This window comes from Patescibacteria group bacterium (assembly GCA_035529375.1).
GTDB lineage: Bacteria > Patescibacteriota > Microgenomatia > PFEM01 > JAHIFH01 > DATKWU01.
This window is the reverse complement of record DATKWU010000005.1, coordinates 1-57,671: the sequence shown is the minus strand read 5'-3', so window position 1 is coordinate 57,671 and position 57,671 is coordinate 1. Positions and strand designations below refer to the sequence as shown.

General features: G+C 40.5%; 49 protein-coding genes, 4 tRNA genes, 3 rRNA genes and 2 pseudogenes (1 of these 58 running past the window's edge). 44 read left to right on the top strand and 14 right to left on the bottom strand.

Translation table 11 applies throughout. From position 1 onward, the window contains the following. The 14 genes in view from VMY36_01005 to VMY36_00940 are tightly spaced (at most 48 nt apart) and all read left to right on the top strand, a layout consistent with a single transcriptional unit that may run on beyond the window. Positions 1–90: the end of a hypothetical protein gene (locus VMY36_01005; GenBank protein ID HUV42467.1), read on the top strand. It extends 237 nt beyond the left edge of the window; only the last 90 of its 327 coding nucleotides appear in the window; its start codon lies beyond the left edge, outside the window; it ends in the stop codon at positions 88–90. Then, positions 91–393, top strand: coding sequence for an MGMT family protein (locus VMY36_01000; protein HUV42466.1), 303 nt, complete (start codon positions 91–93; stop codon positions 391–393). Next, positions 375–1,109: a DUF72 domain-containing protein gene (locus tag VMY36_00995; protein ID HUV42465.1), complete on the top strand. Its 735-nt coding sequence runs from the start codon at positions 375–377 to the stop codon at positions 1,107–1,109. Before VMY36_01000 ends, VMY36_00995 begins: the two co-directional genes overlap by 19 nt. Further along, on the top strand, positions 1,091–1,639 hold the full coding sequence (locus VMY36_00990) for a hypothetical protein (protein ID HUV42464.1): 549 nt from the start codon (positions 1,091–1,093) through the stop codon (positions 1,637–1,639). Before VMY36_00995 ends, VMY36_00990 begins: the two co-directional genes overlap by 19 nt. 21 nt (positions 1,640–1,660) lie before the next feature. Then, positions 1,661–2,419 (top strand): 3-oxoacyl-ACP reductase family protein, encoded by a 759-nt coding sequence (locus tag VMY36_00985; GenBank protein ID HUV42463.1) that lies wholly within the window; start codon positions 1,661–1,663, stop codon positions 2,417–2,419. A 15-nt stretch (positions 2,420–2,434) separates the two neighbouring features. After that, positions 2,435–2,590 (top strand): hypothetical protein, encoded by a 156-nt coding sequence (locus tag VMY36_00980; GenBank protein HUV42462.1) that lies wholly within the window; start codon positions 2,435–2,437, stop codon positions 2,588–2,590. 27 nt (positions 2,591–2,617) lie between these two features. Continuing rightward, entirely contained in the window at positions 2,618–2,938 is a 321-nt protein-coding gene (trxA, locus tag VMY36_00975) for a thioredoxin (protein HUV42461.1), read from the top strand. Continuing rightward, the gene (locus VMY36_00970) at positions 2,931–3,881 is read left to right on the top strand and encodes an FAD-dependent oxidoreductase (GenBank protein HUV42460.1); all 951 of its coding nucleotides are present in this window, start codon (positions 2,931–2,933) and stop codon (positions 3,879–3,881) included. The genes trxA and VMY36_00970 overlap by 8 nt, the downstream gene beginning before the upstream one ends. A gap of 35 nt (positions 3,882–3,916) precedes the next feature. After that, a complete protein-coding gene (locus VMY36_00965; protein ID HUV42459.1) occupies positions 3,917–4,105 on the top strand; it encodes a ferredoxin in 189 nt (62 codons plus the stop codon). Positions 4,106–4,107: 2 nt separating this feature from the next. Then, complete coding sequence (locus tag VMY36_00960) at positions 4,108–4,839, top strand: DsbA family protein (GenBank protein ID HUV42458.1); 732 nt, start codon at positions 4,108–4,110, stop codon at positions 4,837–4,839. Positions 4,840–4,887: 48 nt separating this feature from the next. After that, positions 4,888–5,748 carry a 7TM domain-containing protein gene (locus VMY36_00955; protein HUV42457.1) on the top strand — a complete coding sequence of 287 codons (861 nt, stop codon included), beginning with the start codon at positions 4,888–4,890 and terminating at the stop codon, positions 5,746–5,748. Between the two features lie 3 nt (positions 5,749–5,751). Then, positions 5,752–7,071, top strand: coding sequence for a sugar-transfer associated ATP-grasp domain-containing protein (locus VMY36_00950; protein ID HUV42456.1), 1,320 nt, complete (start codon positions 5,752–5,754; stop codon positions 7,069–7,071). Then, positions 7,072–7,950: an ATP-grasp domain-containing protein gene (locus tag VMY36_00945; GenBank protein HUV42455.1), complete on the top strand. Its 879-nt coding sequence runs from the start codon at positions 7,072–7,074 to the stop codon at positions 7,948–7,950. Continuing rightward, complete coding sequence (locus tag VMY36_00940) at positions 7,947–8,762, top strand: hypothetical protein (GenBank protein HUV42454.1); 816 nt, start codon at positions 7,947–7,949, stop codon at positions 8,760–8,762. Before VMY36_00945 ends, VMY36_00940 begins: the two co-directional genes overlap by 4 nt. 161 nt (positions 8,763–8,923) lie before the next feature. Here the strand turns inward: VMY36_00940 and VMY36_00935 are convergent, their stop codons facing one another. Continuing rightward, the gene (locus tag VMY36_00935; GenBank protein ID HUV42453.1) at positions 8,924–9,238 is read right to left on the bottom strand and encodes a MerR family DNA-binding transcriptional regulator; all 315 of its coding nucleotides are present in this window, start codon (positions 9,236–9,238) and stop codon (positions 8,924–8,926) included. Between the two features lie 563 nt (positions 9,239–9,801). On the opposite strand from VMY36_00935, the gene VMY36_00930 reads away from it, so the two are divergent. The 14 genes from VMY36_00930 (at position 9,802) to VMY36_00865 (ending at position 20,593) form a co-directional block, all read left to right on the top strand. Further along, positions 9,802–11,073, top strand: a complete 1,272-nt coding sequence (locus VMY36_00930) for an SH3 domain-containing protein (GenBank protein ID HUV42452.1) — start codon at positions 9,802–9,804, stop codon at positions 11,071–11,073. Positions 11,074–11,132: 59 nt separating this feature from the next. Next, entirely contained in the window at positions 11,133–11,738 is a 606-nt protein-coding gene (locus VMY36_00925) for a hypothetical protein (GenBank protein HUV42451.1), read from the top strand. An 82-nt stretch (positions 11,739–11,820) separates the two neighbouring features. Further along, positions 11,821–12,627: a glycosyltransferase family 2 protein gene (locus VMY36_00920; protein HUV42450.1), complete on the top strand. Its 807-nt coding sequence runs from the start codon at positions 11,821–11,823 to the stop codon at positions 12,625–12,627. Continuing rightward, positions 12,624–13,538: a hypothetical protein gene (locus VMY36_00915; GenBank protein HUV42449.1), complete on the top strand. Its 915-nt coding sequence runs from the start codon at positions 12,624–12,626 to the stop codon at positions 13,536–13,538. The genes VMY36_00920 and VMY36_00915 overlap by 4 nt, the downstream gene beginning before the upstream one ends. Next, positions 13,538–14,617, top strand: a complete 1,080-nt coding sequence (locus VMY36_00910; GenBank protein HUV42448.1) for an aminotransferase class V-fold PLP-dependent enzyme — start codon at positions 13,538–13,540, stop codon at positions 14,615–14,617. Before VMY36_00915 ends, VMY36_00910 begins: the two co-directional genes overlap by 1 nt. Further along, positions 14,599–14,883: a GNAT family N-acetyltransferase gene (locus VMY36_00905; protein ID HUV42447.1), complete on the top strand. Its 285-nt coding sequence runs from the start codon at positions 14,599–14,601 to the stop codon at positions 14,881–14,883. Before VMY36_00910 ends, VMY36_00905 begins: the two co-directional genes overlap by 19 nt. A 35-nt stretch (positions 14,884–14,918) precedes the next feature. After that, a complete protein-coding gene (locus VMY36_00900) occupies positions 14,919–15,542 on the top strand; it encodes a hypothetical protein (GenBank protein ID HUV42446.1) in 624 nt (207 codons plus the stop codon). Further along, positions 15,539–16,525, top strand: coding sequence for a hypothetical protein (locus VMY36_00895; protein HUV42445.1), 987 nt, complete (start codon positions 15,539–15,541; stop codon positions 16,523–16,525). Before VMY36_00900 ends, VMY36_00895 begins: the two co-directional genes overlap by 4 nt. Next, positions 16,522–17,193 (top strand): hypothetical protein, encoded by a 672-nt coding sequence (locus tag VMY36_00890; GenBank protein ID HUV42444.1) that lies wholly within the window; start codon positions 16,522–16,524, stop codon positions 17,191–17,193. The genes VMY36_00895 and VMY36_00890 overlap by 4 nt, the downstream gene beginning before the upstream one ends. Position 17,194: 1 nt before the next feature. Continuing rightward, on the top strand, positions 17,195–17,812 hold the full coding sequence (locus VMY36_00885) for a class I SAM-dependent methyltransferase (GenBank protein HUV42443.1): 618 nt from the start codon (positions 17,195–17,197) through the stop codon (positions 17,810–17,812). Then, on the top strand, positions 17,809–18,615 hold the full coding sequence (locus VMY36_00880; GenBank protein HUV42442.1) for a hypothetical protein: 807 nt from the start codon (positions 17,809–17,811) through the stop codon (positions 18,613–18,615). The genes VMY36_00885 and VMY36_00880 overlap by 4 nt, the downstream gene beginning before the upstream one ends. Continuing rightward, a complete protein-coding gene (locus VMY36_00875; GenBank protein HUV42441.1) occupies positions 18,612–19,109 on the top strand; it encodes a hypothetical protein in 498 nt (165 codons plus the stop codon). Before VMY36_00880 ends, VMY36_00875 begins: the two co-directional genes overlap by 4 nt. Continuing rightward, positions 19,099–19,506: a nitroreductase family protein gene (locus tag VMY36_00870; GenBank protein HUV42440.1), complete on the top strand. Its 408-nt coding sequence runs from the start codon at positions 19,099–19,101 to the stop codon at positions 19,504–19,506. The genes VMY36_00875 and VMY36_00870 overlap by 11 nt, the downstream gene beginning before the upstream one ends. Continuing rightward, a complete protein-coding gene (locus VMY36_00865; protein HUV42439.1) occupies positions 19,499–20,593 on the top strand; it encodes a glycosyltransferase in 1,095 nt (364 codons plus the stop codon). Before VMY36_00870 ends, VMY36_00865 begins: the two co-directional genes overlap by 8 nt. 656 nt (positions 20,594–21,249) lie before the next feature. On the opposite strand, the gene VMY36_00860 is transcribed toward VMY36_00865, so the two are convergent. Beyond that, the gene (locus VMY36_00860; GenBank protein HUV42438.1) at positions 21,250–24,759 is read right to left on the bottom strand and encodes a hypothetical protein; all 3,510 of its coding nucleotides are present in this window, start codon (positions 24,757–24,759) and stop codon (positions 21,250–21,252) included. A 277-nt stretch (positions 24,760–25,036) separates the two neighbouring features. Here VMY36_00860 and VMY36_00855 point away from each other — a divergent pair, with 277 nt between their 5' ends. The 6 genes from VMY36_00855 to VMY36_00830 all read left to right on the top strand — a co-directional run bounded on the left by VMY36_00855 (position 25,037) and on the right by VMY36_00830 (position 29,260). Further along, positions 25,037–25,237, top strand: a complete 201-nt coding sequence (locus tag VMY36_00855) for a hypothetical protein (GenBank protein ID HUV42437.1) — start codon at positions 25,037–25,039, stop codon at positions 25,235–25,237. 58 nt (positions 25,238–25,295) lie between these two features. Then, on the top strand, positions 25,296–25,484 hold the full coding sequence (locus VMY36_00850; GenBank protein HUV42436.1) for a twin-arginine translocase TatA/TatE family subunit: 189 nt from the start codon (positions 25,296–25,298) through the stop codon (positions 25,482–25,484). Between the two features lie 46 nt (positions 25,485–25,530). Further along, entirely contained in the window at positions 25,531–25,698 is a 168-nt protein-coding gene (locus VMY36_00845; GenBank protein ID HUV42435.1) for a twin-arginine translocase TatA/TatE family subunit, read from the top strand. A gap of 9 nt (positions 25,699–25,707) precedes the next feature. Beyond that, a complete protein-coding gene (locus tag VMY36_00840; protein ID HUV42434.1) occupies positions 25,708–26,454 on the top strand; it encodes a twin-arginine translocase subunit TatC in 747 nt (248 codons plus the stop codon). 81 nt (positions 26,455–26,535) lie between these two features. Further along, positions 26,536–27,621: a tRNA 2-thiouridine(34) synthase MnmA gene (gene mnmA / locus VMY36_00835; protein ID HUV42433.1), complete on the top strand. Its 1,086-nt coding sequence runs from the start codon at positions 26,536–26,538 to the stop codon at positions 27,619–27,621. Between the two features lie 175 nt (positions 27,622–27,796). Then, a 16S ribosomal RNA gene (locus VMY36_00830) occupies positions 27,797–29,260 on the top strand. A gap of 175 nt (positions 29,261–29,435) precedes the next feature. On the opposite strand, the gene VMY36_00825 is transcribed toward VMY36_00830, so the two are convergent. Together VMY36_00825 and VMY36_00820 are read right to left on the bottom strand one after the other, a co-directional pair. Further along, a complete protein-coding gene (locus VMY36_00825; protein HUV42432.1) occupies positions 29,436–31,583 on the bottom strand; it encodes a type IV secretion system DNA-binding domain-containing protein in 2,148 nt (715 codons plus the stop codon). A gap of 43 nt (positions 31,584–31,626) precedes the next feature. Further along, a tRNA-Ile gene (locus tag VMY36_00820) sits at positions 31,627–31,700 on the bottom strand. Positions 31,701–31,947: 247 nt separating this feature from the next. Here VMY36_00820 and VMY36_00815 point away from each other — a divergent pair. From VMY36_00815 to VMY36_00775, 9 genes are all read left to right on the top strand, one after another. Continuing rightward, a complete protein-coding gene (locus tag VMY36_00815) occupies positions 31,948–32,139 on the top strand; it encodes a hypothetical protein (GenBank protein HUV42431.1) in 192 nt (63 codons plus the stop codon). Further along, on the top strand, positions 32,132–32,365 hold the full coding sequence (locus tag VMY36_00810; GenBank protein HUV42430.1) for a hypothetical protein: 234 nt from the start codon (positions 32,132–32,134) through the stop codon (positions 32,363–32,365). The genes VMY36_00815 and VMY36_00810 overlap by 8 nt, the downstream gene beginning before the upstream one ends. Continuing rightward, positions 32,356–32,428 (top strand) — tRNA-Ala (locus VMY36_00805). The genes VMY36_00810 and VMY36_00805 overlap by 10 nt, the downstream gene beginning before the upstream one ends. Positions 32,429–32,519: 91 nt before the next feature. Continuing rightward, positions 32,520–35,435, top strand: a 23S ribosomal RNA gene (locus tag VMY36_00800). An 83-nt stretch (positions 35,436–35,518) separates the two neighbouring features. After that, positions 35,519–35,635 (top strand): 5S ribosomal RNA (gene rrf / locus VMY36_00795). 101 nt (positions 35,636–35,736) lie between these two features. Then, a complete protein-coding gene (locus tag VMY36_00790; GenBank protein ID HUV42429.1) occupies positions 35,737–36,888 on the top strand; it encodes a S1 RNA-binding domain-containing protein in 1,152 nt (383 codons plus the stop codon). A 10-nt stretch (positions 36,889–36,898) separates the two neighbouring features. Further along, positions 36,899–38,215 carry a DNA repair protein RadA gene (gene radA, locus VMY36_00785; protein HUV42428.1) on the top strand — a complete coding sequence of 439 codons (1,317 nt, stop codon included), beginning with the start codon at positions 36,899–36,901 and terminating at the stop codon, positions 38,213–38,215. A gap of 482 nt (positions 38,216–38,697) precedes the next feature. Further along, a complete protein-coding gene (gene rho, locus VMY36_00780) occupies positions 38,698–39,966 on the top strand; it encodes a transcription termination factor Rho (protein HUV42427.1) in 1,269 nt (422 codons plus the stop codon). A 49-nt stretch (positions 39,967–40,015) separates the two neighbouring features. Then, positions 40,016–41,107: a M23 family metallopeptidase gene (locus VMY36_00775; GenBank protein HUV42426.1), complete on the top strand. Its 1,092-nt coding sequence runs from the start codon at positions 40,016–40,018 to the stop codon at positions 41,105–41,107. Positions 41,108–41,167: 60 nt separating this feature from the next. On the opposite strand, the gene VMY36_00770 is transcribed toward VMY36_00775, so the two are convergent. The 9 genes and pseudogenes from VMY36_00770 to VMY36_00730 form a co-directional block, all read right to left on the bottom strand. Further along, a tRNA-Ala gene (locus VMY36_00770) sits at positions 41,168–41,241 on the bottom strand. 4 nt (positions 41,242–41,245) lie between these two features. After that, positions 41,246–41,319 (bottom strand) — tRNA-Ala (locus VMY36_00765). Positions 41,320–41,363: 44 nt separating this feature from the next. Next, entirely contained in the window at positions 41,364–43,325 is a 1,962-nt protein-coding gene (locus tag VMY36_00760) for a hypothetical protein (GenBank protein ID HUV42425.1), read from the bottom strand. 23 nt (positions 43,326–43,348) lie between these two features. Next, positions 43,349–46,648: a DUF2341 domain-containing protein gene (locus VMY36_00755; GenBank protein HUV42424.1), complete on the bottom strand. Its 3,300-nt coding sequence runs from the start codon at positions 46,646–46,648 to the stop codon at positions 43,349–43,351. Between the two features lie 714 nt (positions 46,649–47,362). Further along, positions 47,363–48,067: pseudogene (locus VMY36_00750) on the bottom strand (collagen-like protein). 1,482 nt (positions 48,068–49,549) lie between these two features. Further along, a pseudogene (locus VMY36_00745) lies at positions 49,550–49,741 on the bottom strand (site-specific integrase). 117 nt (positions 49,742–49,858) lie between these two features. Continuing rightward, positions 49,859–50,323 carry a site-specific integrase gene (locus VMY36_00740; protein HUV42423.1) on the bottom strand — a complete coding sequence of 155 codons (465 nt, stop codon included), beginning with the start codon at positions 50,321–50,323 and terminating at the stop codon, positions 49,859–49,861. Positions 50,324–51,138: 815 nt separating this feature from the next. Then, a complete protein-coding gene (locus VMY36_00735) occupies positions 51,139–53,400 on the bottom strand; it encodes a YfhO family protein (protein ID HUV42422.1) in 2,262 nt (753 codons plus the stop codon). Further along, positions 53,397–55,178, bottom strand: a complete 1,782-nt coding sequence (locus VMY36_00730) for an NPCBM/NEW2 domain-containing protein (protein HUV42421.1) — start codon at positions 55,176–55,178, stop codon at positions 53,397–53,399. The genes VMY36_00735 and VMY36_00730 overlap by 4 nt, the downstream gene beginning before the upstream one ends. Positions 55,179–55,264: 86 nt before the next feature. Here VMY36_00730 and VMY36_00725 point away from each other — a divergent pair, with 86 nt between their 5' ends. Then, the gene (locus VMY36_00725; protein HUV42420.1) at positions 55,265–56,950 is read left to right on the top strand and encodes a glycosyltransferase family 39 protein; all 1,686 of its coding nucleotides are present in this window, start codon (positions 55,265–55,267) and stop codon (positions 56,948–56,950) included. Between the two features lie 3 nt (positions 56,951–56,953). Here VMY36_00725 and VMY36_00720 read toward each other — a convergent pair whose 3' ends face one another. Next, positions 56,954–57,604 (bottom strand): hypothetical protein, encoded by a 651-nt coding sequence (locus tag VMY36_00720; protein ID HUV42419.1) that lies wholly within the window; start codon positions 57,602–57,604, stop codon positions 56,954–56,956. Positions 57,605–57,671: the final 67 nt, after the last annotated feature.

Sequence of the window (57,671 nt, the reverse complement as noted above, 5' to 3'; positions counted from 1 at the left end):
CCAGCCAGATTGTTTATGTGGAAGCTAACAGAGCTAAGGAAAAAATGGCAGGAAAAGAAAAAAGAAAAAGTTATCTACGAGGCAAAATAGGTGAAACAAAGTTTTTCTCAAAAGGTTTATCAGTTTACTAGGCAAATTCCGGCTGGTAAAGTGGCGGTCTATGGTCAAATTGCCGCTAAGCTGGGCAAGCCAAAGGCCGCTCGGGCAGTTGGCAACGCCCTTCATCGGAATCCTGATCCCAAAACAATTCCTTGCTATCGAGTCGTTAGTCAAGAGGGGAGATTAGCGCCAAGCTTTAGAGAGCAGAGAAAAAAGCTTTTAAAGGATGGCGTAAAGTTTAAAGATAAAAAACACGTTGATCTGAAAAAGCATTTATGGGAAAGATCTTTATAGGTACTTCTGGTTTTTCTTATTCTCATTGGGGTAAAGGAGTTTTTTATCCTCAAAACCTGCCCCAATCTAAGTGGTTTGATTATTATTGCCGACATTTTGACACCCTGGAATTAAATGTTTCTTTTTATCACCTGCCCAAAAAAGAGGTTTTTAAAGATTGGCGGCGACGAGCAGGCAAGAATTTTGTTTTTGCGATTAAAGGTAGTCGCTATATTACTCAAATGAAGAAGTTAAAGGAATGTCAGGAACCAGTCAAAAGGTTTTTTAAAAATGCTGAAGGGATTAAAAATAATAAAGAGGTTGTTCTTTGGCAGTTGCCTCCGAGATTTAAGGCTAACCCTGAAAGATTAGTTGAGTTTTTAAAAAACCTGCCCAAAAAATGGCGTTATGCCTTTGAATTCCGAGAGAAAAGTTGGTTGACGGATGAAATCTACCAAATTCTTAAGCAGAATAAGATTGCCCTTGTTTTTCAAGATAATCCTGGTTGGCCGATCACCAGAGAAGTAACCGCTGATTTTGTTTATCTCCGCTTTCATGGCAGGACACAACTCTATTCTTCGTGCTATACTGAAAGAGAATTAAGGCAGTGGGCAAAAAAGATCAGAGTTTGGCAAAATCAGGGTTTTGATATTTATGCCTATTTTAACAACGATGCCCTGGGTTATGCGGTTGAGAATGCCCAAGCTTTAAGAAAGCTATGCTTAAAAAAGAAATAAGGAGTCATTTACTCATTACTTTTATTTGGTTGTTACTAGTTACTTTACTGCGTTGGAGTTGGCACTGGAATCTCATTTTTCTCTGGCTAGGAGGTTTAATAGGCACTTTTCTTCTTGACCTTGATCACTTGCTCTACACTTTATTCATCTACCCTCAGGAGTTAACTAGTATTAGGGTGAAACAATTAGTTGATAAACGTCAATTTAAAGAAGCTCTAATTTTATTGGTTGATACCCAAGAAGAAAGGTTTAGATTATCTTTTCATAGCGCTTTTTTTCAATTGATTCTTTATGTTATTTGTTTTTTTGTTTTGACTTCGACTGGCAGTCTTTTTGGTAGTGGTTTAGTAATAGCCATGGCCTTGCATTTACTAAAAGATGAGTTTGAATTATTAGTTCGGGGTAAGGATGAGCAACTTCATCGTTGGCTCTTTTGGCAGGTTAAGACAGAAATTACTTTTCGTCAACAGAAATTTTTTGTTATTTTAATGTTATTCTTATTTATTGGCTTAAATATTTTGTTAATATAAAAAAGGAGGGGGGGTGAAATAATGTTTGATTTAACAGGAAAGAAAGCCTTAGTGACGGGTGCTTCTCGGGGTATTGGCCGAGGGATTGCTTTGGCCTTAGCTAAACAAGGGGCGGATGTGATTATCAATTGCCATTCCAAGATTGAAGAGGCTCAAATAGTGGTGACGGAAATTGAAAAAATGGGCCGTCAAGCCTTTGCTGTTCAAGCCGATGTTTCTGAGGTGGCTTCGGTTAGTAAAATGTTTGCAGAGATTAGCAGTAAGTGGAAAAAATTAGATATTTTAGTTAATAACGCTGGTATTCTGACTGTCCATCCTTTCGAAGCGATTCCTGAAGAAGAGTGGGATAAAGTCATTAATGTTAATTTAAAAGGCCAATTTCTTTGTTCTCAAGCGGCTTTGAAATTAATGGGTCCAGGCGGAAGGATTATTAACATGGCTTCGGTTGCCTCTGGAGGCGTGGGGATTGGCTCAAGTAATATTGCCCATTACGCGACCTCTAAAGGCGGCTCAGTGGCCCTCACCGAAGCAATGGCAGTTGAGTTGGGACCAAAAGGGATTAATGTTAATGCAATTGCGCCGGGATTAGTGGATACTGATATGACCAAGTTTATTACCGAGGATAAAGAACAATTAAAAGGAACGTTAGCTAGAATACCTAAAGGTAGAGCAGGTAAACCTGAAGACATTGGTAGAGCGGCAGCCTTTTTGGCTAGTGATGAAGCTGACTATATTACCGGAATAGTCTTATATGTTGATGGCGGCTGGCTTGCTAGCTAGGGAAGGAGGTGGAAGATGGCAAGAAAAAAGAAAGCGACAAAAAGAAAAACAACTCGGAGAAAGACAAGAGTAACGAGTCAGTCTTTATTTGAAAAAAGAAATTTCCTTTTACTTTTAGCAGTGGTGACTTTAATTTTGATTTTGGTTGTTTTGCAGAATTTATGGCTTTAATGACTTCTGTTTTAAGAGGAGTTAAGAGTGATCGATTTAACTGATAAAAATTTTGATCAGGAAGTTTTAAAGGCAGCAATGCCGGTTTTTGTTGATTTTTGGGCACCCTGGTGTGGTCCTTGTCAAATGGCAGGCCCAGTGATCGAAGAGTTAGTCAGAGAGTACCAAGACAGAATTGAAGCAGGAAAATTAAATGTTGATGAAAATCCCAAGACAGCCCAAGAGTATAGGGTGATGAGTATTCCCACCGTGATTATTTTCAAGGAAGGCAAAGCAGTCAAGAAACAAATCGGCTTTCCTGGTAAAGAAGGTTATAGAAAATTAATTGAGGAGGTTTTGAATGAATGATTTGATTATTGTTGGGGCTGGCGTTGCCGGAATGACGGCTTCTATTTATGCCAGTCGTTATAAAATTGACCATCTGCTGATTGGGGAAACGCCTGGAGGGCAAGGAACTCTAGCAGGGACAGTCGAGAACTACCCCGGCTATTTATCTATTCCTGGACCTGAATTGATGCAAAAGATGATTGAACAGGTAAAAAGATATGAGGTCGAAATTAAACAGGAGAGAGTTGGTGGTTTAGCGAAAAGTGGGGATGGTTTTGAAGTAAAGACTGATAAAGGACCTTATCAGGCAAAAACTTTGATTTTGGCGATGGGAGCTTCTTTTCGTTCTCTTAATATTCCTGGCGAAGATAAGTTAATCGGTAGGGGCGTTTCTTACTGTACTAATTGCGATATTCCTTTATTTAAGGAGAAAACAGTTGCTATCGTTGGTGGAGGTGATTCCGCTGTTACCAGCGCTGTTCATGCCGCTCAATTTGCTAAAAAAGTTTATATTATTCACCGCCGCGATGAATACCGGGCTGAACCAACCTGGGTGGAAAAAATGAAACAAACAGATAAGGTCGAAGAGGTTTTGTCTAATGAAGTTAAAGAAATTAAAGGGACAGAAAAGGTTGAGAGTCTTATTTTAAAAAATCCTTACAAAGATAATCAAGAATTAAAGGTAGACGGGGTTTTTATTGAGATTGGTCAAATACCCACTTCTAGTTTAGTCAAATCTTTAGGGATTGAGATTGATGAGGGTGGTTATATTAAAGTCAATCCAGGTATGGAAACTAGTCTTCCTGGAGTTTTTGCGGCTGGTGATATTGCTAGTATTCAAGGGGGGATTCTTTTTCGTCAGTTTATTACTGCGGCCTCTGACGGTGCCCGGGCCGCGGCCGGTGTTTACCAATACCTTCATCAGGGAGCTACGCCTGCGCCTTCCTGGGGTCAAAAAAGTTGACTTGAGGCTAAAGAAATGTTAGGATACGCCAAGTTATGAGAAAACCTGCCGTTGACAAGGCAAAATGTATTGGTTGCGGCACCTGCACAATTCTTGCCCCCAAAACATTTAAGCTTGGAAATGATGGCAAGGCGGAGATAATTAATCCTTCGGGTGATGAAGAAGAGAAAATAAAGGAAGCGGTTGATTCTTGTCCAGTTGAAGCAATTTATTTAGGTAAATAAAGATGGCAGAAGAAAAAAAAGAACGAAGTCTAACTACCATAATTATTTTTGTCTTAGCCCTCATTGTCGCTTTTTTGATAGGAATGTTTGTGATGAGATTTTTAGGCCAGGGTGGGGAGGGAAAAAAGGAAATTGCCCAGGCGAGTCCTGCTCCTCAAGCCGCTCAAGAGCAAGGAGAAGTGCTTGGTGAAGAACAAATTAAAAAAATTGAGAGTGGAGGAGCGGCGGTTAAAGGTGAAGAAAATGCTCCCGTGACAATTGTTGAATTTTCTGAATATCAATGTCCTTATTGCGGTAAATATGTAATGGAGAGTTATCCTCAGATATTGGAGGAATATGGTGACCAGATTCGTTATATCTTTCATGATTTTCCTCTTCAATTTCATGCCCATGCTCAAAAGATGGCTGAGGCCGCCCGTTGTGCCGGCGACCAAGGCCAGTATTGGCAAATGCATAATCTTATTTTCGAAAACCAAGAGGAGTGGTCTGGGAAAGAGAGTGTGGATGCTGATATTGATAACTTCGTTAGTCAGTTGAATTTATTAAACAAAGCAGAGTTTGATACCTGTCTTGATTCAGGTAAATATACTCAAGTAATAGAAACTGATAGAGATTTAGGATTGGAGGTAGGCGTTCAAGGAACACCAACTTTCTTTATTAATGGTCAAATGTTAGTTGGTGCCGTGCCTTTTTCAAACTTCAAAACGATTATTGAGGCTGAATTAGCCAAGTAATCTTTCTTCTTGCTTCTAATGATTTCGGTTTACTATAATAGAGTTAAGATGATTAAGAAGTTCATTTGTTTCTTATTAATTGCTTTTAGCTTTTTCTTTGTTTTGGGAAAAACCAATGGCCTTATGGCTCAGGGTCAATTCGTTTGGCCAATTCCTCCTGAACAGAGAGGAAATTTGACGGAGCCTCAAGTACCTTTAACAGAGTTGGATAGAGCTTTAAATGAACAGCAATTAGGTTCTCTAGGGATCACTAATTTTTTTAAACACGTTATCCATCGAGCCGTTGTCTCTGGTGTTCCGGTTAATACGATTGTTCTGATCTTATTATTACCTATTCTAGTTGCCGTGATTGCTGCCTTACGACATTTAGTTGGTATTCGTGGATTTGGTATTTTTACGCCTACCATGATTTCCGTGGCTCTTTATGCGACCGGGATTATTCCTGGTTTATTTCTTTTCTTTGCGATTTTGGCGATGACTAACTTTGGCCGTTTTCTTTTGAGAAAAATTAGAATCAGGATTCATTATTTACCACGAATGGCCTTGTTGTTTTGGTTTATTTCTTTGGCTGTTCTTTTAGTAGTCCTTTTTGCTCCTTTATTAGAATGGATGGATATTGCTATTGTTTCCATTTTCCCAATTCTCATTTTGATTCTTCTTTCTGAAGCCTTTATTGATGTCCAAAAGGGAAGAAGTTTAAGGGAAGCGGTTAAAATCACGATTGAGACATTGATTTTGGCTTTTTCTTGTTTTGGTTTAATGAAACTCCAAATTCTGCAAAAATTTGTTCTGCTTAATCCTGAATTGACTTTAATTATTGTGCCTGTTTTTGATATTCTTATTGGTCGCTATACTGGCATACGGCTTTTAGAATTGTTTCGCTTCCGACGAGTTTTAAAAGAAGGTTAATTTATGGCAAAGACCTATTATCTCCTAGGTAAAAATGCCCGTAATCAAGTTTATCTCCGCTTTAATAAAAAAAGAGGGAGGAAGATTGCTGATTCTAAGCTTTTAACCAAAAAAATTCTCAGCAGGCATAATCTGCCTCATCCTAAACTTTACGCAGTTTTTGAGACAATTGAAGATTTGAATAATTTTCAATGGGAAAAACTACCAGGTAATTTCGTCGTTAAACCAAGTCGAGGCTTAGGTGGAGATGGAATTTTAGTCATTAAGAAAAAAGGCAAATGGGCAGGGGAATGGTATTTAATGGGAGATGAGAAGATTGATATCAGTCAAATCAGACAACATATTCTTGATATCTTTGCTGGGCGTTTTAGCCTTCATAATCTACCTGACAAAGCTTTTGTTGAAGAACGAGTTAAAATTCACCCAATTTTTAAAAGATATACTTATCGAGGGACACCCGATATTCGAATAATCGTTTTTAATAAGGTGCCGGTAATGGCTATGCTTCGTTTACCCACGCCTGAATCTCGAGGAAAGGCTAATCTCCACCAGGGAGCGATTGGAGTGGGAATTGATTTAGCTACCGGCATCACGACCTATGGCTTTTATAATGGCAGAAGAGTTAAGCTTATTCCGGGGACAAAGAAGAAAATTAATGGTTTAAAGTTACCTTTTTGGGAAGAAACCTTAATTTTAGCGGTTAAAATTCAGGAAGTTGTTTCTCAGTTAGGCTTTTTCGGAGTTGATATCATTTTAGATAAGGAAAAAGGACCAATGATTCTAGAACTTAATGCTCGACCGGGGCTAGATATTCAGAATGCTAATCTAGCGCCCTTACGAGGGAGATTAGCGAGGGTTGAAGGCTTAACAGTCGATGGAGCCGAAAAGGGGGTAAAGATTGCCCAAGACCTTTTTGCTGAGCGGTTTGCTGATAAAGTTCTTGCTAAAAAAGGGGCTAAAATTATTAATGTTCTCGAGGAAGTTAAGATTAAGGCGGCGAATAAGAAAACAGTCTCTGTTTTAGCAAAGATAGATACCGGAGCTCTAAGGAGCTCGATTGATAAAAAACTGGCCGAAGAATTGGGCTTATTGACTCCAGAGAACACGATTTTCACCCGTTACTATCAATCGGCTCTAGGTAAGAGGAAAGAAAGGAAAGTAATTAGTTTGACTTTTTACTTAAAAGGCAGGAGAATTAAAACCAGTGCTAGTGTTACCAGGCGTTCACACCTAAAAACACCTTTCTTAGTAGGTTTAAGGGACTTGATGGGCTTTTTAGTTAGACCAGAGCCAATAGAATCAGCCCAATTTAGGAGAATTTAAATGAAAATTGCCTTATTTTATCGAGTTTGGTTTGATACCGGAGAGAAATTTTTAGAATCCGCTAAAAAGGAAGGGATTGAATTGATCCCAATCCAATATGATGATTTGACCCTGAGACAAAAGGGGAACGAATTTAAAATTTTATATGAAGGTGAATCTTTAGCAGATTTTAATTTATTCTATTTTCGGGCAGTGGGAGGAGCGACAGAATGGGCAAACTTACTTATTCTTTATGCTCAGAGGCATAAAATTCCTGTTGTTGATGACTATTTAACTGATTTAGGCTTGGAAAAGAGAGCTAAGAGCATTGGTGGCGTTATTCTAGCTGGGGATAAGATTAATTATCCCAAAACAAGTTTTGCTTCCAATAAAGAAAGATTATTAGAGGAAGCTAAGAATTTTCAATATCCTTTTGTTTTAAAGATTTCTAAGGGAGGCAGACAGGGAATGGGAACTTTATTAATTAAGGATAAGGAAGTTTTAGAACGAGCCATTAAAGGAAGGATTGAAAAAACAGGCTTTTTGCTTCAGGAATACGTTCCTAACGACGGTGATTATCGATTAATGTTGATTGGTTATCAGGTTCTAGGCGGTTTTAAGAGACAGAAAAAAGAGGAAAAATTGGTTTTGAATCGTTCAGTAGGTTCATCAGAGGTTTTGAAAACAATTCCTCAGGCAATTAAAGAAGAAGCAGAGAAAGCTTGTCGAGCTTTGAAAGTAGAAATTGCTTCAGTTGATATGGTTTTAGACAAGCGAAATAATCAGCCAGTCGTTATTGAAGTTAATGAAGCCCCTCAGTTCGAAGTTTTTGAAAAGAGAACCAAGATTGACGTCGCCAAAGAAATCATTAGGTATTTGATTAAAAAAGCCCGAAAGTGAAGCTTCTTATTCTTACTCGCTTTCCACCTGAATATGAACCTCAGAGGCTCGCTCAATCTGCTAAATACAAGGGGATTAAACCAGAAATCATCAATTACCAAGATATAGAATTTAGCAAAAGCAAGCTTTTTTTACCCCAAGGTTTAGAGCTAGAGGATTTTGATTTTGTTATTCCTCGTTCAGCGGCTCATCGTCACAAAAAATCATTTCTAAGAGAAAAAATGGCCTTAATTAAAGCCTTACCCAGGAGAACTAGATGTTTGAATAAGGAAGCTTATTTGAGTTGGCCAAAGTTAGGTAAAATTAGACAAGCAGAGGTTTTGAAGGAGAATAATTTACCAACGATTCCTACTTTGGATAAGCCAATTTTTCCGGCTATTCTTAAAGCCGAGTTTGGCAGTCATTCAAAAAGAGTGATAAGAGTTGAAAATCAACCACAAATTGAGCAGGCAAAAAAATCCTATTCAGGTAACTGGTTTTACCAGCCATTAATCAAAACTCCGGTTTATTGGCGGGTGATTGTTTTGGGTAATCAATCTCTAGGAATCATGGAAAGAAAAACAAATGAGCGATTTGTTAATTCAGAAGAGGGGAAAGGACCAGAAGTTGATCAAAATGAGATAGAAAGTCTGGCTCTTAAAGCTACTAAAGTTTTTAAGGTTGAGTTTGCTGGAGTAGATTTACTAGCTGATAAAAAAAGATTAATGGTTATCGAGGTTAATCGCAGTCCTCAATTTAGGGTTTATGATAAGTTATGCAAAGTTAATGTTGCTGATAAGATAGTAAACTACTTAACATCAACTTCTAATTAAGGTAAAAAATATATCTACTTCTGTCCAATTCCTGCCAAATCAAATCTTATTTTTCCTGCCCAGGAAGGAGTAAAATATTTTTACTTTGGGATTCTGCGCAGGCAGTATCCTTTTCTTTCATATTTTTAATGAGAGGTTTGGAGATTAATTTTGCCTAACTTTTAGAGAAGGAAAAAGAGAAGAGGGAGAAAGATAGCCATGGTAGTAATTGCCGCGATTAAGCCTATTAGAAGCTGTTTTTTATTAGAAGATTTACCTTGAGATTCTGGTTTTGTTGGTTGACTAGCTTTCTTTTCTTCCTTGCCTTTACCTAGGATTTCGTTTAAGAGATCTTTCGAATAACGTCGGGCACCACCAGCTGTTCTTGTTGGGGCAGGAATTTTTTTAGCTTTTTCCCAGCGACGCAGAGTATCAGGGGAGACACCAAGATGTTTAGCCGCTTCTGAAATGGTAAACCAGTTCTTTTGATGTTGCATAAGATTAAAGAAAATAAAATAAAATGTACTAATAAAAAGAATAATCAATATTTATAACTTTGTCAAGGTTTAATCAAAAGTCTTTAAAAACTTGCTTATTTCTCTAAATATTGATCCTAGTGAAGACAAAAAGATTAAAAAATAATGAGTAAGGGTCGGGATCATTTAATGAAAAAAACGAAAGAATTGTTGGGACTGGACTTAAAGCCGATTAGTCTTCTGGTGGTAGGGCATAAGAAGGAAGGAAAAAATCCATAAATTTAATTAATTTTCCATACATTATCATCTAGTATGTCATGCTGATAACCATTGCGCCCTATCTACTCCGAGATTCTCACAAAACTCCTTTCTTCCTGCTGGTGACCTCCTGAATAATCCTTGCAAGATAAAGCTTAAAACCTTTTCTCCTTTAAAGCGAGTGTTTTGCCCTAATTTACCTAGCTTTTTTGATCGCCTTAATACTCCTTGCAAGATAAACCTTACATCTTTTCTCCTTTAAAGGCAGTTTTTTTAGCCTCAAATTGGTACTTGTAACCCCTTTGTTCGCATGGTAAGTTTGAAACATGACTGCTCAAGGCCTTAAAAAAACAAATAAAGGTAAAATTTACTTTCATGTCTACAATCGGGGGATTGCAAACGGAATCATCTTTAATGATAAACAGGATTACGAAGTTTTTCTTAGTCATCTGGAGGACTATTTGACTCTTCCCAAAAAATCTGAAGATCTCCAGAAAACCTTCACTGTCAAAGGGCGCGCTTTTCGGGGCGTACCGCATCAACCTAAAAATTATTTCAATAAAGTTGAACTAATTGCTTATTGTCTAACACCTGATCATTTTCATTTGCTCTTATGTCCAATCGCCAAAGACTCTCTTGAGGGTTTTATGAGGTCTCTATCAACAAAATACTCTATCTATTTCAATAAAAAATATCAGCGTCAAGGTTCTCTTTTCGGCGGACCTTATAAATCAGTATCTATCAATGATGCCACCTGTCTGCTAAACATGACTCATTACCTCCACCAACATCTCCAAGAAGAAAAAGGTAATAATTTAATTGACAGTTATTCATCTTATGCAGACTATTTGGGTAAAAGAAAAACTTCCTGGGTTAAAGCAAGTACCGTCTTATCATTTTTTGAAAATTTTAAAAATGAGTTTCTTAAAGGCATTAAAAGCTATAAAGATTTTGTTGAAAAATATAACCTCAACCAAAGGGAAAAAAGATTACTTGAAAGGATAATTATTGAAAAAGAATCAGGCTATCTTGAAAAGAATATGCTTACGCTTGCAAAGAGAAACGTTACCAGAGGAACAGTGGCTTACGCTCCATTAAAAATCTACCAAAGGATCCCTGAGTTTGCTGCCGCTTCTTTTTTCTTCGCGGTTCTTTTTACTTCTAGTTTTCTGAACATTCGGTTTTCCTCCACCCAAAGAAACAACCCTATACTCACTCTCATCCATCAGGCCTCGGAACAGGTCTCAACACAAACTTTGAAACAGTCTCTAACACAAGCTTTAGGACAGGCTTCAACACAAATTTTAAGACGGACTTCTACACAAACCTTGGAACAGGCCCCTACACAAACTCCGGAACAGACCTCAACGCAAATTTTAGGACAGACCTCAATGCTGGTAGTTAAAATTGATGAATCAGCCAGCGCTAACATTCGCCAAAGTCCAACAACTGATTCAAAAGTAATTGGTGAAGCTAAAAACGGTGACACTTTTGAATTTGTTTCCGAAAATTCAGGTTGGTACGAAATTAAACTCGATAATGGGTCAACTGCTTTTATATCAGCAAGCGTTGTAGAACTATTAGTAGAAGAAATATAAAAAAAGGTAAACTAATGCAACAAACACATACAAATACCGTCCTGAACAAAAGACATTTTATGTTTTACCCCATTTTTATCATTGCTATCTTGGCAGTGGTAGTTGCTTTTATCACTGCCGTTTCTTACAAACAATTGATCATTGTTGCTGTCTTCTATCCCTTACTAGTCTACTTTGGCTTAATCCTTTTTCCGCGGAAAGCCAATGTTATTCACTCCCAAAAATTATCAACCCCACCTCCATCAGTAAATGAAAAAAAAGAGAAGGCAGAGAAGCCCGTGATTGTCGATCTCGACAAGCGTGCCTTTCTCAAATTAGCCGCCGGTGCTGGCATTTCTTACTTCATCTACTCCATTCTTGCCAGAAAGACTGAGGGTTTGCTAATAGGAGGAGCTCCAGATTCAGGAGTCATGGCTCTCAAAGCCCCCACTGGCGAAACGATCCATCCCGCCGAAACTCAACCCACCGATGGTTATCAAATTGTCGAGATAGACGAAAGTGAAATCTCTTATTTCGGATTCATCGACACAAAAGGCAATTGGTTTATTATGAAAGAAGGCGGTGCGGGCTCTTTCCGTTATACCAAAGGCCAATCAAACTTTCCTAACAGCTGGAATATTCGAGAAAACCTGAAATACGATTACTATGATCGAGTCTTCCTATAAAAGATGAGAGCCGAATTTGCTGCCCCGGCAATCTTCTTAAAGTTGGGGCTTGTCTTATTAAGAGGGTGGAAAGAAATTAATAATGATAAATCTATCGGTGATCATTCCAAGTTACAAGGATCCTCTGCTCCAAAAGACGACCGATTCTCTATTGGCAAACTCTGTCTTGGGAGAAAGACTTGAGGTAATCGCTATTTTGGACGGCTATTGGCCCAACCCCCAATTAAAAGATGACCCCCGCCTAAGAGTGATTCATCTTGGCAAAAATCAGGGCATGAGGAACGCCATCAACTGCGGTATAAGAGTTGCTCGGGGCAAATACATTATGCGGACAGACGAACACGCCACTTTTGCCAAAGGCTATGACAAGATATTAACTTCCCAAATTAAACACAGCTGGATTGTTACCCCAAGACGCTACTTTCTGGATGTTGAGAAATGGGAGGTAATGGATATTCCCCCAGTTGATTATATGAAGTTAATTATCGGCAAAGTCAGCGATGGTAAAGGAGGCAAAACAGAAAAGTTTTCAGGTCTTAATTGGCCGAGGAGAGCTAAAGAAAGGAAAGAAATCGTGTTGGATGAAACGATGGCAATGCAGGGGTCTTGTTGGGTGATGAAGAAAAAATGGTGGGATGAGGTCATTGGCGAACTGCAAAGCGGAGGGTATGGAACCCACTACCAAGATTCACACGAAATGCAGTTCAAAACTTGGCAAGCGGGCGGAAAGTTGATGGTCAACAAAAACACTTGGCACGCCCACAAACACCGCAAATTCCCCCGGACTCATGGCTACGGTGGCCAAGAAGCTAGAGATGGGTTTGCTTACACTTTAAAAATTTGGCGTGATTATTATGAAAAAGAAATTGTACCTAAGTGGTTCAAATGAAATTTACTAACTACCAGTATTTAGAGGATGGGGTTAAAACTGATCTGACTGATAAACAGATTAACAGTAAGTTTTGGGGCAAAAGTAAGTGGAATAATTATGTCGTTCCCCACTTTAACGGGAACGTTAAAGGCCTAACCTATGTAGATATGGGTACCAATGCTGGTTTGTTTTTGAAATTTGCTGAAGATATGGGGTTTGAGAGAGTGGTAGGGACTGAATTTAATCCTGAAGCGGTTGAAAGAGGATTGGCTTATCAGGCCAAAGTTAGCGGTAGGTATAGTTTGAGATGTGGTCGGATGCAGGATTTGATCGATGCGATACCTGTGGCTGACTACATGTCCTTTATCAACTCGCACTACTATTTGTTGGTTCAGGAATGGCTTGATTTATTGGATATCCTCCAAAAAAAGGCAAGGTATTGCATTATCACCGCCATTCGTAAAAAAGAATACTTTTGTATGGCCTCAGGATATAAACATAATATCTTAAGGTATTTTAAAAATTGGGAGTTAGTTAGCCATGTTCCCCAACTCTCAACGGAGGACGATCCCCGCCCGAGGAGTTTGGAATCTTATTGCTTTAAAAACCCATGTTTAGAAAGGGTGGAACTAAATAAGTTGCTCAGGGGTAATCACGTTCAGGGAATGTATTATTCGGAATTAGACCAAGGAGTTCATCCTCTACAGACCAGATATTTTAAGATGTTTTGTAAAAAACACCGACGCAAGCCACGAGAGGATTTGGAAAAATGGATGTATGACAAGGTAAGAATGTATTGGGATGTTAAAAAGTTTGGCATCAAGGAGCCGATTATCGTTAATAAGCATTACAAAATCCTTGACGGCAACCACCGAAAGGAAATTTTGGAACATCTTGGTTACAAGACAACAATTGTAAGGAGGGTATAGTGATTCAGTTATTTCATCCACAAATATATAAAGAAGAATGGTTAGAGGAGTTATCCAAGATATTCGATACCAGATGGCTTGGGCAAGGACCGAAAGTAGAGGAATTTGAGAAAGCCTTTGGGAAGAAATTTGGCTATGGATATTGCCTAGGCGTAAATAGTGGTTCGGCTGCCTTGGAACTAGCATATCATCTTATCGGGATTGGGAGCGGTGATGAAGTTTTAACTGCTGTTTTTACTTGTACCGCAACTAATCTGCCGTTACTCCACAGAGAAGCCAATATTAATTTTTTAGATATTAACGAAGATTTTTTGGTGAACTATGATGATGTCAAGAAAAAAATAAGTAACAAAACAAAGGCATTGGTGGTAGTCAATTTGGGTGGACTTCAGGTTGATAAGAGAATCTTTACTATCGCCAAGCGTTACGGAGTGCCAGTTGTAATAGATGCTGCCCAGTCACTTGGAATAAGTGAGGACTATGGGGATTATATTTGTTACTCTTTTCAGGCGATTAAGCATTTTACTACTGGTGATGGTGGGATGTTGGTGGTTAGGAATAAACAGATTTACAATCGGGCTAAAAGATTAAGGTGGTTTGGTATTGACAGAGAAGCCAAAAAGCGAGCAGGGTGGAGATGCGTTGTTAATCACCAGATGGCTCAAGAAATTAAAGAGGCTGGTTATAAGTTCCATATGAACGATATCGCCGCCACCTTGGGATTAATAGGACTTAAATACACAGACGAAATCCTAGAGTACAGGAAAACTTTATGTGAAGCCTATATGAAAAAGTTATCCTCTTATAGGAAGATATGTGGTGGTTCTTATTGGCTATTTATGATTCTGTCAGACGAAAGGGATGAGCTAATAAGATACCTTCGAGAGAATGGCATTGAGTGCGACTTGGTTCAACTGAGGAACGACATCTTTGAAGTGTTTGGTAAGAAGAAACAGGAATTGCCGAATATGAATAGGTTGGAAGATAAGTATTTCTATCTTCCGCTTCATAGTCGGATAACGATAGAAGATGTTAATTACATAGGGGAGACATTTAATAAATGGAACAGCAAAAAATAAAGGTAAAAAGCGGGTCGTGTTTATGCACTTTCTATAACAATGGGAAGGCTAACGTGATGATAATAGATGTGGTTGAAGTCGAGAAGGCACATCGGAGAATGGGCATTGGAACTGAATTGCTTGATAAGGCATTGGCATTGGCTAAAGATAAAAATGTGGATTCAGTAGAATTGGTAGTGAATAAAGATAATCTACCAGCCAAAAAATTATATGAGAAGGTAGGTTTTACCAAGATAAATAAAGATTTTTACCGAAAACTACTATGAAGGATTTAACAATAATAATGTGTACACCAAACCTAGTGCCTGAAAAGTGGGCGGAGTTTCATAAGGAAAAACTATTGGAAGCGTCTGGTGGTTGCCCAATAATTACTATTTCACGCAAGCCATTAGATTGGGGAAAGAACTTGATTCAGACGGAATACGGGGTAGTAAATCTCTTTGAGCAAAAGTTAAGGGGGGCAAAGCTAGCTAAAACTCCCTACATAGCCATAGCAGACGATGACACTCTTTATCCTGAACAACACTTTCAATTTAGACCAAATAAAGAAGGGTTCTTTTACAATCTGAATAGGTGGCATCTTTTTACATGGGGGAGATCATACTATTTTCATAAGCCCCGTTGTGGTGGTGGGTTGATGATAGCCACTCGTAACGCAATAATAAAAGCAATTGAAAATAGGCTTCAAAACTTGGATAAGATGCGTCATGGTTTACATGGGGAATTAGGAGATAAACGGGTAATGCTTAAATATGATTTGATAAAAGCTGAAACATTTTATACCAAAGCGCCAGTAGTTAGTTTTTACCACCAGAAATCGATGGATAAATTAAATCAAAGAAGAAGAAAATATCCTTGGCCAGTAAGAGCTTATGATATTCCCATTTGGGGAAAAGCAAAAAATTTAAGGAGAAAGTTTGTATGAAAAAGACAATAGGAGCATTAATTGACGAACTGGGAATAACCAACATTAAAATATTTCATTTGGTCGATAAAGTTCAAAGAGATAAACGCACAAAAAAAGACGCCAAGGAACTTCAGGATTTAAAAAGATTTAGTTCAGAGCTGGTCAATGCTATCAACGAATATTTCGATGAAAGAAGGAATATCAAAGAAAGGATGATTAGCATTTTTTGGCCTAAGAAGCATGGAGGCTATCTTTCAACAGAAATAAGAGGATATCAGATGGCTAAGTTTTTGGGTGCCAGAATTAACCCAAAGAAAAAATACAAGAACGATGTCTGCATTTATCTTAAGCCAAGTAATTTAGACGATATTGAGGATGGCGACTGGGTAGATGTTTTGGATGGAGGCAAGTTTATTAAAAAGCTGAAAAAAAGACCAGGGATTAATTTAATCGCCGCCTCAAAGAGAAGTTACGATTGGCTGAAAAATCATTTAGCGAACAAAGTCGTTCTTATCCCTCATCACCACCTCAATTGGGAAGGGCAAAGAAGAGAACGGAAGGAAGTTAATACTTGTGGATATACCGGAAGCGTTTCGCCAATTGCGAGAGAAATATATGGGCGAATAGGGAGGGCCGTTAAAGAAATAGGTTTTGATTTTGTTACTTGTTTTAAGTTTGAAGGGAGGGAAGATGCTGCTAATTTTTACAAAAACATTGACATTTTGGTAATCGGGGGCTGGGAGTTGGGAGATCAGAGCATTCACAAAACACCCACTAAAATTATCAATGCCGCCTCATTTGGAGTTCCTACCGTTGCCTACCCGCTAAAAAGCTACAAAGAAATTGAAGGTTACTATCTGCCTGCCAACAATATGAAAGAACTGCTGGCAGGAGTTAAAAAGTTAAAAGCAGAATACGATCAATGGCCTGAAAAATTAATCAAAATGGCGGAACCATATCATATTGAAAACGTAGTCAAACTATATCAAAAGCTAACATGACGGCAACTATTATATACTACACTAGCAATCAGGAGCACCCTGAGTTTGAAAATAGGATCAAAGCAAACATTTTGAAAGTGACTGATTTGCCGATTATTAGCGTTTCTCAAGAACCGATTAACTTTGGGAAAAACATCTGCATCGGCAACGTGGGCGCTTCTAATTTTAATATGTTCAGGCAAATTCAAATAGGCTGTCAAAACACAAAGGCCGATTTCGTCATCTCGGCCGAGGCCGACTGCATGTATCCTCCCGATTATTTTACCTTCAGACCAAGAGAATTGGATCGGTGTTACCGAAACTCGAATGTCTATGTCATGGGTGATCACCGGAATTACTGGTTTTACAAAAAGGAAGGGGCAACCCACGCCCAAGTTATCGGCAGAAAATATTATCTAAAGGTATTAGGTGAACAGTTTAAAGGATTGCCTCAGTGGTCAGTAGAAGAAAAGAACTTTCCCAAAGAGAGAACAAAGAAAGACGATATTTTTGACAAGATTTATTATTGGAAAACAAAAAACCCTGTGTTTCAAGTTAAAACCCATCGGAGTATGAGGTACTATACCCATTCCGAAAGAGCGCCGATTTACGACTTGCCTTATTGGGGAAACGGCAAGAAAGTAAGGGCGAGTTTAATGAAAGGAGTGAAAGAAATTTACAAAAAATAGAATGAAAATAATTAAAGGAATTAAACACCAAGACAACCCTTTTGTGATTCCCGGTTCTTCACGAAATGATTTACCTGGCTTTTTTAAGGAAATGGGTTACCAAATCGGAGCAGAAATCGGAGTTTACAAAGGCTGGTTTTCTAGAAAGTTTTGTAAGGCGGGATTGAAAATTTACGCCATAGATTATTGGACACCCTATCCCGGCTTTGATCGAGTAGAAGACGCCCGAGTAGAGAGACAAGAATATCTTTATCATCGGGCTTGGAAACTTTTATCCCGTTACGAAAACGCTACCGTTGTGAGAAAAACCTCGATGGAGGCTTTAAAGAACTTTGAGAATGAGAGTTTGGATTTTGTTTATATTGACGGCAATCATATTTTAAAGTATGTGGCTGAGGACATTGATGGTTGGTCAAAGAAAGTCAGGAAGGGTGGGACGATTGCTGGACATGATTATATTCATCCAGAGGACTTTAAAAAGAGAAAGCAACCTTGGGCTTGGGAAAATATGCAGGTCAAGTTTGCGGTTGATGCCTATACCCAGGCTAATAGGATAAAGAATTGGTATGTTATTGGAAAAGACAGCGACCGTTGCCCAAGTTGGTTTTGGATCAAATGAAAAACTTACTAATTTACATCAGTCCAAACAGAAGTTTTGTAAGTGACCAGTACAACTGGAGTAGTGAGGTTGAGTCTTTGATAAAAATCCAGATTGATAACAGTTTGGAGTTGGGGTGGAAACGGAAAGACATTTTATTGGTGACCAGCTTTGATTACGAGTATGAAGGGGTTAAAGCATTGGTCATTGGGGATGATAATTTCAACCATATCAAACCGACAGCGACTAAAATTAATGCGATTATTACCCTGTATAACATGGGCATTATCAGCGATGATATTTTTTGGTATCACGACAACGATGCTTTCCAGCTCCAAAAAATAACTGAAGGCGAGGCGAAACAAATGCTTGATGGTTACGATTTGGCTTTGACTGATTACGGCAAGACGGTTATTCATTTTACGCTAGATAAAAGGTGGAGTACGGGAACGATATTCTTTGACACGAAGGCGGAATATATTTTCGATATTTGGAAGCGGACAACCGACGCCTATCGGGCTAACGAGGAAGTCGTCTTGCTGGACATTCTCAAGAAAAAAAGATTCCAATATTTGAAAAAGAGAATCAACCGAATCAACATCACCTATAATTTTGCGACCAGAAGAAGAGATATTGTTAAAACTTATGAGATTGCCGACAAACCACTGAAAGTGATTCACTTTCACCCCTTCGATAGGAGGCCGGTTGACCGGGAGTCAGAGAACGCTAATCTGGAAGTTTGCGTTTACGGAAAAAACAGGCTAGGCAAGCCATTAGTTACCAAAAGATTAAAAAAATTGTTCAAAAAAAATGGAATAATATGACGATTAAAATACACAGCAAGGAAGAAAAGACTTATATAGTGCTTGGTTGTCCCAACTCGGCGACTTCGTTTATTTCTAAACTCCTTGAAATAGGGGGAGTAAAGATGGGTAGTGTGAAGAAGGGTTTTAACTGGGATAGAAGGGGTGGAAAAAAAGTAAAAACATATAATAAGGATTTTTATGAAGATCCAGATTTTTTGAAACTAAATAAGTTAATGATCCGTCATCCTGATAAAGATTGGACACAAGAAATTAAGCAGTTAATTAAAAGAAAAAAGGCTGATTTTTGGGGCTGGAAAGACCCTAGATCGGCTTTTACGGTTGACAAGTATTTGCCCCATTTGAGCAACGACGTTTACTTAATCTGTTGTTTTAGAAAACCAAAAAAAATATTAAAAAGCTGGAAAGGAAAATACAACAAGAAATTGATAGATTCTTACAACAAAGCGATTATTGAGGCATTAATAAAGTTTTGTGAACTAGATGGAACTTAAAGAAGTAATTAAAAAAAGAAAATCAATTAGGGTATTTAAAGAAAAAGAAGTGCCAGATTTGACGAAGTTGATTGCTTTAGCCAAAACTGGGCCATCAGCCGGGGGAATTAGGGGTTTTGAGGTAATTGCCACCAAAGAAAAGGTTATTTCCTTAGACGCGCCGCTGTATCTCGTAATCTGTACCAACCCAGAAGCTTACGCCAAAAGGTATGGAGACAGAGGTAGGAATTTGTATTCAATCCAAGACGCGACTATTTGTGGTGCTTATTTACAACTGTTATTAGTTGAGATGGGTTTGGCCTCAGTTTGGATTGGGGCTTTTAGAGAAAGGAGGGTGGCAAAAGCTCTTGGCACTAATTTACGGCCAATAGCGGTTATTGCTGTCGGTTATGCGTGATTTGTCAATCTTAATACCAGCCAGGAATGAGGAATTCCTGGAAAACACGATCGAGGATATTTTAAAAAATATCGAGGCCGATACGGAAGTGATTGCTGTTTTAGATGGCCAATGGGCCAACTCACCCATAGAACAACATGATCGGGTGAGTCTAATTTATGTTAATCCGGCGATTGGCCAAAGGGCGGCTCAGAATCTGGCCTGTCGCTTAAGCCGGGCCAAATACGTGATGAAATTGGACGCTCATTGTTCATTTGATAAGGGTTTTGATAGAAAAATGATTGAGGCTTTCCGAAAAGTGGATGAAAAAGTGGTGATGCTTCCGGTGATGAGAAATCTGTGGGCTTATGACTGGAAGTGCTATAAATGCGGCAAGCGAGTTTACCAAGATCGGGAACCCAAATGTCCTGCTTGTGGGAACAAAATGAAGAAAAAAATGCTTTGGATCGGCAAAGAGCGGCCCCAGAGCGATTCCTATTGTTTTGACGCTCAACCCACATTTGCTTATTTTGGTGAATATCGCCGCCGGCCAGAATACAAAAAAGATAAGAAGGAGAAGGGATTAACCGAAATAATGTCAATTCAAGGATCATGTTTTATGTGTCTGCGTCAATTATATTGGGATTGGAATTTGTGTGATGAAACGCTTGGCAATTGGGGACATCAAGGCATTGAAGTCGCTTGTAAAACCTGGTTGAAAGGTGGCCGGGTGCTGGTTAACCACCAAACTTGGTATGCCCATATGTTTCGGACGAAAAACGCCACTTTTAGTTTTCCTTGGCCTGCTTCAGGTAAGGATCAGCACGAGGTCAGAAAAAAAGTCTGGGAACAAATCTTGAAGGGTTTGCCAGATCAGAAGCATCCGGTTTCTTGGTTGGTGGAGAAATTCTGGCCGGTTAAAGGTTGGACCGATGAAGATTTGAAAAAACTCAAAACTAAAGAAGCCAAACTCAGTTCAAAACATATCGCTACCAAACCGGCTAGGAAAAAATCATCCTTGCCTTCCTCCGGGGTGATTTTTTCGGCTCAATCCACTATCCAGCATCTAGAAATTGGCCTTGCCCATTATCGACGTCCGGCACAGTAACAATTTAATCAAAAAAACCGCTGGAGTCAGGATGATTTTAAAAACAGTTGCCAAGGCTGGTTGGAAACTGATAGCGAAATTCCTGGCTGGGGGAAAAACCAAAGACTTAATCAAAAAACTTGGTTAAAACCCCTCTTCAGTGGTTTTCTTAGAGGTTGTTATCTTGTTACAATGTTTTTAGCCGTTGATGGGTACGGCGGTTATTTAATGGAAAAAAAATAAAAAATGGCATTTACACCCAACCAAGGAAATTGGAAATGGTTTCAGGACGATGGTATCGAACCATCAAGCCAGCTGGCTAATGAAAATACCAAGCCAACCTTACCCAATAATATCAACAAGACCAGATTGAGAATCCGTATTGGGGAAACAGGTAACACAAACGGGAGTGGGGCTTGGACGATGGAGTATTCCCTTAATGATATTGATGGTTGGACGTCTTTTGGTGCTGCTAATCACTGGAATTATGCCGATGGTCAAGCAACCGAAGGGAATCCTTCTCCACCTGTGGTTGGGCAATGGCTTTTGACTGACACCACCTCGCAAGGGCAATACATTGAAAGCGGTACTTATACTTGCGCGGTTACTAAAAAAAAGAATAACGAATTTGATGTTTGTATTGTCCCGACGGCCAATGTTTCTTCTAGCACCACCTATTATTTCCGGGTCAAAATTGCCGGCGCCATAATTCCTTTGGATACAGATAAATCCCACTCGCAGGTTTTGACGGCATCTGGTCCTTCAGCCAGTCCAAGTGTCTCTCCCAGTGTTTCCCCATCGGTTTCTCCTTCAGCTTCCCCGAGTGTTTCGCCAAGTGCTAGCCCGTCGGTCAGTCCATCTGTTTCACCATCGATTTCCCCCTCGGTCAGTCCATCTGTTTCACCATCGATTTCCCCATCGGTTTCACCATCAGTTTCTCCCTCAGCTAGTGTGAGCCCTTCAGTTAGTCCTTCAGTGAGTCCCAGTATTTCACCTTCAGCCAGTCCATCGGTTTCTCCGAGTGTTTCGCCGAGTGTTAGCCCTTCAGTCTCGCTTTCAGTCTCTCCTTCAGTCAGTCCATCGGTTTCTCCTTCAGTTAGTCCTTCAGTGAGTCCCAGTGTCAGTCCATCAGCAAGCGTTTCGCCGTCTGTCTCTCCAAGCGTTAGTCCATCAGTTTCACCCAGTGTGAGCCCGTCTGTCAGCCCCAGCGTCTCACCCTCGGTCAGTCCGTCTGTTTCACCGAGCGCAAGTGTTTCACCTTCAGTCAGTCCTTCTGCTTCTCCTTCAGTTAGTCCTTCAGTGAGTCCTAGTGCCAGTCCGTCTGTAAGTCCATCAGTCTCACCCAGCGTCTCACCATCGGTCAGCCCGTCAGTTAGTCCATCGGCAAGCGTTTCACCGTCGGTCAGTCCTTCTGCTTCGCCGTCTGTCTCTCCAAGCGTTTCACCCTCTATCGGTGTATCTATAAGTCCTTCAGTAAGCCCCAGCGTCTCACCCTCTGTGAGTCCGAGCGTTTCACCTTCAGCTTCTGTATCGCCCAGTGTTTCTCCAAGCGCTAGTCCATCTGTTTCGCCTTCAGTTAGTCCATCAGTCTCACCCAGTGTTTCACCCTCTGTGAGTCCGTCAGTATCACCCTCCGCTTCAGTCAGTCCGAGCGTTAGTCCAAGCGCTAGCCCGTCGGTTTCACCCAGCGTTTCTCCTTCAGTTAGTCCATCAGCAAGTGTTTCACCGTCTGTTTCTCCAAGCGCTAGTCCATCTGTTTCGCCTTCAGTTTCCCCGAGTGTATCTCCGAGTGCTTCACCTTCAGTTTCACCTTCAGTCTCTCCATCAGCTAGTGTTTCACCGTCAGTCTCACCCAGTGTTTCACCTTCTGTGAGTCCGAGCGTTAGTCCAAGCGCTAGTCCATCTGTTTCGCCATCGGCATCTCCCTCGGTCAGTCCGTCTATCTCGCCATCAGTTTCACCTTCAGTCTCTCCATCGGCAAGTGTCTCACCCTCTGTGAGTCCGTCTGTTTCTCCGAGTGTTTCACCTAGCGTTTCTCCTTCAGTTTCACCTTCAGTTAGTCCATCGGTAAGCCCATCCGTTTCACCGAGTGCCAGCGTCTCACCTTCAATTTCTCCATCTGCTTCTCCGTCAGTCAGCCCATCAGTCTCACCCAGTGCCAGTCCATCTGTTTCTCCGTCAGTTAGTCCATCAGTCTCACCTTCAGTCAGCCCTTCAGTCAGTCCATCGGCTTCAGTTTCACCCAGTGTCAGTCCATCTGTTTCGCCTTCAGTAAGTCCATCAGTTTCACCCTCTATCGGTGTATCTGTCAGCCCATCAGTCTCACCTAGTGTGAGTCCTTCAGTCAGTCCGTCAGTCAGCCCATCGGCAAGTGTTTCACCTTCAGTCTCACCCAGTGTCTCACCCTCTGTGAGTCCGAGTGTTAGTCCAAGCGCTAGTCCATCAGTTTCACCATCGGCATCTCCCTCAGTCAGTCCCTCTGTCTCGCCATCAATCTCACCCTCAGTCTCTCCATCGGCAAGTGTTTCACCGTCTGTAAGTCCGTCTGTTTCACCCAGTGCCAGTCTATCTGTCAGCCCATCAGTCTCACCCTCCGCTTCAGTCAGTCCGAGTATTAGTCCAAGCGCTAGTCCCTCAGTTTCACCCAGTATTTCACCCTCTGTGAGTCCATCAGCTAGTCCATCAGTCTCACCCAGTATTTCACCCTCTGTGAGTCCGAGCGTTTCTCCTTCAGCTTCTGTATCGCCCAGTGTTTCTCCAAGCGCTAGTCCAAGTGTTTCACCATCGGCATCTCCCTCTGCTTCACCATCAATTAGCCCATCAGCTTCACCATCAATTAGTCCTTCTGCTTCGATCAGCCCAAGTGTTTCACCTAGTGTTTCGCCATCGGTTAGCCCGAGTATTAGCCCCAGTGTCTCTCCAAGTGTTAGTCCATCAGTTTCTCCTTCCGTTTCTCCGAGTATCAGCCCCTCAGTATCTCCCTCGGCTTCGATATCACCATCAATTAGCCCTTCAGTATCACCAAGCGCATCTCCAAGCGTAAGCCCATCAATTAGTCCGTCGGCCTCACCTAGTGCGAGCCCATCGCTTTCTCCTTCAGTATCGCCGAGTGTCTCACCATCTGCTTCGGTTTCGCCGAGCGTCAGTCCAAGTGTTTCACCGAGTGTTTCTCCAAGTGTTAGCCCATCTGCTTCACCATCAGTCAGTCCGTCAATTAGTCCCTCAGTATCACCCAGTGTGAGTCCATCGGTATCACCAAGTGCTTCAGTATCTTCTTCAATTTCACCCAGTATTAGTCCATCAGTATCACCGAGTGCTAGCCCTTCGGTCTCGCCTTCAATTTCACCGAGTGTATCGCCAAGTCTGTCTCCGATAGTAAGCCCATCGGTTTCGCCTTCGATATCGCCAAGTGTTTCACCATCTGCCTCGGTATCTCCCAGTTTGAGTCCCAGTTTGTCTCCTTCAATTTCACCAAGCGTTAGTCCCTCCCTTAGTCCGAGTGCCAGTATTTCACCATCGGCTAGTCCCTCTTTAAGTCCGTCAGTTTCACCAAGTGTCTCTCCGAGTCTGAGTCCGTCTGTTTCACCGAGTCTGAGTCCCTCGGTCAGTCTATCGGTCAGTCCTAGCGTTTCTCCGTCAGCCAGTGTTTCCCCTTCAGTTAGCCCTTCAGCCAGCCCATCGCTTAGCCCCTCGGCTAGTCCAAGTGTCAGTCCATCAGCATCAGTTAGTCCAAGTGTTTCACCCAGCGTTAGTCCTTCTGCTTCAGTTAGTCCAAGTGTTAGCCCTTCAGCCAGCCCATCGCTTAGCCCCTCGGCTAGTCCATCGGTCAGTCCGTCTGCTTCAGTTAGTCCAAGCGTTTCACCCAGCGTTAGTCCATCAGCATCAGTTAGTCCAAGTGTTTCACCCAGTCTCAGCCCCTCAGCCTCAATTAGTCCAAGCGTTTCACCGTCGATTCTCGTTAGTCTTAGTCCGTCGGTCTCACTCAGTGGCTCAATATCTCCATCGCCTTCATCATCACCCTCACTACCCTCACCGACGTCTGCTAGCCCCAGCCCATCGCCATCACCCTCACCAACACCGGGTTCACCCTCACCAACACCTTCACCCAGTATTAGCCCCTCACCTTCAGCTTCGCCCAGTCCTCGGCCTGTTCCTACTCCGCCTCCGGCGCCAGTTATCTTTAACAAACACCCCCTCATTGTTGGTAGGGAAGTTGTTAGCAAGAGGGGTTATTTAGGCTTAAAGGCTGTTTCCATTCCTTCTTGGAACACTACTGGCCGGCCCAAGAAAGCTAAAAAGGGCACTTTTGGCTTTAATGTGGAAAGCAAAACATTGGAGTTCTGGAATGGAACTTCTTGGCTGAAATTGCCAATGAAAAAAATCAGCTAACCCCTCAAAAATTTTTCTCCCCCTTAAAACTTGACACCAAAAGAAAAAAGTCTATACAATGGATGTGAAGTCAAAATGGAAAAGAGTTATCCGCTCCTGCTAAATATCGGTCAAGACTTATTCTTAATGCTCGGCATGCCCAAAATTGCCTCCTGGAAAACAGGGGAGAGACCAAAAAAGGCCAAACAGGGAATCTTGGGATTTAACTTGCAAACCAACAGTCTGGAGTATTATGATGGTTCTAATTGGTTTGCAGCTAGTATGGGTAAAAAATAACCATTTGTTTTAGCTCTTGCATTTTGTTATATTGAGTTATATAGTCAAATTTAATCAAATGTTTAGTTTCTTAAAAAATATCAGTCCAACAGAAGTAATTCTTATTGTTCTGATCCTTGTGGTCCTGTTTGGCGGTAAATTCGCCATTAAATTAGGCAGGGTAGGGGGAGAAAGCTTCAGAGAAATTAAAAAAATCAAAGACGGCCTTACCGGGACTACTGAAAAAAGCGAATCACGTAAGGATTAAAAACCTGCGTTATTCGCGAGGTTAAAATAAAAAGGAGGTGTAGGATATGTTCCGCTCAATCGGGACCACAGAACTAATAGTTGTCGCTGTCATCGTTGTCTTCCTCTTCGGAGGTAAGAAAATCCCAGAACTCTTTGAAGGGGTAGCTAAGGCACTCAAAGAATTTAAAGACGCCTCGGGAGGCACCGACAAAAAAGACAAAGGTAATGCTTAATAAGGCATCATGGTTGCGACTAATATCCAACCTATAAATTCTTCTGAATTAGCCAAGATAAAAGAAAAACTTTCCCCTTTCCTCAAAGAAATCAGAAAAAGAATCATTTTTACCGTCGCCGTTTTTGTTGTTGCTACAATTATTGGTTTTATCTTTTATGAAAAAATCATTAAATTCTTACTTAGTCTTCTCCCTCTTGAAGGAATAAACATTGTTTTTACCTCTCCTTTTCAGTTCATTAATCTAGCCATCAGCTGCGGGATCGCTACTGGATTGGTAGTCGCCCTTCCTCTTTTAATCATCCAGGTTTTGTCTTTTCTAAAACCAGCTTTAAAGAGAAAAGAGTTTAAAAGAATAATCAAATTCTTACCTTTTTCCGTCATCCTTTTTTTAATTGGATTTGTTTTCGGGGCTCTAATTATGAAATGGCAGATCGAGGTCTTCCAGGCCAAATCAGTTCAATTAGGTATCGGCAGCATGTTAGATATCAGTAAGCTTCTGTCTACCTTTCTTTTAATCTCCACTCTAATGGGAATTAGTTTCCAGTTTCCAATTCTCTTGCTTTGCTTAGTCCGTTTTGACCTCATCAGCCGCCAAGAGTTAAGCCGAAAACGTCTGTGGATTTATCTGGGTTCTTTTTTCTTCGCTATCCTTCTTCCCATTGATTCAGTTTTGGCCGACATTCTTCTTTCTTTACCTCTTATCGTTTTATTTGAACTTACCCTGTTTTTGAGCAGGGTCTATAAAAGAAGATAATTTATCGCTGATACAGCCATTTCTCCACCCGAAAAAGAATTATATTAAGCTCCATTTGGCTTCCGTGATAAAATGAGGGGCATGAAGAAACAAAAAGTCGCCGTTGCTATGAGCGGGGGAGTTGATTCCGGAGTGGCCGCAGTCTTACTGGTCAAACAAGGTTACAAAGTAGCGGGTTTCCATCTGCAACTTTGGTCAGAAAGGGAAAAAGATCAGACTTTTTTAAATAAGTGTTGCGATACCGCCAGTTTACAATCGGCTCAACGAACCGCTAGTCAATTAAAGATACCTTTTTTTAAAGTTGACTTTGTGGCCCCTCTTTTTAAAAAAAGAGTAGTTGACTACTTTTTAAGAGAATATGGTTTAGGACGAACCCCAAATCCTTGTGTTGTTTGTAATCGTTTTATCAAATTTGGAGAATTAATGACTTATGCTCAAAATTTAGGCCACGATTATTTGGCCACCGGTCATTACGCAAGGATAGTAAAAAACAAACAGTTTCATCTTTTAAAGGGAAAAGACAAGAAAAAAGACCAATCTTATTTTCTTTACAATCTTAATCAAAAAAAGCTAGCCAAGATATTTTTTCCTGTTGGTGATTATCAAAAAAAAGAAGTAATTAAAATGGCTAAAAAATGGCAGTTACCAGTGGCCGAAAGACCTGAATCTCAAGAAATTTGTTTTTTCCCAGAAGATGATTATCGACCTTTTTTAAAACGGCAAATTAAAGAAAAAATCATTCCTGGTGAAGTGGTTAATCTTAAAGGTCAAGTGATTGGTAAACATTTAGGATTGCCTTTGTATACGGTGGGCCAAAGGCACGGTTTTAAGATTACTGACAAAAAAGTCCTAGGACCTCTTTATGTAGTTGATAAGAAAGTTAAAAAGAATCAGTTAGTCGTCGGTTTTGGCAAAGAAGTAGAAAAGAAAGAATTTTTAGTTAAAGACGTTAATTGGCTTTCTGGAAATCCGCCTAAAAAAGAAATAAAGTGTCAGGTAAGAATTCGTCATCAGGGTGATCTTCTGAAAGCAAGGATTAGAGGAAAGAAAGAAGTAAAAGTTGTTTTGGATGAATCAGAACGAGGCGTCGCTCCTGGTCAAGCAGCGGTTTTTTATCAAGGCGAGGAAGTATTTGGAGGCGGAATAATTAGCTTGAATAGGGATTGACAGTTAAGAACTATTTTGTTATCATCAACCAAGAAATGACATAGTTTAATGACCAGGTCGGGCGTTTGCCCGCAATAAAGCATTAATCCCGGCTTGGTCCGGGATTTTAAGTTTTTAGGAGTCCTTTGAAAATTGAATAGTAAACCTTTAACAATATTTATTGTGGTAGGAAATTTTTTTTGAGAGTTTGATCCTGGCTCAGGATGAACGCTGGCGGCGTGCCTTAAGCATGCAAGTCGAACGATCCCATTTCGGTGGGATAGTGGCGGACGGGTGAGTAACGCGTAGGAATCTACCCTTTGGTGGGGAATAGCTTCGAGAAATCGGAGGTAATACCGCATAAGCCGTTTACGGGAAAAAGCGTAACTGCTTGCCGAAGGATGAGCCTGCGTCCTATCAGCTTGTTGGTGGGGTAATGGCCTACCAAAGCAATGACGGGTAGCTGGTCTGAGAGGATGGTCAGCCACAAGGGCACTGAGACACGGGCCCTACACCTACGGGTGGCAGCAACTGGGAATCTTGCGCAATGGGCGAAAGCCTGACGCAGCGACGCCGCGTGCGGGATGAAGGCCTTCGGGTTGTAAACCGCTTTTATTTTGTTGTCGAAACAGAAAGAATAACCACCTGCAAACTACGTGCCAGAAGCCTCGGTGATACGTAGGGTGGAAGCGTTATCCGGATTTACTGGGCGTAAAGGGTTTCGTAGGCGGTTTATTAAGTCCAAGTTCAAAGCCTGGGGCTCAACCCCAGATCGGGTTTGGATACTGATAAACTAGAGGTCTTTAGGGGGTACTGGAATTCCTGGTGTAGGAGTGAAATCCATTGATATCAGGAGGAACGCCAAGGGCGAAGGCAGGTACCTGGGAATGACCTGACGCTGAGGAACGAAAGCTAGGGGAGCAAAAGGGATTAGAGACCCCTGTAGTCCTAGCCGTAAACGATCCTCGCTAGCTGCTCTATCTTTTCGATGGAGTGGCGCAAGCTAACGCGTTAAGCGAGGCGCCTGGGAAGTACGACCGCAAGGTTAAAACTCTAAGGAATTGACGGGGACCTGCACAACCGGTGGAGCATGTGGTTTAATACGACACAAAGCGTAGAACCTTACCTGGGCTTGACATGCTAGCTGCATCCTTCGCGAAAGCGAGGGAGCCTTTGAGGGTGCTAGCACAGCTACTGCATGGCTGCCGTCAGCTCGTGCCGTAGGGTGTTCCCTTAAGTGGGTAAACGAGCGCAACCCTTACTGTATGTTAAATATTCATACGGAACTGCCTGCGTTTAACGCGGGAGGAAGGGGAGGATGACGACTAGTCAGTATGATGCTTATGTCCAGGGCGACACACATCCTACAATGGGTACGACAACGAGTTGCAAAAGAGTAATCTGGAGCTAATCTCTTAAACGTATCCTCAGTTGGGATTGTGGGCTGAAATTCGCCCACATGAACCCGGAATCGGTAGTAATCGCGGGTCAGCAGACCGCGGTGAATACGTTCTCAGGTCTTGTACACACCGCCCGTGACTTCAGGAAAGCTGGGGGCGGCCGAAGTCCGCTTTTAAAGCGGCCTACGCCGAATTCAGTGATCAGGAATAACTCGTAACAAGGTATCCGTTCTGGAAGGAGCGGATGGATCACCTCCTTTCTGGAGTGAACGATCCGCCTTTGGCGGAAAAGACACCCCAAGATTTTGTTGGTTTTTCTTGCTTATCTCATTTATGAGATAGGAAACAAAACTAACGTCTCCTACCACAGTAAATAGGGTTAAAGAAAAAACCACCTAATCAAGGTGGTTTTTTAATGCCACTGAAAAGTTGAGGTTACTTTTTATAAGAAAATCTTTCTCTTGAAACTCTGATGACTTTTTCTCGGTTTTGGTTCTTAGATTTAGGTAGGGGTAGGGTATAGGCAAAGAAAGGTCTGGAAGTAATATTATCAACCGCTAGTTTAGTCACGACTTGGAAGTTGGAAAGACCAACCAAATCTTGTTCTGTATAAATACCCCCAAACTCTCTTTCTAAGATATTGGCGTCTTCGGCGCCAACTAGAAAAGAAATTAAAGTGGCAGCGTTTCCCAGGATTGCTTTCTGGACGTCTTCGTCAATTTGAGCCATGTATTGATTAGCTAAACAAAGGTTAAGACGATATTTTCTTGCTTCAGAAAGAATTTTAATAAAAGCCCTGGTAGCAAAGTTTTGAAACTCATCGACGTAAAGATAAAAATCCCGTCTTTGTTCTTCAGGAATATTAACCCGATTCATGGCGGCTAATTGAATTTTGGTAATTAACATTGCTCCTAATAGAGCAGCATTATCTTCTCCTAAACGTCCTTGGGAGAGGTTAAGAATAATCACTTTGCCCTCATTCATGATTCTTTCTAAATTAATAGTTGATTTGGGTTGGCCAATAAGACTGCGGATTAAAGGTGAAGTAACAAATTGGCCGACTTTGTTCAAAATGGGATTAATAGCTTCTTCTCTTAATCTGTCTGGCATCTTATTATATTCTTCGGTCCAAAAGCTGGTCAGAACTTGATCTTGAAGTTTTTCGACGATTTCGTTTCTGAAATTTTTGTTAGTTAAAATTCTAGGAACATCAACCAAAGTAGTGTTGGGCGTTTGAGCCAGGGTGAGTAAAGTATTTCTCAAAATATATTCCATTCTTGGTCCCCAGGAATGAGCGTAGAGTTTATAGAAAATAGAGACAATTCCAGAAGCAACAAGTTCAGCTTGCGCAGGATCATCAACCTCAAGAATATTGATAGAGAAGGGATATTCTTTATCAGCCGGATTTAAATAACAGATATCGTTTATCCGATGAGAGGGGATATAGTCCAAAAGAATTTCTGAAAGGTCACCATGAGGATCGATTACTGCCAAACCCTGGCGCTTTTTCAGATCATCAATGGCCATGTTGGCAATCATAGTTGATTTACCGGTACCAGATTTACCAACGGCATAAATATGACGACGACGATCATCCTTTTTTATGCCAAAAGTCATCAATTTATTTTTATATTCTGTTCTAGTAAAGAAATTAATTTCTGACTTTTGTTCTTCGGTTAAACCTTCAGCTATTGGTAAATTTTCTGGTGCTTCGGTTAAAACCGAACGCCCCCAAGCAATATTAGGAATTTTGACACTTTGTCCAGGCAGGTGCCAGAAAGTGGCCAATTCAGAAACAGAAAAAATTTGATAACGTGGGGTAAAACCTGATTGGTGGGTTAAGATGGCGTTTTTTAATTTATTTTTATTTAGAACAGAAGGCTTTTTGAAAGCTAGGGAGTTACCATCACCTCGAGTAAAAGGAGCAAAACCACCAGCTAATGATTTTAAAAGCAATTCCGAAGAAGTAGCTAGTCGGATACCCGTTTTTAATCCGCCTTCTTCAATTTTTTGTTTAATCAAATTTTCTCCAGGTAAAGCTTGCCTTTCTGTTTCACTGATTCTGATTCCTTTAGTGATGGCCCTTTGAGCTGACGATTGCCAGCCTGAACTGGCTTTTTGAAGGACTAACTGAATTAACAAAAGATCATTTTCGCTGGCTTTTGACATCACCGCTAAAATAGAGGAGAGTGAATCAACATCAGTGAATTCTTTATAGGTTTTAATAGGATAATAATAACTGGTTGATTGAGTCATCTGGCCGATTTTCAGAGATTCTTTTTCCCAATTTTGGAGATAGTCAGGGACACGATTAAGAATTGCAAGGGGATAAGCGGCCAAGATTTGGCTCTCTAAAAAAGGCAAAAGTTCTTCAGAAACAGCCACATAAAAGTGAATTCCTTGTTGATGACAGGTAATTTCTAAAATCAAGGGTTCTGATTGTTTTCTAAGAATTCTCTGAAAGATTGACTGAGAAGAAAGGGCTTTACTGAAACCAGAGAATAGATTAGCCGCCGATTCTGGGGTATACTCGTTTTCGCGAGGTATTCTTATTTCTAAAATTATTTTTTCTTTTTCGGGCATAATTAGGCGTCTTTTTTGACCACGCCACTGTGGCTTGACGCAGTGGGCGCGCCTGGGATCGAACCAGGGACCTCTTACTTATCAGGTAAGCGCTCTAAACCACTGAGCTACGCGCCCGATCAGAAAAATTTTAACATAAAAAAGAGTGGATATCTAGCCGCTTGACATCTATTCTGTCATTCCGTATAATAATCTCATATAATAAGATTGTAATTAAGGAGGCTTAACCCAGACGGGTTTAATCTTATGGGAAATCAGATGAAATATTACGTTATCACCAAGTTCTTTTGGCGTGGGACGTAGTCTGATTTCTTAGGTACCTTAAAAGGGTCGCCTCCGGGCGACTTTTTTGTTTTTTGGAAAAATGGTCAATAAATATCAAGAATTATTAATAAAAAAAGAAGAAGCTAAGGCAAAGCTTGATGAAGCGTTAAAAAATTTTAAGGGCGTTAAACACGAGGATTCAGCTACAGAGTTACAAGAGTCGCAGTTGAATGTCGCCCGAGCACATTTAATCAGTATCGAAGAAGAAATAAAGAATTTGAGAAATGAATAACCAGATCTCAAAAGAAGAGAAAAAAAAGGCTCTTCTTCAAAGTCAGGAGAAGGCCCTTGAGAGGCTCAGAAAAGTTCAAAAAAGGATGAGAGAGGAAGAGGAAGACTCTGAAGAAATTTGGCCCGGACATGATAGTACTAGATATCATCTTAAGATGACTGAATACGAGACTCTTTTAGCTTATCTCAAAGAAATAGATGAAGAGCTAAAAAAATTGGGCCGATAGCTCAGTTGGCAGAGCACCTGTTTTGCATACAGGAGGTCAGCGGTTCGAAGCCGCTTCGGTCCACCTTGGCTCCTTGAAAAGTGAATAGAATAAAGTAATAAAATATCTACCAAAGCCCATAAGGGCGGAGGTGGATTAAATCTTCACAGAGAAGAGCTACTCTAATTAATGCAGATAATGAATGCCTTGGCTGTTTGGGCCGAAGAAGGACGTGGCGTGACGACGAAACTCGTCGGGGAGGTGTCAAGCAACCTGCGATCCGGCGGTCTCCGAATGGGGAAACCCGGTCCGTTTCGACGGATCACTCAGCGTCAAAGTGTCACTTTTGTGACATCTAGACGCTAGAGAGGTAAGTGCCCGAATTGAAACATCTTAGTAGGGCGAGGAAAAGAAATCGAAGAGATTTCGTTAGTAGCGGCGAGCGAAAACGGAAAAGTCTAAACCCATCAATTGATGGGGGTTGTAGGACCTTAATATGGGAGTACCGAGGATAGCCGAAGTATCTGGAATTGGTACGCCAAAGAGAGCGAAAGCCTTGTAGGCAAAATCCAAAGTACCCCTAGAGGGATCCTAAGTACCACGAGAGATCAACTCCTGTGGGAATCTGGGGCGACCACGCTCCAAGACTAAATACCCAAACAGACCGATAGTGAACTAGTACCGTGAGGGAAAGGTGAAAAGTCCCCCGGGAGGGGAGTGAAATAGAACCTGAAATTATCTGCTGACAAACAGTCAAAGTCCGCTTTTAGCGGATGATGGCGTGCCTATTGAAGAATGAACCGGCGAGTTTTCATTCTCTCTATAAATCTAACCCATTTTGTGGGGAAGGTGCAGGGAAACCGAGTCTTAAAATGGCGTCAAGAGAGTGTGGAAGACCCGAAACCGGGCGAGCTATCCGTGGGCAGGGTGAAACCTATCGAAAGATGGGTGAAGGCCCGAACCAGTGTCTGGTACAAGAGGCTTGGATGACCTGCGGATAGGAGTAATATGCTAATCGTGCCCGGTGATAGCTGGTTCTCCCCGAAATATATTTAGGTATAGCGTTCTGATATAAACCAGAGAGGTAGAGCACTGAATGGATATGGGGCGGAAACGTCTCATATTCAATCAAACTCCGAATTCTTTGGGGTTCATCAGGGCAGTCAGCCCCGCCGGGCTAAGCTGGTGGGACTAAAGGGAAACAATCCAGACTTTCGTCTAAGGTCTCTAAATTGAATCTAAGTGTAAAAGGAAGTGAAATCGCTCAGACAGCTAGGAGGTTGGCTTAGAAGCAGCCATCCTTTAAAGAAAGCGTAACAGCTCACTAGTCGAGGGGTTTTGCGCCGAAGATCTAACGAGGCTAAGGTTCGTACCGAAGACAGAGGTGCCAAGTTTACTTGGTGCGGTAGGGGAGCGTTGATGTAGCAGTGAAGGCTACGGTGTAAGCCGGGCTGGAGCGACATCAAGTGAGAATGCCGGTATGAGTAGCGAGAAACCGGTGAGAATCCGGTTGGCCGAATATCCAAGGTTTCCGAAGCAATGGTCGTCAACTTCGGGTTAGTCGGTCCTAAGGCGAGGCCGAATGGCGTAGTCGATGGACAACAGGTTGATATTCCTGTACCTTGGTTGTTTCGTTATTAGTTGGGGAGAGACGAAATTTGATATATCTGGCGTCATAATGATTCGACGTTTAAGCTACAAATCAGTGGTGATTGGAAAATCCGTTACCATGACGGTAAGTAGTGATGAAAAGGCCTGAGCTTGTCGAAGGCCAATCAGACGGCGTTAAGTTTCCGAGAAAAGCTTCGCAATGAGAAACAATCGAGACCGTACCGCAAACCGACACAGGTGGATAGGTAGAGAATACTAAGGCCAGCGGGAGAAGGGGGTTTAAGGAACTCGGCAAAACAGCTGGGCGTAACTTCGGGAGATGCCCTGCCACGTTTGACGTGGCCGCAGCAAAAGATGCTTGCCGACTGTTTATCTAAAACACAGGTCTGTGCAAAGGCGAAAGCCAAAGTATACGGGCTGAGGCCTGCCCAGTGCTGGAAGGTTAAGGGGAAGGATGATTCAATTTTTTTGATGAGTTCTGAACTGAAGCCCCGGTAAACGGCAGCAGTAACTATAACTGTTCTACGGTAGCGAAGTCCCTTGTCGGGTAAGTTCCGACCTGCACGAAAGGTTTAACGAGCGAGCAACTGTCTTGAGCCCTCACCCGGTGAAATTGAAATGGCTGTGAAGATGCGGCCTACTTACTGCAGGACAAAAAGACCCTGTAAAGCTTTACTATAGCTTGACATTGGGTTGAATTTATTGATTGTCGAGAATAGGAGGGAGGCTTCGGCCAACAGTGAAATACCTCTCTTTGATAAGTTCAATTCTAACCTAAAGATCCTGGAAGCGGATTTGGGAACAGTGTCTGGTGGGTAGTTTGACTGGGGCGGTCGCTTGCTCAAAGGTAACGCAAGCGTACAAAGGTCGGCTTAGCGCGGATGGAAATCGCGCTGGACGTACAAAGGCAAAAGCCGGCTTAACTGCGAGACTGACGGGTCGAGCAGGGAGGAAACTCGGTCTTAGTGATCTCCCGTTTCTTCGTGGGAAGGACGGGACTTAACGGATAAAAGCTACTTCAGGGATAACAGAGTAGTCGCGCCCAAGAGTTCATATCGACGGCGCGGTTCGCTACCTCGATGTCGGCTCAGCGCATCCTGGGGGTGGAGAAGCTCCCAAGGGTTGGTCTGTTCGCCCATTAAAGCGCTACGTGAGCTGGGTTCAGAACGCCGTAAGGCAGTTCGGCCTCTATCCGCAGTAAGCGTTGGATACTTGAGAGAAGCTGACCATAGTACGAGAGGACCTGGTTGGGGGAATCCCTAGTGTGCCAGTTGTTGCCGTCAGGTGCATCGCTGGGTAGCTACATTCCTTCGGGATAACCGCTGAAAGCATCTAAGCGGGAAGCCCATCTCAAGATAAGGTATCCTTCCGCGTTTAACGCGGGAAAGATCGGTAGGAGATTACTACCTTGATAGGCGACCGGTGTAAGCACAGTAATGTGTTTAGCCAAGTCGTACTAATCGATCGAAGGAGTAGTTCGTGAAGATTAGTCCGCCTACGTTCTTAAATTTGGTAGATTAAAATTGTTCTATTCACTTTTAAAGGAGTCAAAATAAAAAATTGGCCAGTCCTTGGAGCGAAGTGGAACGACTCGTTCCCATTCCGAACACGAAAGTCAAACACTTCAGCGCCGACGATAGTTGATCCGCAAGGGTCTGCGAAAATAGGTCAGGGCTGGCCTTTTTGGTATTTCTAAAACCTCAAAACAATAAAAAGACTTGGCAAACTCTTAATTTTAAGGTAGAATAGAAAAACTTTCTTGAAAGTGAGGTAAATGGAATTTGAAAAAAAGAAAATCGAAAAAAATAGAGAAACAGACTAAAAAGTCTTCTCCCAAGGCTTCGGTTAAACGTTCTTCTAAAAAACAACCCACAACTATGGAAGAGCTTCTTAAACAAACAAAGCATCAGTTACATGGCTGGAAAAGAGGCGATGTGATTAACGGAATTGTAGTAGAAAAAACCAAAGGTATCCTTTATATAGATATCGGCGGTAAGAGCGAGGGGATGGTGATTGATCGGGAAATGAAAGCGGCTAGAGACTTTATTAAGGAATTGGAAGTGGGGAGTCAAGTTGAGGCAGTTGTAAGTCAACCAGAAAACGATAAAGGTCAGACTTTGCTTTCTCTTAAAAAAGCGGCAGCTGATTATCTCTGGGGTCGGTTTGAGGAAAAGATGAAAACAGGTGGGGCCGTAAGAGTGACAGGTAGGGAAGTTAATAAAGGGGGTTTAGTGGTTGAGGCCAAAGGTCTACAAGGTTTTATCCCCGCCTCTCAATTTGGTTCTAAATGGGAAGAAAAGATAGAAAGATTGATTAACCGACAGATTGAAGTAAAGCCGATCGAAGTGGATCGAGGCAAAAATCGATTAATTTTTTCAGAGAGAGAAGTTTCCGAAGCCGCTCTTCTCAAAGCGCAAGAAGAAGAACTTAGGAAGATTAAAATTGGCAATACTTTTTCTGGTAAGATCACAGGCGTGATGCCTTTTGGCTTTTTTGTCAAAATTAAACCAGACAAAATTGAACTAGAAGGATTGGTTCATATTTCGGAGATTTCTTGGCAAAGAGTTGAAGACCCCGGAGAGTTTTATAAAGTAGGTGATAAAATTAAAGTTAAAGTTTTGGCGGTTGATAAAACGACTGGTAAACTTAATCTTTCTATTAAACAGCTCAAACTTGATCCTTGGGAGGCGATTGAAAAGACATATCCGGTTGATGCTCGAGTCAAGAGTAAAGTTGTTCGCTTGGCTCCATTTGGTGCTTTTGTTGATGTAGAGGAAGGAATTGAGGGTCTAATTCATATTTCTAAAATTCCTGCGGAAAAATCTCTTAAAGTTGGTGATAAAGTTGATTGTTATATTGAGTCAATTGATAAAGAGGGGAGAAGAATGAGTTTGGGATTAGTTCTAAAAGAGAAACCAATAGGCTATAAATAGTTTTTTCTTCATGGCGAAACCGATTACCAAATTTGTTTGCCAACAGTGTGGAGCAGAAGCGCCAAAGTGGTTGGGTCGTTGTCCTCAGTGTGGAGAATGGAATAGTCTAGTTGAGACAAAATTGGGCATTCCAGATAGAGTAAGCGGAGAAATTATTTCCCAAGCTAAACCTCAGAAACTTTCCCAAATTAAATCGGTTTTTCAATCAAGAATGAAAACAGGGATAAGTGAATTTGATTTGGTTCTTGGTGGAGGAATAGTTTCTGGTTCAGTGGTATTGGTCAGTGGTGAACCAGGGATTGGTAAAAGTACTTTAATGCTTCAGTTAATCAGTCAGATAGATAAAAAAAGAACACCTCCTCTTTATGTCTCCGGAGAAGAATCGCTGCAACAAATAAAAATCAGGGCCCAAAGATTAAATTTGAAAATTCCAGAAACACTTTTTTTAACGGAAACTAATGTGGAAACAATTTGTGCTCAGATTAGAGATTTAAGACCTAAAATGGTGATTATTGATTCTATTCAAACTTGCTGGACAAGCAGTTTATCAGGAATGGCAGGATCGGTTGGCCAAGTAAGGGAGTCAGCGGCTATGTTTCTTAAAGTTGCCAAAAAAGAAGGGATTCCTTTACTTCTCGTTGGCCACGTAACCAAAGCTGGAGCGATTGCTGGGCCTAAAGTTCTTGAGCATATGGTGGATACGGTTATTTATATTGAAGGCGAAAGATTTGGAGGAGCGAGATTATTGAGAGCAACAAAAAATCGTTTTGGGGCTACCGACGAAGTCGGTGTTTTTGAAATGACCGACAAAGGCTTAATTGAAGTGACTAACCCTTCTAGGCTTTTTCTTAAAGAGCGAGTTAAGAAAACTCCAGGTTCAGTGGTAGTGGCTACTTTAGAAGGGACCCGACCTGTTTTGGTAGAAATTCAAGCTTTAGTTGTACCCACAACCTTAGTTATACCACGAAGAATTGGTCAAGGAATTGATGGTCGGCGTTTACAGCTTATCTCTGCAGTGTTAACTAAACAATTAAGATTGCCCTTAGCTACTTTTGATGTTTATGTTAATGTTGTTGGCGGCATTAGAATTGATGAGCCTGGGAGTGATTTAGGCGTTGCTTTAGCGATTATTTCTTCCTTTAAAGGCATTTCTCTTGATCCCAAAACGGTTTGTTTTGGTGAGATTGGTCTCTTGGGGGAGATAAGAGAAATTAGTCAAACTGATAAAAGGAAAAAAGAAGCCAGAAAATTAGGTTTGACTGAAATTATTTCTCCGGAGAAATTTGCTTCAGTTAGTCAATTAGCCAGAGAATTATTTAAGAAATAACTTTTCCCTTATTTATCCACAATACTTGATATTCCTTTTAAAAGTGGTTAAAATGAAGCTAATATAATAATAGTATAAACTATAGGACTGTCAGTTTTTTCAGAAGATTTTCTTATAGGATTGACACTCTTGACAAAATATGTTAAATTTGTCAAGAATTCACTTTTACAATTAAGCTTTAGTAATAAACAAAGAGCATTACTATCGCTGGACAGATTACCACGAATAGCAATGCCCTTCGCATGTTGGTATTGAGTCAGGACAGGCGACTCAAATACCAAGTTGACAATAACACAGTCGTCAAGAAAATGTCAAGATTTTAGATTCGATTTTGGGATGGAGGGTGGTGTGTAGGGCAGGCACACTACTCTCCATTCGAGAATCGAAAGTTTGCCTCTTGACAGAGTGTTTTAATTTTTGTTTAAATTAGATTGTAGATTGGTGAATTAAATTCTCCCTTAAATTAGTGGTTAGATTCCTTAATGCCAGTATCTAAGAAATTTATTGCTTCAGAGAAAAAAGAAGCCGTTTCTAAAACCGAGAAGAAGTTGTTAACGGCCGATGAGTTTGTGGGGAAAAAAGAAACTCCCTATGAAAATGAATTTAATGGGGTTGTCGATAATCGGCGGATTCCCGATGCAGATGTGCCAACTCACTTTGTCGAGGGGATCTTAGGGGTTGCTCCTGAAGGTCACGGCTATCTTAGACCTAAATTTTCGCCTTCTGACAGAGACGTTTATATTTCCTCTTCCCAAATTCACCGTTTCAATCTCCGTCCTGGTGACATGATTGGTGGCCAGGCCCGAGAGCCAAAAGAAAATGAACGTTATTATGGCCTTTTAAAAGTAGAAAAAATTAATGATTTGGCTCCAGATAAAGTAGGTAAGCGACCAGTTTTCGAGAGTTTGACGCCCCTCTATCCTGAGGAACAAATTAAACTAGAAACAGGCAAGGCACCTGTTTCTACTAGAGTTATTGACCTTATCTCGCCGATTGGTAGAGGCCAACGGGGCTTAATTGTTTCACCACCTAAAGCAGGTAAAACTTGGCTTTTAAAGGATATTGCTAATGGGATTACCGAGAACTACAAAGATATTCATTTGATGGCAGTTTTGGTAGGAGAAAGACCAGAAGAGGTGACTGATATTGCCCGTTCAGTTAAAGGTGAGGTTATTTCTTCTAATTTTGATGAGCCACCAGAACAGCAGACAAGCGCAGCTGAAGTAGCTCTAGAGCGAGCTAAACGGCTGGTAGAACTTGGCAAAGACGTGATTATCCTTTTGGATTCAATCACCCGTTTAGCCCGTGCTTATAATCTCAGTATTCCCACTTCGGGGCGAACTTTGACTGGTGGTTTTGATCCAGCCGCTCTCTGGCCTCCAAAGAAATTCTTTGGTGCCGCCAGAAACATTGAGAAAGGTGGTTCGCTAACGATTATTGGTACCTGTTTGGTTGAAACAGGTTCGAAAATGGATGATTTGATTTACGAAGAATTTAAAGGGACCGGTAATATGGAGCTCCATTTGGTTAGAGAATTAGCCGAGCGGCGAGTTTATCCGGCGATTGATATTCAACGCTCTGGGACCCGACAAGAAGAACTTCTCTACGGCAAGACAGTCTATCCTAAAATTATTACCATGAGAAAGATGGTTGATATGCTCGGGGCGAATGAGAGAACAGAATTATTTTTAGAACGTTTAATTAAAACCAAATCTAACAGCGAATTCTTAAAGACTCTCAATCAAGGCTAGAGCGGTTAAATTGACTTCTACTTCTGCCTATGTTAACCTGGTTCCACTTATGGAGCACCCCTCTTTTAAAAAAGATATTTGGCAATTCCTCTGTAGTTTAGGTCGTTATTCTCGCAAAAAAACCGCTAGAATTTTTCATTTGTTCGAAGGGGGTAAGTCAAAGATGGCGGTGGTTCTTTACCGTCAGCGGGGACGCTACAGTCGGCCTTTTGTTCACTCCGGAATGATGCTTTTAATTGTGATAGGAATTACCCTAGGACCGGTTTTAATTGAAGAGAATTTCCCTGGATTGACAGAGAGTTCCTGGCAGCAGGCTGAAGCGACGGCTGTTATTTCCGCCACTAAAGGAGAGATAGAAACCTCGACTCTTGAGTCAATTAAACCCCGTTCAGAGATTATTGAGTACACGGTTAAGTCAGGCGATACGGTTTCAACCATTGCCGAGAAATTTGGTGTTTCCATTGATACGATTCGTTGGGAGAATAATCTTGAGACAATTAAATCAATCAAGGTAGGTAGTGTCTTAAGAATTCTCCCGGTCACTGGTATTTCCCATAAAGTCCAACACGGAGAAACAATCTATTCGATTGCCAGAAAATACCAAGTTGATGCCCAGGTGGTTGTTAACTGGCCTTACAACTCCTTTGCTAATGATGAAACTTTTGCTTTAGCGGTTGGTCAAGAATTGGTTGTTCCTGAAGGGATTATGCCTAAGGCAACACCTAGTGAACCAAGACGTTATTATGCGGAGGTGCCAGCCGCTGGGACGATTACTGGCACCGGTCAGTTTGTTTGGCCAGCGAGCGGCCGAATTACTCAATATTTTGTTTGGTACCACCCTGGAATTGATATTGCTAATAATAGTGCTCCAAATGCTCTGGCAGCTGATTCAGGAACAGTAATAGTGGCTGGTTGGCCTGCCCCTTGGGCTTATGGTAATCGGGTTTTGATTGACCATGGTAATGGTTTTAGCACTCTTTATGCTCATCTGTCGGCAATTTATGTTTCTCCTGGTCAAAATGTTAGTCGGGGACAGTCAATTGGAAAAATAGGCTCAACCGGGCGGAGTACAGGTATTCATCTTCACTTTGAGATAAGGAACGGAGGCGTGGCTGTTAATCCTTTAAGCTATCTTAAGTAGTAATATTCTCTTATTTTTTCGTTTTTTCCTATAACAAAAAGCCTAGAAGTTACTTTTAAGTGGACCGTGCGGGAGTCGAACCCGCGACCTTCTGCATGCCATGCAGACGCTCTAGCCAACTGAGCTAACGGCCCAGAGTGGACCTGGAGGGAGTCGAACCCTCGACCTCCGCAATGCGAATGCGACGCTCTAGCCAACTGAGCTACAGGCCCAATACTTACTTTAATTTTAACATTGAAACCTTAAAAATTCTACTTTAGGGAGATGATTCTTCTGATAAGTTGATTAGTGGTTGAGTTATTGGTGAAGGTAAAGGCGAGGGTTCAGTTAAGCTAGACTCTTCTGTTTCAGGAGAAACAGCTTTTTCTTGTTGTTGGGGTAATTCTTTAGCTAAAGCCTCTAATTCATTCTTAGCTTTTTGGTAGTCAGTTGAATTAGGATCAACTAAATTAACCACATTTTGCATAGCGTTATAAGCTTCCTGATACATTTCTCTTTCTCGGTAAGTGGCGGAGAGATTATAATAAGCGTTAGCATAATCTGATTTAAGAGAAACGGCGATTTCAAATTGACGAGTCGCTTGTTCAAAATCCTCAAGACTATAGTGGAGTCCGCCTAATTCGATGCGAATTTGAGGGTTAAGAGGATCATTAATAATTGCTTGTTGGTAACTAGTAATGGCCCATTGATCAGACTTATCAGCAAATCTAAGAAGACTGCGATAAGTTTGAGCTAGATTTTCCCAATTAACCGCATCAGTCGGGTTAAGAACAGTGGCAATTTTGGCTTCTCTCACTGTTTGTTGGAACAAACTAGTTATTTTATCCCAGTCTCGGCTGGCTTGATCTGGTTGGTTAACTAGAGCAAAGGCAAGAATAAGATTGGTTTGAGAATAAACGCGACGATAAAGAGGTGAATAGGGATTGAGTTTAATCGCCCTAATTTGTTGATTGTAGGTAGGGATGCCTTGATTTTTAGCTAAGGAATCAAGTGATTGTGTAAAAACAATTTCGGCGACATAAATTCGCCCCCAGAGATAAACAAAAAAGAGAATAATTGCTAAGCCAACAGTTAAGATAATAGGCGGGATTTTTTTTGAGGAGAAAGATAGTTGTTTTGTTTCCTCAGGCTTGAGATTGAAAAAAGCTAACAAGATGTAGGTTAAACTGAGAATAACTAAGTTAATTCCAATCAACCAGGGAATAATAAGGGTAATAGCCAGGATAATTAAAAGTAATCTTTGGTTTTCTTTTCTTTGTTGGTAACTTTTAAAAAAGAGAAGACCGATTTTAATTATTAAAAATAAGTAAGCAAAAAAGACTAATAAACCACCAGTCGTTAATAAGTCAAGGGGATAGATTATTGCTCGATCAAAACGGAAATTCCAGAAGTCATTTTGATTAAAACTTAAAGGTTTAAAGCGACTAAAAGCAGAAATATAATTACCTGGGCCAACTCCAAAAAGAGGATTGGTTTTAAGAGATTCAATGCTAATAATCCAACTATCTCGGTAAGAGAGAAAAGCAAAATCTTTACCTAGTTCTGGAGTTAGGTTATGGATACTTAAAATCAAGCTTAAGGTAATAATGAAACAAGCGCCACCAGTTAGAAATGTTATTAAATATTCTTTTTTATTAAGTTGCTTAACGAAGAGGTAAAGGGTAAGGATTAAGCCAAGAAAAAGAAACGAAATTAGAATTAGTATACTACCAAGAGGAGTAAACCATTTATCTTCTAGCCAAGGAAGATTAGTGAAAGAGCTTGTCAGACCAGAAGATTGATAGAGAGTGGCTAGTGAAAGAAAAACAGCACTGATAATTAGACTTGAAAATAAATAAGGGAGAAATTTAGATTTTAAATTGTTAGTGATTATAAAGTAGATAAGCGTTAAGCTAATGATTGTACCTGTGCCGGTTGATGCCAAAAAGGGAATAGTCTTGTGAGTTTTAGTCATTAAGCTAGCAATGATAAAAGCGATCATTAAAAGAAGAAGAGGAAGATCTAAAGGTGATCTTCGGAAAACAAGCTTTTGGTTCAAAACCATTTTTATCAACCAAAGGATTAGGAGGAGGCTAGTAAAAACAATCAAAAGAGTTTGTTTATTAAACTCATAAAAATCGATTGTAATTGGCAGGAAAAAGATTGGCAAGAGAAAAGCTAAGCTGATGATTAACCAACCCATGATTTTTTCTATATCCCAAATTATTTTATTTTCCATAACTTCTCAATTATAGCTTTGATTCAGTTAATAATCCACCAATTGAAATTAATATCTTGATTAATCTTTTTATCAATGCCTACTCTAAACCAACCAATCTCTTCTGGAGAATCAGCTTTTTTGGCTTTAATAAAGAGGACTTTATTATCAGGGTCACTGGTAGGGGTAACGTAAATCATCGTATCATCTGTAACAAAATGAGATTTAATAGTGATTTCTGTATCATGGGCAGTTAGAGTAGCTTGGCCAGCAGTGGCATTAGTTTCAATTTCATTTTCTGAGATTTGATTAGTTTCTTGTTTAGCATTAGCAATGGCTACCTTTTTAAAAGTTGATGTCCCCGAGGAATCAATTGAGGCAATTGTTTCTTGATCAACGCCTTTAACAATTAATTTACCGAAACTAGATTCTTCTTCTGATTCTGATTGGTTGTCTAGATTAATAATCAGATCCTGATCTGGTAATGGTTCGATTTCGCTCAAAGCTAATCTGCCTTTAATCGCCACATCACCTTTAAAAACAACGTTTCCTTGAGAATCAATCGTAATTTTGCCAGCTAAGATATCAATCCCTCCTAAACCAAGATTTTGAAGATAAAGGTTGTCGATTAAAGAATTGATTGAATTGTCAGCTAGATTCAGGGTGCCACCAATATTAAGCGAGCCGGCAACCGAGGTATCACCAAGAGAGGTATTACCCAGAACAGTGAGATTATTATTAATCATTAAATTCTCACCAGAAATATCATTTAGGTCAGCTTGGGAGGTTGCTTCAGTTGAAGTTTTCAAAATCTCGTCAACCAAAGCCTCTATATCTGGTGAAAGTTCAAGATCAGCCATTGGGTCAATATTACTACTTTCAGTGGCTGGTGATTCTTCCTCTGTAATTGTTTCTGGTGGCGGTGTTGGCGAAGATATTGCCGATGCTGTTTCTTTATTAGCCTCTAATTGAGCCAGCCTTTCTTCTAATCCCTGAATTTTTTGAGCAGAAACGGTGGCGGCTAAGAGTTCGCCAAATTTGCCTTCTAAACTAACGATTTCATTGCTAACGATTTTATCAGCGTAGAGGGTACCAGTAATGGTGGCGTCTTTAGTTTCTAAGTTCTCACTGGTGATAACCTTGCTTAAAAGTTTCTCAAATTTACCTTTATCTGCTGTAATCTCACCACTAAAGGTAGCGTTGCCAAGGCTATCAATACTAGCGACCTCTTGACCGTCCTTGCCTTTAATAATTAATTTGCCAAAACCACTTTCATCTTTTTCCAAATTAACAATCAGATTTTCGCCTGGTTTTGAATCAATCTCTTTCAAACTAATTCTTTCTGTATCAATATCTTGAGTTTCGATTAAAGGTGTGACTAAACTTTGGGTTTGGATTTCTTGGCTGGCTAATTTATCAGTTACCAATTCTTTGGTTTCAATCAAACCAGCTTTAATCTTGCCAATCACTGCTTCTTTAAGGATACTAACCTTTTCGATTAGCCCATCAGTAGAATCTTTAACAACGAATTCTTCTTCACCATCTTCAGTTATTATCTTTTCAATAAAGATGTCACCGGTATCTGTTAGATAAACATCAGGGTTATACCAAGAGATATTGATAAAAATCTCAATTTTGCCGCATTGATATTGTTCATAAGGTGCAGTACACGGTTCGAGTGTTTGCTCCAAACCAAAAGGCTCTAGGGCTTTACCAACAATTGGTCCAGCTTCAGTACTTTTCATTCCCACGCCTGGAATCTTACTTGATGTAACCGGATCGCCAGTTTTAATCAGACCGTTGATAGTGGAGACTTTAGTTTTAAATACACCACTAATAGTTGGTCTGTAACCATCACTGTCATTATATTCTGCTATGCCAATAATATTTTGGTCATAGGCATAGCTTGATTTTGTAAATCTTGCGTTTTCGATGGTCTGATTTGAATCTAAAGCCTCGGTTATAGAGAGAAGATCTCCCACGGTAAATGACTCTTCCTCTTTAGGATAGATTCTGCTTTCAATAATATGGCCAGTAGCATAGCTTTGTGCAATCATACCTCCTCCGACTCTAAACAGATAGGACCCTATATCTATTGTTCCAATACCAATATTGCCGTTAAGTGAGTCAGAAAAGAAGATAGTTGGAGAACTATTTGCCGAAATTTCGCTACCTAAATCAACGCTAACGCTAACTGTTTTTCTTTGGATAAAGACCACGTCTAAATATGGTGGTTGAATGCCGGTCGCTGTGGAAGTTGTGAAACTATAATTGTGTGTGTGGTCGGCCTGTGCCAAAGTATAGGGATTACCAGTGGCGCCATGTTGACCGGTGTTATTTGATGGAACAGAGGTAGCTTTTGTTCCGTTAGAAGTATGATTGTGGGTTGTTGCTCCTCCTGTTTCGCCATAACTAGTGTTTCCTCTGGGAAATAGATTAGAGCTGTTCAAAGAAGTGAATAGATTCCAGCCAAGGGGGGGTGCGGAATTTGAATTTGTTGGGACGATGACATTGGCTTCAAAAGGAGCAGTAGCGTCGGGAGTGGCCGCAATTACATCCAAATAGGGAGGAACATTACTTCCTCCAGAAGTAGTTCCGCTAACTGTGTGAGTATGTGGGTCGTTTGGAATATATGCCTTTGTCCCGCTGCTCCCACCAGCCGATGGGTTAGAGCTTCCTGTGCTATAGGGATGAGTATGGGTTGTTGCTCCTCCTGTTTCGCCATAACTAGTGTTTCCTCTGGGAAATCGATTGGAATCGTTCAAACCGGAGAACGAGCTCCAGCCAGAGGGCAAAGAAGAATACCAAGAAATTGATGAGGTTGGAAGAAGTGGGGCCGGATCATCAGCAGAGCAGAATATAACAGATAGATAAGGAGGTATTTGGTTATTTGCAGTCGAGCTAACTGTTCCGCTATAGGTATGAGTATGAGTATATGATGTGGCAGCAGAGGAGGTTGTTCCATAGGAGATAGTAATAGATGGCCCAGTAGTTGTTCCGCTAAAAGTGTGAACAGCGTGAGCCGTTGTTCCTCCTGTTCCGCCATAACTAGTACTTCCCCTTGGGAATCGATTAGAATCGTTCAAACCGGAGAATGAGCTCCAACCAGAGGGACACGAGACATTAAACATGGTAATAAATGAGCCAGAATAGGTTTCGCTTGCATTGATAGAAGTGGAATTTCCGTAGACAAGATAAATTTCTTTTTGGGAAGTAGCCGGTATAGTGGGAACTGTTACCCAAATCTGGGTTGCAGAAGTGTTACATCCTTGTTCTAACCAATAAACTAAGGGAGTTGTTTTATCTGAATCCATAAATCTTATATCATCACAGTCCGATTGCATTTTGCTGTTAGAGATTAGAGTAGCGGTATCGATTTCAACTAAAATATCATAATCTGTGAGTTCTCCTCCCGAATTAGTGATAGTGATATTCCTTTGGTAATCATATTTTTGCCTCATAATGACAGAGCCATTAACATCTAATTTAACTACAGGCTCTACCATCCCAATTCCCACGTTGCCGGTGGTGCTTTGTAAGATAACATCACCATCACTGTTAAAAATAAAGTCATCGGAAGTAGTGTCGTAGTAAATTCTGCCTTCATCGGAAGTATTGGTACCGATATGGAGAGTTTCTGGCCCTAGGTAGAGATTGGCCCAGCGGGCGGTATTGGAACCAAGGTCAAAGGAATCATTAGATTGGGGAGAGATGTGATAGGCGGTAAGGTCGCCTCCAAGGACAGTATTTTGTGAGCCATCAAAAGTAATGACAACACCTCCAGAATCGTAAATATTATTACCGCCTACGGTAATGTTTCCTTCAACATCAAGCTTCGTTCCTGGTGTATCTGTTCCAATCCCAAAATCGCCGCCGGAGACATTAATCCACGAGTCATTATTGGCCACCGGTGAAAAGTAAATTTCGGCTGATGCTGTGGCATCGTTACCTAAAGCCAAAGACTGAGAATTAGGATCAAGATAAGGGAAAATTAGACCGCACCAACCATTAGGCCCATCGCAGTTATTATATTCCCAAAAGAGGGAAGTGCCATCGGGTCCGACTGGTCCTGTCGGTCCCGTTGGTCCGGAGGCACCTTCAGCTCCTGTCGCTCCCGTTGGTCCAGTCGGCCCGGTTACACCTACTTCACCGGTAGCACCGGTTGGTCCGGTCGGCCCGGTTACACCTACTTCACCGGTAGCACCGGTTGGTCCAGACTCACCTTCAATGCCGGTCGCTCCCGTTGGACCAGTTGGTCCAGTAGCTCCTTCCGCGCCAGTCGCGCCGGTTGGTCCGGTCGGCCCGGTTACACCGGCCTCACCCGTCGCGCCGGTTGGTCCAGTTGGTCCGGTAGCTCCGGTTGGTCCAGTTGGTCCGGTTGCTCCGGTGGGACCGATGACTCCGGTCGCACCGGTTGGTCCGGTTGGTCCGGTTACACCTACTTCACCGGTAGCTCCGGTTGGTCCAGTTGGCCCGGTTGCTCCGGTGGGACCGATGACTCCGGTGGCTCCGGTTGGTCCGGTGGGACCGGTTACACCGATTTCACCGGTCGCTCCGGTTGGTCCGGTGGGTCCGGTTACACCGATTTCACCAGTCGCTCCGGTTGGTCCGGTAGGTCCGGTTGGTCCCGAAGCACCGATCGCCCCGGTGGCTCCGGTTGGTCCGGTGGGTCCGGTTACACCGATTTCACCAGTCGCTCCGGTTGGTCCCGAAGCACCAACTGCACCAGTCGCACCTGTTGAACTTGTACCGGTTCCACCAGAACCGGCTGGAGAAAAAGTAAGAACAGTTTTTTCATCTTGAGAAATTGGGGGGTTACCCCCGGTTGAAGCAATAAAAGTAACAGTGATTTTATGCCAATCACCCTCATCATTAACACTCTTGACTTTTCCATACCACCATTTTTCCGCTCCATTGCTTTCGCTAAAGATTCTAATGTAGCCATATTGGCCACCATTCCTAAGATTGTCTAAAAAAGCATCAATATCCTTATTATCACCATTAGTATCACTAACAATAATTTTTCTGATATCAGTTGCGGTTGAATGGTCAAATCTTAGGTAGCCTGAACCTGGATCGTTTTCAAGAATATCAGTATTGAAGTTGAATGAAGTTGAATAGCCGCCAAATTCTCCTTGGTTACCAGCCGGTCCTGTTGCTCCAGCGAGATCTGTCCAGGCAGAACCATCACAATAATAAAATTTATTAGTATCTCTGTCATAGTAGATTTTGCCCTTATTAGCTGAGTTACAAATACCTGCGTAAACTTGGGTATTAGTTCCTAAAGTTAAGGTACCGGAGAGATTAACATTGCCATTAGCATCAACAGTGAATTTAGGCGAAGGAATCGAACCGGCCTCAAGTTTTAAGAGATTATAATTTTTATTGTCGTTGCCTACATAACCGTAATACAAAGTGTTAGCTTCTTTGTTGCCAGAAATACCTAAGTTTGCGTCAATCGCATTTATCACTTCACCTGAACCAGCGCTAAGCATTAAATTTAGCACTCCAGACCCATCAGGTGCTAAGGTAATATTGCCGTCTGATCCGACTGGCGTTACCAGGCTGATTGCTTGACCTTCGATAGCAAAATTGCCTTGGGTTGATTTGATTTTAGGAGAGTTGGCAGCCAGAATAAGATTACCTTCTTCATTTAAAACCGGAACCATATTACCTTCTGGAGCTTGGGATGGTGGAAATTCATTTAATAAATAGGAGTCTGCAGCGTGGGCGGCCGAGGAGATAGGAATTCTCGGACTAAGTTTTTGATTATTAGTCGTAATTTCAAGATAAAGCCTTTCCTCTTGAAAGAAAATCTGGGAAGAAAGTTCATAATCACCTCGGGTCGTATCGCCAAGCGGAGCTTGGAATTTACCTTCAGGATTAGGGACTAAAGGCCAAGTTTTTGACTGCCAAAGAGGTGCACCACCTTCTTTTTGGTTATAAATTTCAAAGACAACCTGGGATTCGTGAGTAATTGCTTCGCCTGTATTGGTGGTTAGTTTGCCTTGAAAATTGATAATCCAAGGTGAATAAGCGGCTGCAGTCGGCGTTACTACTTGTTGGATGCGCATGGAGCGAATATAAGAGTAAAAGCGATAAGAAGAGAGGAGAAGGAGGATAATAATGATAACAATACCTAAGACAATTTTAGCTAGTTTTACTGGTGCTGATTGAAGCCAACTTTCTTTTTTAGTGACCATCTCTGTTTCTTGAGGCAGAGAAGAGTTTTTTTTCTCAAAAGGATTGTTTTTTAGATAACCTGCCTTAGTTGCCCAAGCAGCGAATTTACGTAAGGCTGAAAGGCGACGATTAACGGTACTCGAGGAGAGATTAAGGACATTAATCAAGTTGTCTTGATAGGCATCAATGGTTTCTTTGTTTATTTGGCTAAGTGTTGATTTTGATGACATTTCTAAAGGTTTTGAGAAAGTTTTAAGGCTTTGATTAAGGTGATATAATTGAAATGCGGGCTACCTTTCGTCTCTGACGGAAAAAGCGAAATTTGGTTCCCCTCCAATTTGCTTGCGGCGGCCCGCATTAGTTTTGTTAAGCTACGTTTTTAATTCCAACCAACTTAAAAAGTGCCTTAAATCTGAAAGATAGTTATTAATGGTTATTTGACTGGCTTCTTGTCTTTCTAGATGTCTTTTAAATTTAATGAGGACTCCTTGGTAGGGATGTTTGGTTGAAAAACGAAGATTTTTTACTTGAGAAAGCTCATTTTTATTTAGCCATCCTTGACTAAGACCAAGATAACCAAATTTTCTTAGAGCTGAAAGACGACGGTTGATCGTCGACAGGGGAGTATTTTTGGCAATTAAATCAGTTTTATATTCTTCAATTGTTTGTTGGTTAAAAAGATTAAAAATTCCTTTACCGGCGACTTGATATTTGATTCCTGTTTTCTTTGTTAACCAGTTAAGAAAGTTGTTAATGTCGGCCACATAATTTTTGATGGTGACAGAAGAAACCTTTTGTGATTCAAGATAGGAGCGAAAGAGTTTGGGCAGGTCCATGTTTTAAAGAAAGAGCCAAATAAAAGCACAACTGAAAATTAGGAGAGCTACGAAAACCTCAGCAAGACCAGTAAAGTTTTTTGATTTTTCGAAAGAATAATGTTGGCTATATTTTGTCATTTTTGAAAATTCCCGCAAACTTAATTTAGCTTCAAATTATAAAAGATTATACTAAATTATAAGAACAAAACTACTATAATAAGGGCTGGAGATACTTGTCAAGAGGCAATTTTTGTAGAGTTTGACCTATTTAGATCAGGTATAAAGGAGGGTAATAAAAGTCTTTGTAAAGATTTTCATAAAGATTCACACGAATAATAATTACCGCAAAATTACCTAATTAATCTGTCATAAGATTGCATAGTATATCAAGGTTAAAAATATTTTAGCCGAGGAGAACTTGATATGTTTTGATATAAAAGAGTCATTTTAAAATAAAGTAAACCTATAGAATTGTTGGTTAGTTTTTATTGTGACTAAAGAAGCTCATTTGTTTAAAAAGTAATCTCAGTTATTAATGAAGTAGATAAATTCCTTTAACAATTTCTAAAAATATTAACAAAGATGGTTCGTTTATATATCTATCCTAGAGTATCTCGAAAAGTGTTTAAATTAGCGACCTTTTTCCTTGTTTGCTAAAGAAGTGATTAATTAATAAAAGCGCCATTTTTAGGTTAAAGCTTTAGTCTAATAGTTTTTTAATAGAAGAAATTATTGTTTTGCGACAGTTTATTCAACAAGTCCTCTAGTAGTTGTTTTTTTCTTAATTAAAGCCTGCGTTTATTGATTTTTTAAGTAATATTTTGATTTATTTATTAGGTAAAGAGGCGGTTCGAGAGCAGGCGTTTTTTTAGGCGAAGGAAAATAATAAGCGTGACGATTGCTAAGGTTAGAAGAAGGGGTTTAATGAGAGCTGGTTGATATTTAAAAGAAATTTGGTGTTTTCCAGGGTTAACTTTGGTGGCCATAAAGCTCGGGAAGACCATTATTTTTTGGACAGGTTGATTATCGATAGTTGCTTGCCAGTTAGGGTGGTAAGTCATTTTAAAAACAATTAAACAATCTTGGCATGCTTCGTCAATTTCAATACTAGCCTCATATTCTTGGAAGTTTATCTCTTCTTGTAAAATTTTTCCTTGAGGGTTGATTTTAAAAGGTTGTTCTTGATTAAAGACTGGACTTACGAAGAGATTAAATTCTTGATTAAGGGCTTGATAATTAGCTTCATCAGTCATTTTAATTTGCCAACTGGCATCTGATTGGCCTTTTAAGATTAAGGCGGGGAATTGTTTTTGTTTTACCCAAGGAGAAATAATCCAAGAACGAGTAATGTTAAAAAGGTTTTCTTTTGAACTGAGAACATTAAGATCAGAGTAACCTAGGTCAAAATAGCCAGTTGTTTCAATTTCAGAGAGTTTGTAGTTGCCATAACTAATAATTTCTTCAGCAAAAGAAGGGACTGAATAATCAAGGGGGCTAACCAAATAGCGAATATTATAGAGATTGTAGTGCTCTGGTAATTGTTCATTAAAGAATTGTTCAGGATCAGAGTTGAGGGACCAAGTTTCTGGCAAGAAGCCACCAATTTCAAAACCACGGGCAGAGAGAGCCATATAGACTGGTGTCGGTCCTGCTTTAAAACTTCGGCCCCAATTGCCTGGTCGACCAGCGTAAATTCGTCCTCGGGGAAGCTCATTGAGCTTCTGGACTATTTTGCCTAAGTTAGCCCAATCTTCAATAAATTCTTGATTGGCTCCTGGAAGCCATTCTCTGTTCAAATCAAGGTAATTGTAGGTTTGGCGAAAGACAGGTAAAGAAATAATAAGAATTACAACGATACATAAAGATATATTTATATCAGGAGAAAATTTAAGCCTCAGAATTCTTGTAATTAGCCAATTAAGGCCAATACCAATAAGAAAAATACTGGCTAGATGGACACCAATAATGAAACGATGAAGATGATAGTCCTTTAATAAGGGAAAGAGGTTAATTAAGTCTCCAAAAAACGGTTTGCCAAAAAAGAGAATTAGCCAGAAAGGAAAAAGAAAAAAGAAAAAGCGATGCCTGGGCTTTTGAGCGCGAAAAGCCGCAATCAGGAAGCCAAGAATAGTTAAGAAGGTTAGGATAGGTAAGCGGCCAAAGTCTAGTAAATCACCATTAAGGAAAAGATTGATAACACTCTCGAATCCATAAGAAAACCACTTACTGGGTGGGTCCCAGAAACTAACAGCATGATATTGATTGTTGAGAAACAAGGGTATGAACCAGTAGGAAAGGAAGATAAATGTAATTGAGAAAACAATCAAAAGACGCATATAGTTCTTAATTAAACTTATGCATTTAGGTTTAGAAATGACTTTTTGCCAAGAGGAAAGCCAGTTTCTCTTAGGCAGTTTGACTAAGGCCAAAGGGATTAACAAGCAAGAAAGAAGACCAATATAACCAGTGGCGAGGTGAGAAGCTAGACAGGCGACAAGAAAGCCAATTGCCACCAGATATTTTTTATTTTCTTTGACAGCTTGCCAAGTAAAACCAAGGGCCAAAGGTAAGAAGAAAACACTTAAAGCTTGTAAAGAAAGGCCGTAGCCTCGCCAAACATAGCTTGAGACATCAATTCCGTAAAGACCATCAGTTAAAAGTTGGGAGGAAAACAGAGCAATTAAGCCAGAAGTTAATTTTGAGAAACAGAATTTTCGAGCACCAATATAAAAAGCCAGAGGAGTAAAAACAAGGATTAGATATTGGAGAAGATGAAAATAATCAAAGAATTGGAGGGGCAGAAAAGGTTCAATAAGTTTGTAACTCGCCACTGTGACTAAATGGGGTAAATGGGAGTAATAAAAAGGCAGAGGATAACCATCAGCCCAGTTGGGCACCCAATGGTCAATCAAATCTAAAAAATTACCTTCTTCCCAAACCTGATTCATTCGGTTAATTAGACCAAGTTGAAAGATATTGTCATTGAGGTCAGATTGAATATAAAGTTCTGGTACCAAAGTCCAGAGGTTGAAGACAATGGCGATGATGATTAGAAGAAAAGGGATTAATTTGGTTATTCTTTTTATTTCTTTCATTTGTAGAGGGTTGGATTTAACCAATCAGCATGGTCATCATTAATGCCGTCTTGAGCATCAGTAATAATTAATTCAAGATTTTGGGCTTTTTCAATATTGACTTCAGCGTGGCGGGGTAGATCGAATCTCCCTACCTTGCCTGATTCATAAAGAAGCTGACCATCAGCCAGAATTTTAAACTCAACTGTTCCCTGAATACCGGCTTCGGCGTCAATGCCCACATCAGTAGTAAAGCGTTTAAATTGGCCGTTAAGAGGGTAAATAATTTGAGAATTGGCATGAGAACCAAGCCCTTGACGGTAAAAAAAGTAGTTTGAAGAAAGAAAGCTCCAGGATTTTGGTCCCCAAGCTGAATTAACAGTCAAATTTTTCATTGGTAAGCCATAATCCTGTTTTTGATAAATAGGCGTAATTTTGGTTAAAGGAATTTCTTTAGTAGCGAGAAAGGCGGCTTGTTTAGAAATAATAATAAAGGCTGCTATAGAGAGGATCGTGAGGCTCAATCGGGGATTAATTTCTTTGATAAAGATGATACTTAAGCCAAGAAAAAGGATTAAATGGATACCTGCCACGATTAGAGTTAGTTCGTTAAAATTTAATTGAGCCAAGATGGACAAAGCGTATTGAGGATAGTTAATCGCTAGAACATTATGGAGATTGTAAAAGCAGGTTAAGGGTAATAGAGTCATGATTAATAGGTAAAAGTATAACTTAATAGATCGCGGTTTTTCTTGGTAAAGCTGACTGATTTCTGGAATCATCAGGGCTAGAAAAAGAAAAGCAGGATAAATGTAGCGCTCATGCATTTGGGTGGGCAGCATAAAAAAAGCTAAAGCCACCCAAAGGCAGGTTTTGATCAAGGTTTTTTTATTGGTTTTTTGCCAAAGAAGACTTAAAGATAGAAGGTAAAAAACAAAGAAAAGAAAAAGGCCAATAAATTTTGCCGGAGTGATGCCAAAAACAAGAATTCGGTCGATGGTCGTAAAGCCAGCTCCTTTGGCAAACAACCACCAGAGATTATAAGCATTTAAGGAAAGATAAGGAAAGTAATCAGCCGAAGCGAGAATCAAGGTGGTTACTTTCTCCATATGATGACTAAGGATAAAAGGCAAACAAACTAAAAAGAAAACAATGGTCATCGTTCCTAAAGAGGTAATTAATTTTTGCCAGCCCTCTTTTTTAAAAATCCAGAGAAGCAGGAGGGGAAGATAAAAAAGCATTTGGAGTTTTAAAAGAAAAGCTAAGGTAATGACACCAATGGCCCGGAGGGATTTCTTTTGCCAAAGTAAAATTAAACTTAAAAAGAGAAGACCAGTCCCGATTGAGCCGACTTGACCCCAGTAGGCACCATTAAAAATGATGAAGGGATTAAAAAGGTAAAATCCAGCGGCAATTAAAGGCAGGTTTATTCTTTTGGGTGTTTTGGTTTTTAAATGCTTTTCCAGAAGCCACCAGAGGCCGTAGGCGGTCAGTAAGTCAACAATAATGACTAGTAGCTTGATGAGAAGGAGAAAAAGGAGATTGGTTGCTTGCCAAAAGGCTTGGAGATTTATTGGCTGGGCTAAAAAAAGATAGGTTGAACCCACGGCTTTTAGGTAATAGAGAAAAGCGGGGGCGTAATTGTAATTGGTTTCCAGAGTGGTCCAGACAATCCCTTTTTCAGCCGCGGCTAAACTCCAGGATTTCCAATAAGCAATGTCAGCCGCAAAACCGGGGTTGGGAATAAAGAAAAGGCGAATAATTAAACCAAGAAAAAGGAGAATCAAAAGTTTTTTCATCTTTCCTATTGTAGCAAATCTGACCAAAAAATTTTAAACCAGAACCAGATTGAAAAAAAAGCTTCAAACCAGTAAAATCCATTTTAATGAAAAAATTCTTTAATTTTAACAACCTAGTTGTTTTTTTGGGAATCATCGCCATTCTTTTTTGCTTGGCTCTCCGGTTTGATTTAGCCATGAATCGTTTTTTTGATGAGGACGAGTTTCGTCATTTGTATCGGTCTTATCTTCTGGCTCAAGGTCAAATGCCTTATCGAGATTTTGGTTACTCTTTTTCGCCTTTCTTGATTGCCTATTTTGCCCCCTTATTTTTATTCTTAAAAGAAGGCGTGGTGGTTCTTTTTTTTGCCCGGGCTCTTAATTTCCTGGTTTTTTTGGCCACTCTTTTAGTTCTCTTTTATATTGGCAATTTAGCTTTTAATCGCTTAACCGGGGTTGTGGCCGCTTTTTTCTGGGCTCTTTTGCCTCTTAATTTAAGCAAAACTATTGAAATTAGACCTGATAATTTTTCCTTGCTCTTTTGGTTAGCTTCTTTTCTTTTTCTTTTAATGGCAGAAAAGAAAAAGAAGAAGCGACTTTTTCTTTTAATGGCTGGATTTACCTATGGTTTGGCTTTTTTGATTTTAATGAAAGTCGCTTTTGGTTATTTGGGTTTATTCGCTGGTCTGCTTTTTGTTAGTCGCGGTACCTGGAAAAAACTCTGGGAGAATTTTTTCTTTTTTCATTTAGGTGTTTTAATTCCTTTTTTGGCTTTATTTTTATTTGCTTTTCTTTTAGGTGATATTCCAAAAGTAATTTATTCAGTTTTCTTGTTGCCTTATGAAATTAATCGAAGTTATGGCAAAATGTTTTTTGACCCAATCTTTCCTTTTATTCCCAATGATGCTTTTTATGGTTTAGGTGGCCGCAGTTTGCCTTGGTGTTTGACCATTTTCGTTATTTTTTTAGGGGTAGCAGGTTTAATTAAACAAGCTTTTCAAGCAGCTTTTAAAGGTTATCAGTTAATCAGTTTATTTTTAATTTTTTCTTTTCTTGGCTTTGCTTTCTTGGTTTTCTTTTTTATTTACATCACTCTTTTACAAAACTACTTGCCTTTACTAGTGATTCTTTGCTTATTGGCGGCTATCTTTTTGGTTGATTTGGGTCATTGGCTTCAGAAAAAAATTGGTTTACTTTGGCTGATTGGTTGGTTGTCGCTTTTTTCTCTTTCTTGTTTTGGTCTTTGGCAATCAGAAAGAGTCCAAACAAAATGGAAAAATACAGGCCAGCTTCAAATTGTCAATAATATTTTGTTAGTTTCTGAACCTGGCGATGCAGTTTATGACATGACGGGCTATCATCTTTATCGCCAGCCTGGATACTTTTACTGTTGCGAACCGTTTCCGCTGTTTGTTCACGGTCTTTCTCAACCCTTTCCTAGTTTGACAGAAGAATTAAGAAGAAATCAAACTAAATTTATTTATTGGAATAAAAGCAATTTTTGGACCTTGGCAACCGAAGATGTCAATTTTTTAAAGCAGAATTATTTGCTGACTGGCTTGGGCGATCTTTATGTAGTGGGCAAGAAGATTGTTTTTTCCGGTAATCAAGAGATGATGTTTGAGATTTTAGCAGAAGGAGAATATCAGATAGAGAAAGAGAGCCAGGGTAGGTTAATCATTGATGGCCAGGAAATTAAAACTAATCAACTTTATTTAAATAATGGTTGGCATCAGACCAGAGGAGAGGGAATTAAGGGGTTAATTTTAAAATATAAAATGAGATCTCGCTAATCTTTATTTAGCTTCGTAGTTAAGACTGTCAACAATTCGTTCAAAAATTTCTGGATCTAGGATACCATTGGCGATATGGATGACTTTATTAGGGTCATTGGAAACAGCAAAAAAGATGTCAATATTAGGTGATTGATCAGCGTTATTAATATAAATGGCGCGGTAACCAGTTAAACCAGAGGTATTGACGAACTTTTCAATTGAAACAAGACCTTTCAAACCAGAAAAGAATTTCCACCAATTACGAGCAAAATCTTCAACTTTACCAACATAAGCTGGGTCACGGCTAGGAATGTTTTCGACATTAATAAAAATGTTACGTTGAGCCGGAATATTACCCCAGATGATGGCCACCGAGTCAGTGGGATCATCAGGGAAAATGCCTAATTTTAAGGTTTCTGGGTATTTGAAGGAGTAATTATAGACTTTTCCTTTATATTCTTTCCAGGGAACATTGGGACCGGCCGTAAAGCGTTGGGGAGCAGTTGGAGGATTAACCAATTCATTAGCTTCTAAAGCTTCTTCACCTAAATAAGTTTGACCAGAGGGTAAAGTGATTTTGACCCCGAATTTTTGGGCGTAGAGATAACCACCGTAAAGAACGATGCCTAAAACTGCCACTCCGAGGACTAGGCCGAGAATAATTTTTTTCATGTCGGGAGTATTTTCCATATCAAAAGAGACTTTACTCTATTATAAAACTACTTGTCAAGAGGGAGTC

Coding starts and splice junctions, on each gene's coding strand:
- VMY36_00995 (HUV42465.1), top strand. CDS start 375: ATGGGAAAGATCTTTATAGGTACTTCTGGTTTTTCTTATTCTCATTGG.
- VMY36_00990 (HUV42464.1), top strand. CDS start 1,091: ATGCTTAAAAAAGAAATAAGGAGTCATTTACTCATTACTTTTATTTGG.
- VMY36_00985 (HUV42463.1), top strand. CDS start 1,661: ATGTTTGATTTAACAGGAAAGAAAGCCTTAGTGACGGGTGCTTCTCGG.
- VMY36_00980 (HUV42462.1), top strand. CDS start 2,435: ATGGCAAGAAAAAAGAAAGCGACAAAAAGAAAAACAACTCGGAGAAAG.
- VMY36_00970 (HUV42460.1), top strand. CDS start 2,931: ATGAATGATTTGATTATTGTTGGGGCTGGCGTTGCCGGAATGACGGCT.
- VMY36_00965 (HUV42459.1), top strand. CDS start 3,917: ATGAGAAAACCTGCCGTTGACAAGGCAAAATGTATTGGTTGCGGCACC.
- VMY36_00960 (HUV42458.1), top strand. CDS start 4,108: ATGGCAGAAGAAAAAAAAGAACGAAGTCTAACTACCATAATTATTTTT.
- VMY36_00955 (HUV42457.1), top strand. CDS start 4,888: ATGATTAAGAAGTTCATTTGTTTCTTATTAATTGCTTTTAGCTTTTTC.
- VMY36_00950 (HUV42456.1), top strand. CDS start 5,752: ATGGCAAAGACCTATTATCTCCTAGGTAAAAATGCCCGTAATCAAGTT.
- VMY36_00945 (HUV42455.1), top strand. CDS start 7,072: ATGAAAATTGCCTTATTTTATCGAGTTTGGTTTGATACCGGAGAGAAA.
- VMY36_00935 (HUV42453.1), bottom strand. CDS start 9,238: ATGCAACATCAAAAGAACTGGTTTACCATTTCAGAAGCGGCTAAACAT.
- VMY36_00930 (HUV42452.1), top strand. CDS start 9,802: ATGACTGCTCAAGGCCTTAAAAAAACAAATAAAGGTAAAATTTACTTT.
- VMY36_00925 (HUV42451.1), top strand. CDS start 11,133: ATGTTTTACCCCATTTTTATCATTGCTATCTTGGCAGTGGTAGTTGCT.
- VMY36_00920 (HUV42450.1), top strand. CDS start 11,821: ATGATAAATCTATCGGTGATCATTCCAAGTTACAAGGATCCTCTGCTC.
- VMY36_00915 (HUV42449.1), top strand. CDS start 12,624: ATGAAATTTACTAACTACCAGTATTTAGAGGATGGGGTTAAAACTGAT.
- VMY36_00905 (HUV42447.1), top strand. CDS start 14,599: ATGGAACAGCAAAAAATAAAGGTAAAAAGCGGGTCGTGTTTATGCACT.
- VMY36_00895 (HUV42445.1), top strand. CDS start 15,539: ATGAAAAAGACAATAGGAGCATTAATTGACGAACTGGGAATAACCAAC.
- VMY36_00890 (HUV42444.1), top strand. CDS start 16,522: ATGACGGCAACTATTATATACTACACTAGCAATCAGGAGCACCCTGAG.
- VMY36_00885 (HUV42443.1), top strand. CDS start 17,195: ATGAAAATAATTAAAGGAATTAAACACCAAGACAACCCTTTTGTGATT.
- VMY36_00880 (HUV42442.1), top strand. CDS start 17,809: ATGAAAAACTTACTAATTTACATCAGTCCAAACAGAAGTTTTGTAAGT.
- VMY36_00875 (HUV42441.1), top strand. CDS start 18,612: ATGACGATTAAAATACACAGCAAGGAAGAAAAGACTTATATAGTGCTT.
- VMY36_00870 (HUV42440.1), top strand. CDS start 19,099: ATGGAACTTAAAGAAGTAATTAAAAAAAGAAAATCAATTAGGGTATTT.
- VMY36_00865 (HUV42439.1), top strand. CDS start 19,499: ATGCGTGATTTGTCAATCTTAATACCAGCCAGGAATGAGGAATTCCTG.
- VMY36_00855 (HUV42437.1), top strand. CDS start 25,037: ATGGAAAAGAGTTATCCGCTCCTGCTAAATATCGGTCAAGACTTATTC.
- VMY36_00850 (HUV42436.1), top strand. CDS start 25,296: ATGTTTAGTTTCTTAAAAAATATCAGTCCAACAGAAGTAATTCTTATT.
- VMY36_00845 (HUV42435.1), top strand. CDS start 25,531: ATGTTCCGCTCAATCGGGACCACAGAACTAATAGTTGTCGCTGTCATC.
- VMY36_00840 (HUV42434.1), top strand. CDS start 25,708: ATGGTTGCGACTAATATCCAACCTATAAATTCTTCTGAATTAGCCAAG.
- mnmA (HUV42433.1), top strand. CDS start 26,536: ATGAAGAAACAAAAAGTCGCCGTTGCTATGAGCGGGGGAGTTGATTCC.
- VMY36_00825 (HUV42432.1), bottom strand. CDS start 31,583: ATGCCCGAAAAAGAAAAAATAATTTTAGAAATAAGAATACCTCGCGAA.
- VMY36_00815 (HUV42431.1), top strand. CDS start 31,948: ATGGTCAATAAATATCAAGAATTATTAATAAAAAAAGAAGAAGCTAAG.
- VMY36_00810 (HUV42430.1), top strand. CDS start 32,132: ATGAATAACCAGATCTCAAAAGAAGAGAAAAAAAAGGCTCTTCTTCAA.
- radA (HUV42428.1), top strand. CDS start 36,899: ATGGCGAAACCGATTACCAAATTTGTTTGCCAACAGTGTGGAGCAGAA.
- rho (HUV42427.1), top strand. CDS start 38,698: ATGCCAGTATCTAAGAAATTTATTGCTTCAGAGAAAAAAGAAGCCGTT.
- VMY36_00775 (HUV42426.1), top strand. CDS start 40,016: ATGGAGCACCCCTCTTTTAAAAAAGATATTTGGCAATTCCTCTGTAGT.
- VMY36_00760 (HUV42425.1), bottom strand. CDS start 43,325: ATGGAAAATAAAATAATTTGGGATATAGAAAAAATCATGGGTTGGTTA.
- VMY36_00755 (HUV42424.1), bottom strand. CDS start 46,648: ATGCAATCGGACTGTGATGATATAAGATTTATGGATTCAGATAAAACA.
- VMY36_00740 (HUV42423.1), bottom strand. CDS start 50,323: ATGGACCTGCCCAAACTCTTTCGCTCCTATCTTGAATCACAAAAGGTT.
- VMY36_00735 (HUV42422.1), bottom strand. CDS start 53,400: ATGAAAGAAATAAAAAGAATAACCAAATTAATCCCTTTTCTTCTAATC.
- VMY36_00730 (HUV42421.1), bottom strand. CDS start 55,178: ATGAAAAAACTTTTGATTCTCCTTTTTCTTGGTTTAATTATTCGCCTT.
- VMY36_00725 (HUV42420.1), top strand. CDS start 55,265: ATGAAAAAATTCTTTAATTTTAACAACCTAGTTGTTTTTTTGGGAATC.
- VMY36_00720 (HUV42419.1), bottom strand. CDS start 57,604: ATGAAAAAAATTATTCTCGGCCTAGTCCTCGGAGTGGCAGTTTTAGGC.